At 67.2% G+C, this 57671-nt stretch carries 50 protein-coding genes (1 of these 50 running past the window's edge); 28 read left to right on the forward strand and 22 right to left on the reverse strand.

Going from position 1 to position 57671, the window contains the following annotated elements; genetic code table 11:
- Positions 1-112 precede the first annotated feature (112 nt).
- The 5 genes from dnaB to rpsF form a co-directional block, all read right to left on the reverse strand.
- Positions 113-1516, reverse strand: a complete 1404-nt coding sequence (gene dnaB, locus B447_RS11280) for a replicative DNA helicase (RefSeq protein ID WP_198291789.1) — start codon at positions 1514-1516, stop codon at positions 113-115.
- Between the two features lie 130 nt (positions 1517-1646).
- Positions 1647-2096, reverse strand: a complete 450-nt coding sequence (rplI, locus tag B447_RS11285; RefSeq protein WP_002933042.1) for a 50S ribosomal protein L9 — start codon at positions 2094-2096, stop codon at positions 1647-1649.
- Positions 2097-2111: 15 nt separating this feature from the next.
- Positions 2112-2387, reverse strand: a complete 276-nt coding sequence (rpsR, locus tag B447_RS11290) for a 30S ribosomal protein S18 (RefSeq protein WP_002933051.1) — start codon at positions 2385-2387, stop codon at positions 2112-2114.
- Positions 2388-2389: 2 nt separating this feature from the next.
- Positions 2390-2662: a primosomal replication protein N gene (gene priB / locus B447_RS11295; protein WP_386040092.1), complete on the reverse strand. Its 273-nt coding sequence runs from the start codon at positions 2660-2662 to the stop codon at positions 2390-2392.
- A 43-nt stretch (positions 2663-2705) separates the two neighbouring features.
- On the reverse strand, positions 2706-3089 hold the full coding sequence (rpsF, locus tag B447_RS11300; protein ID WP_002933056.1) for a 30S ribosomal protein S6: 384 nt from the start codon (positions 3087-3089) through the stop codon (positions 2706-2708).
- A 251-nt stretch (positions 3090-3340) separates the two neighbouring features.
- Here rpsF and B447_RS11305 point away from each other — a divergent pair, with 251 nt between their 5' ends.
- A complete protein-coding gene (locus B447_RS11305; RefSeq protein WP_002933057.1) occupies positions 3341-3691 on the forward strand; it encodes a hypothetical protein in 351 nt (116 codons plus the stop codon).
- Between the two features lie 25 nt (positions 3692-3716).
- Here B447_RS11305 and hrpA read toward each other — a convergent pair whose 3' ends face one another.
- Positions 3717-7943, reverse strand: a complete 4227-nt coding sequence (hrpA, locus tag B447_RS11310; RefSeq protein WP_198291790.1) for an ATP-dependent RNA helicase HrpA — start codon at positions 7941-7943, stop codon at positions 3717-3719.
- Positions 7944-8056: 113 nt separating this feature from the next.
- On the opposite strand from hrpA, the gene B447_RS11315 reads away from it, so the two are divergent.
- The 11 genes from B447_RS11315 to mgtE all read left to right on the forward strand — a co-directional run bounded on the left by B447_RS11315 (position 8057) and on the right by mgtE (position 18444).
- Positions 8057-8575: a DUF2478 domain-containing protein gene (locus B447_RS11315; protein WP_002933065.1), complete on the forward strand. Its 519-nt coding sequence runs from the start codon at positions 8057-8059 to the stop codon at positions 8573-8575.
- Between the two features lie 3 nt (positions 8576-8578).
- Entirely contained in the window at positions 8579-8833 is a 255-nt protein-coding gene (locus B447_RS11320; protein ID WP_002933067.1) for a YkgJ family cysteine cluster protein, read from the forward strand.
- Between the two features lie 124 nt (positions 8834-8957).
- Positions 8958-9782: an undecaprenyl-diphosphate phosphatase gene (locus B447_RS11325; protein ID WP_002933072.1), complete on the forward strand. Its 825-nt coding sequence runs from the start codon at positions 8958-8960 to the stop codon at positions 9780-9782.
- A 14-nt stretch (positions 9783-9796) separates the two neighbouring features.
- Complete coding sequence (locus B447_RS11330) at positions 9797-10369, forward strand: YqiA/YcfP family alpha/beta fold hydrolase (RefSeq protein ID WP_198291791.1); 573 nt, start codon at positions 9797-9799, stop codon at positions 10367-10369.
- A gap of 16 nt (positions 10370-10385) precedes the next feature.
- Positions 10386-11279 carry a class I SAM-dependent methyltransferase gene (locus B447_RS11335; protein ID WP_002939958.1) on the forward strand — a complete coding sequence of 298 codons (894 nt, stop codon included), beginning with the start codon at positions 10386-10388 and terminating at the stop codon, positions 11277-11279.
- Between the two features lie 155 nt (positions 11280-11434).
- Positions 11435-12310: an EamA family transporter RarD gene (gene rarD / locus B447_RS11340; RefSeq protein ID WP_002939959.1), complete on the forward strand. Its 876-nt coding sequence runs from the start codon at positions 11435-11437 to the stop codon at positions 12308-12310.
- 143 nt (positions 12311-12453) lie between these two features.
- Positions 12454-14361, forward strand: coding sequence for a ribonuclease catalytic domain-containing protein (locus B447_RS11345; RefSeq protein ID WP_002939960.1), 1908 nt, complete (start codon positions 12454-12456; stop codon positions 14359-14361).
- Between the two features lie 21 nt (positions 14362-14382).
- A complete protein-coding gene (locus B447_RS11350) occupies positions 14383-15321 on the forward strand; it encodes an energy transducer TonB (protein ID WP_002939961.1) in 939 nt (312 codons plus the stop codon).
- 10 nt (positions 15322-15331) lie between these two features.
- Positions 15332-16165 (forward strand): shikimate dehydrogenase, encoded by an 834-nt coding sequence (gene aroE, locus B447_RS11355; RefSeq protein WP_002939966.1) that lies wholly within the window; start codon positions 15332-15334, stop codon positions 16163-16165.
- Between the two features lie 21 nt (positions 16166-16186).
- Positions 16187-16879, forward strand: coding sequence for a monofunctional biosynthetic peptidoglycan transglycosylase (gene mtgA, locus B447_RS11360; RefSeq protein WP_157384669.1), 693 nt, complete (start codon positions 16187-16189; stop codon positions 16877-16879).
- A 122-nt stretch (positions 16880-17001) separates the two neighbouring features.
- The gene (gene mgtE, locus B447_RS11365; RefSeq protein WP_002933083.1) at positions 17002-18444 is read left to right on the forward strand and encodes a magnesium transporter; all 1443 of its coding nucleotides are present in this window, start codon (positions 17002-17004) and stop codon (positions 18442-18444) included.
- 390 nt (positions 18445-18834) lie between these two features.
- On the opposite strand, the gene hemL is transcribed toward mgtE, so the two are convergent.
- The 3 genes from hemL to thiD form a co-directional block, all read right to left on the reverse strand.
- Positions 18835-20118 carry a glutamate-1-semialdehyde 2,1-aminomutase gene (gene hemL, locus B447_RS11370; protein WP_002930416.1) on the reverse strand — a complete coding sequence of 428 codons (1284 nt, stop codon included), beginning with the start codon at positions 20116-20118 and terminating at the stop codon, positions 18835-18837.
- Between the two features lie 105 nt (positions 20119-20223).
- The gene (gene thiE, locus B447_RS11375) at positions 20224-20865 is read right to left on the reverse strand and encodes a thiamine phosphate synthase (protein ID WP_002930415.1); all 642 of its coding nucleotides are present in this window, start codon (positions 20863-20865) and stop codon (positions 20224-20226) included.
- On the reverse strand, positions 20858-21721 hold the full coding sequence (gene thiD / locus B447_RS11380; RefSeq protein ID WP_353736349.1) for a bifunctional hydroxymethylpyrimidine kinase/phosphomethylpyrimidine kinase: 864 nt from the start codon (positions 21719-21721) through the stop codon (positions 20858-20860). The genes thiE and thiD overlap by 8 nt, the downstream gene beginning before the upstream one ends.
- A gap of 136 nt (positions 21722-21857) precedes the next feature.
- Here thiD and B447_RS11385 point away from each other — a divergent pair, with 136 nt between their 5' ends.
- The 6 genes from B447_RS11385 to B447_RS11410 are packed head-to-tail and all read left to right on the forward strand — an operon-like array spanning position 21858 to position 31231.
- Complete coding sequence (locus tag B447_RS11385; protein WP_002930413.1) at positions 21858-22010, forward strand: rubredoxin; 153 nt, start codon at positions 21858-21860, stop codon at positions 22008-22010.
- Between the two features lie 52 nt (positions 22011-22062).
- Positions 22063-22452 carry a response regulator gene (locus B447_RS11390; RefSeq protein WP_002930412.1) on the forward strand — a complete coding sequence of 130 codons (390 nt, stop codon included), beginning with the start codon at positions 22063-22065 and terminating at the stop codon, positions 22450-22452.
- Positions 22453-22476: 24 nt separating this feature from the next.
- Entirely contained in the window at positions 22477-22842 is a 366-nt protein-coding gene (locus tag B447_RS11395; RefSeq protein WP_002930411.1) for a response regulator, read from the forward strand.
- Between the two features lie 8 nt (positions 22843-22850).
- Complete coding sequence (locus B447_RS11400) at positions 22851-23357, forward strand: chemotaxis protein CheW (protein WP_002930409.1); 507 nt, start codon at positions 22851-22853, stop codon at positions 23355-23357.
- Positions 23358-23411: 54 nt separating this feature from the next.
- Positions 23412-25517: a methyl-accepting chemotaxis protein gene (locus B447_RS11405; protein ID WP_002939980.1), complete on the forward strand. Its 2106-nt coding sequence runs from the start codon at positions 23412-23414 to the stop codon at positions 25515-25517.
- 23 nt (positions 25518-25540) lie between these two features.
- Positions 25541-31231, forward strand: coding sequence for a hybrid sensor histidine kinase/response regulator (locus B447_RS11410; protein WP_002939981.1), 5691 nt, complete (start codon positions 25541-25543; stop codon positions 31229-31231).
- Positions 31232-31246: 15 nt separating this feature from the next.
- Here B447_RS11410 and B447_RS11415 read toward each other — a convergent pair whose 3' ends face one another.
- Complete coding sequence (locus B447_RS11415; RefSeq protein WP_002939982.1) at positions 31247-32407, reverse strand: MalY/PatB family protein; 1161 nt, start codon at positions 32405-32407, stop codon at positions 31247-31249.
- Between the two features lie 71 nt (positions 32408-32478).
- Positions 32479-33924 (reverse strand): cryptochrome/photolyase family protein, encoded by a 1446-nt coding sequence (locus B447_RS11420; RefSeq protein ID WP_002939983.1) that lies wholly within the window; start codon positions 33922-33924, stop codon positions 32479-32481.
- A 181-nt stretch (positions 33925-34105) separates the two neighbouring features.
- Between B447_RS11420 and B447_RS11425 the strand changes: the two genes are divergently transcribed.
- The 6 genes from B447_RS11425 to B447_RS11450 all read left to right on the forward strand — a co-directional run bounded on the left by B447_RS11425 (position 34106) and on the right by B447_RS11450 (position 39738).
- Positions 34106-35770 carry a methyl-accepting chemotaxis protein gene (locus B447_RS11425; protein ID WP_083491445.1) on the forward strand — a complete coding sequence of 555 codons (1665 nt, stop codon included), beginning with the start codon at positions 34106-34108 and terminating at the stop codon, positions 35768-35770.
- A 134-nt stretch (positions 35771-35904) separates the two neighbouring features.
- Complete coding sequence (locus tag B447_RS11430) at positions 35905-36471, forward strand: YqgE/AlgH family protein (protein ID WP_002939988.1); 567 nt, start codon at positions 35905-35907, stop codon at positions 36469-36471.
- Positions 36464-36961 carry a Holliday junction resolvase RuvX gene (gene ruvX, locus B447_RS11435; RefSeq protein WP_002930398.1) on the forward strand — a complete coding sequence of 166 codons (498 nt, stop codon included), beginning with the start codon at positions 36464-36466 and terminating at the stop codon, positions 36959-36961. Before B447_RS11430 ends, ruvX begins: the two co-directional genes overlap by 8 nt.
- Positions 36948-37454 carry a bifunctional pyr operon transcriptional regulator/uracil phosphoribosyltransferase PyrR gene (gene pyrR, locus B447_RS11440; protein ID WP_002930396.1) on the forward strand — a complete coding sequence of 169 codons (507 nt, stop codon included), beginning with the start codon at positions 36948-36950 and terminating at the stop codon, positions 37452-37454. Before ruvX ends, pyrR begins: the two co-directional genes overlap by 14 nt.
- A 16-nt stretch (positions 37455-37470) precedes the next feature.
- Entirely contained in the window at positions 37471-38430 is a 960-nt protein-coding gene (locus tag B447_RS11445; protein ID WP_002939992.1) for an aspartate carbamoyltransferase catalytic subunit, read from the forward strand.
- 27 nt (positions 38431-38457) lie between these two features.
- On the forward strand, positions 38458-39738 hold the full coding sequence (locus B447_RS11450; protein WP_002940002.1) for a dihydroorotase: 1281 nt from the start codon (positions 38458-38460) through the stop codon (positions 39736-39738).
- 52 nt (positions 39739-39790) lie between these two features.
- Here the strand turns inward: B447_RS11450 and B447_RS11455 are convergent, their stop codons facing one another.
- The 3 genes from B447_RS11455 to B447_RS11465 are packed head-to-tail and all read right to left on the reverse strand — an operon-like array spanning position 39791 to position 41965.
- Positions 39791-40372 (reverse strand): YggT family protein, encoded by a 582-nt coding sequence (locus B447_RS11455; RefSeq protein ID WP_002940003.1) that lies wholly within the window; start codon positions 40370-40372, stop codon positions 39791-39793.
- A gap of 2 nt (positions 40373-40374) precedes the next feature.
- Positions 40375-41199, reverse strand: a complete 825-nt coding sequence (proC, locus tag B447_RS11460) for a pyrroline-5-carboxylate reductase (protein WP_002940008.1) — start codon at positions 41197-41199, stop codon at positions 40375-40377.
- Between the two features lie 58 nt (positions 41200-41257).
- The gene (locus B447_RS11465) at positions 41258-41965 is read right to left on the reverse strand and encodes a YggS family pyridoxal phosphate-dependent enzyme (protein WP_002940009.1); all 708 of its coding nucleotides are present in this window, start codon (positions 41963-41965) and stop codon (positions 41258-41260) included.
- A gap of 92 nt (positions 41966-42057) precedes the next feature.
- On the opposite strand from B447_RS11465, the gene B447_RS11470 reads away from it, so the two are divergent.
- Together B447_RS11470 and B447_RS11475 are read left to right on the forward strand one after the other, a co-directional pair.
- Positions 42058-43098, forward strand: coding sequence for a type IV pilus twitching motility protein PilT (locus tag B447_RS11470; RefSeq protein WP_002930383.1), 1041 nt, complete (start codon positions 42058-42060; stop codon positions 43096-43098).
- Between the two features lie 122 nt (positions 43099-43220).
- Positions 43221-44354 (forward strand): PilT/PilU family type 4a pilus ATPase, encoded by a 1134-nt coding sequence (locus tag B447_RS11475; protein ID WP_002940010.1) that lies wholly within the window; start codon positions 43221-43223, stop codon positions 44352-44354.
- 32 nt (positions 44355-44386) lie between these two features.
- Here the strand turns inward: B447_RS11475 and B447_RS11480 are convergent, their stop codons facing one another.
- Entirely contained in the window at positions 44387-45553 is a 1167-nt protein-coding gene (locus B447_RS11480) for a THUMP domain-containing class I SAM-dependent RNA methyltransferase (RefSeq protein ID WP_002940011.1), read from the reverse strand.
- A gap of 188 nt (positions 45554-45741) precedes the next feature.
- Here B447_RS11480 and B447_RS11485 point away from each other — a divergent pair, with 188 nt between their 5' ends.
- The gene (locus B447_RS11485; protein WP_002940012.1) at positions 45742-47394 is read left to right on the forward strand and encodes a FecR domain-containing protein; all 1653 of its coding nucleotides are present in this window, start codon (positions 45742-45744) and stop codon (positions 47392-47394) included.
- Positions 47391-50288 carry an EAL domain-containing protein gene (locus tag B447_RS11490; protein ID WP_002940013.1) on the forward strand — a complete coding sequence of 966 codons (2898 nt, stop codon included), beginning with the start codon at positions 47391-47393 and terminating at the stop codon, positions 50286-50288. The genes B447_RS11485 and B447_RS11490 overlap by 4 nt, the downstream gene beginning before the upstream one ends.
- Positions 50289-50414: 126 nt before the next feature.
- Here the strand turns inward: B447_RS11490 and B447_RS11495 are convergent, their stop codons facing one another.
- The 7 genes in view from B447_RS11495 to B447_RS11520 are tightly spaced (at most 39 nt apart) and all read right to left on the reverse strand, a layout consistent with a single transcriptional unit that may run on beyond the window.
- Entirely contained in the window at positions 50415-51434 is a 1020-nt protein-coding gene (locus B447_RS11495) for a formate dehydrogenase subunit gamma (protein WP_002930372.1), read from the reverse strand.
- 10 nt (positions 51435-51444) lie between these two features.
- Positions 51445-51681, reverse strand: a complete 237-nt coding sequence (locus B447_RS11500) for a hypothetical protein (RefSeq protein WP_002930370.1) — start codon at positions 51679-51681, stop codon at positions 51445-51447.
- Positions 51678-52304 (reverse strand): formate dehydrogenase FDH3 subunit beta, encoded by a 627-nt coding sequence (gene fdh3B, locus B447_RS11505; RefSeq protein ID WP_002930368.1) that lies wholly within the window; start codon positions 52302-52304, stop codon positions 51678-51680. Before fdh3B ends, B447_RS11500 begins: the two co-directional genes overlap by 4 nt.
- Before the next feature lie 18 nt (positions 52305-52322).
- On the reverse strand, positions 52323-55226 hold the full coding sequence (locus B447_RS11510) for a formate dehydrogenase subunit alpha (RefSeq protein WP_002940017.1): 2904 nt from the start codon (positions 55224-55226) through the stop codon (positions 52323-52325).
- A 13-nt stretch (positions 55227-55239) separates the two neighbouring features.
- Positions 55240-55446, reverse strand: a complete 207-nt coding sequence (locus B447_RS22550; RefSeq protein ID WP_157354550.1) for a hypothetical protein — start codon at positions 55444-55446, stop codon at positions 55240-55242.
- Positions 55447-55485: 39 nt separating this feature from the next.
- Positions 55486-56118 (reverse strand): TorD/DmsD family molecular chaperone, encoded by a 633-nt coding sequence (locus B447_RS11515; RefSeq protein ID WP_002940020.1) that lies wholly within the window; start codon positions 56116-56118, stop codon positions 55486-55488.
- Positions 56115-57671: the 3' portion of a 4Fe-4S dicluster domain-containing protein gene (locus B447_RS11520; protein WP_002940023.1), read on the reverse strand. The gene runs 552 nt beyond the window's last position; the window shows 1557 of its 2109 coding nt (coding positions 553-2109); the start codon falls outside the window, past its right edge; its stop codon occupies positions 56115-56117. The genes B447_RS11515 and B447_RS11520 overlap by 4 nt, the downstream gene beginning before the upstream one ends.

Raw genomic sequence — 57671 nt, forward strand, 5'->3', positions numbered from 1 at the left:
GCTGAAGAGGTGCGCATTATAGACACCCAATCCAGACCGTCAAGAAAAATAACGATCAAGGTTTTAAATGGATGCATGCCGGCGCATCCGGTATGCGCACCCCCAGCTCCCGTCAGTAGGCTCCCGGTGCGGCCGCATAGTTTTCGAATCGCGTGTTCTCACCAATGAAGGTCATGCGCACGGTGCCGGTCGGACCGTTACGGTGCTTGCCGATGATCAGCTCCGCCGTGCCCTTGTCCGGCGAATCGGGGTTGTAGACCTCGTCACGATAGATGAACATGATGATGTCCGCATCCTGCTCGATCGCACCGGATTCGCGCAGATCGGACATCACGGGACGCTTGTTGGGACGCTGCTCGAGACTTCGGTTCAACTGCGACAAGGCAATGATCGGCACATGGAGCTCCTTGGCCAGCGACTTCACGGAGCGCGAGATCTCGGAGAGCTCTGACGCCCGGTTGTCGCCTTCACGCGTACCGCTCATCAGCTGCAGGTAGTCGATGACGATGAGGCCGAGCTTGCCGCACTGGCGAGCGAGCCGGCGCGCACGCGCGCGCAGATCGATCGGATTGAGACCCGGCGTCTCATCGATGAAGAGCGGCGCATCGTAGAGCTTGCCCATCGCCATGGTGAGCCGCTGCCAGTCATCGTCGGTAAGCCGTCCACTGCGGATCTTCTGCATGTCGATGCGACCGACCGAAGAGATGAAGCGGGTCGCGAGCTGCGTGCCCGGCATTTCCATCGAGAAGATCGCCACCGGCAGGCGCTGCTCGATCGCAATGTGCTCGGCAAGATTCAAGGCGAAGGTCGTCTTGCCCATTGCCGGACGCCCCGCAACGATGATCATGTCCGACGGCTGCAGGCCGGACGTCTTCTCATCGAGATCCACCAGCCCAGTAGGCACCCCTGTAACCTCTTGCGGGTTGTCGCGGTCGTAGAGCTCCTGCACCCGATCCACCACTTGCTTGAGGATGGGCTGGATGGAGACGAACCCGCTGGTATGACGGGCACCGGCCTCGGCAATCTCGAACACCTTCGCCTCAGCCTCGTCGAGCAAGGCCTTGGCGTCCTTGCCGGAAGGGCTCAGCGCACTCGCCGCAATCTCGTCGCCGACCGCCACCAGCTTGCGCAGGATTGCGCGCTCGCGAACGATCTCGGCGTAGCGGCGGATGTTCGCCGCCGACGGCGTGTTGTTGGCGATCTCGGCAATGTAGGCGAGACCGCCGGCCTGCTCGGCCTCTCCGTTCTTCTCCAGCGACTCGAACACCGTCACCACGTCGGCCGGCCGCCCCTGATCGATGAGCCGGGTGATGTGGCGGTAGATGCGGCGATGGTCGTCGCGATAGAAGTCGGACTCGTTGGCAAGATCGGCAACCCGCTCCCAAGCCTGGTTGTCGAGCAGGATGCCGCCGATCAGCGACTGCTCGGCCTCGATCGAATGCGGCGGCAGCTTGATCTGCGCCAGTTGCGGATCGGCCGCGACATGGTCGGCAAAACGGGAGGGGAGAGAGCTCATCACGACCACCTTTCGATTCCACTCATCGGATTCTAGCGATGCTAGCGGCGCGCCACTTGCACGGCACGCTTCCGAAAGCAAAAAGGGCTGCGCAAGGCAGCCCTTTCGATCACGCGCAAAGACGCGGGAATTACTGCTCGCCAACCACCGTCACGGTGATGGTCGCGAGGACATCTGCGTGCAGGGACACTTCGACCTGGACATCACCGACCTGCTTGAGCGGGCCATCGGGCAGACGCACGGCCGAACGCTCGATCTCGAAGCCCTGAGCCACCAGTCCATCGGCGATGTCGGCGTTGCCGACCGAGCCGAACAGGCGACCGTCCATGCCGGCCTTGCGGGCGACCTGGACGCTGACGCCTTCGAGCTTGGCTGCGAGCGCCTGGGCGGCAGCGAGCTTCTCTGCCTGGGCGCGCTCGAGTTCAGCGCGGCGGGCTTCGAACTCGGCCAGATTGGCCTGCGTGGCACGCTTGGCCTTGCCCTGCGGAATCAGGAAGTTACGAGCGTAACCATCCTTGACCTTGACCACATCGCCGAGGCCACCCAGATTGACAACCTTCTCGAGAAGAATGATTTGCATGACGTCGTTCCTCTCTTACTGGTGCAGGTCGGTGTAAGGCATCAGAGCCAGGAAGCGGGCGCGCTTGACGGCGACCGACAGCTGACGCTGGTAACCCGCCTTGGTGCCGGTAATGCGGGCCGGCATGATCTTGGCGTTTTCGGTGATGAAGTCCTTGAGGATGTCCACATCCTTGTAGTCGACTTCTTCGATCTTCTCAGCGGTGAAGCGGCAGAACTTGCGACGCTTGAACAGACCACGACCGCCGCGGTCATCTTTCTTCTTGAACTTGGATTTGGGCTTGAAGGCCATTTTCAGTTTCCTTCGAGAAATTCGATTGTGTTCAGATGCAGAACCGGGCTGCGACTGCGCATGCTCCTGGCGGCCATGAAACCGGTCGCGCGGATCGCGCATCCCGGAGCCGCCACCGCGAGCACCGCAGCCAGATCACCCACTGCGACCGCCTGGAGCTCCACCGAAACATCGCGGCTCAAACCCGCTTCGATCTGTTTCGATTCGTGCGCCAACGTACAGCTGGCGACCGGCACTCCGGCAGGGGTTCGACGCAACGGCAGCACTTCGGCCACGCGCGCATCGATGCGCAGTTGGTTCAGACCCGGCTCAGGCAACTCAGGCAGCAGCAGCTTCGCTGTCGGCCGGCTTGTCGTCGGAAGCGGTGCTCAGCGAGCGCGACTTCTCTTCCTTCATCATCGGCGAAGGCGTGGTCACGGCCTTCTTCATCTTGATGGTGAGGTGGCGCAGCACGGCGTCGTTGAACTTGAACGAGTGCTCGAGTTCAGCCAGCGTCTCGCCGTCGCACTCGATGTTCATCAGCACGTAGTGAGCCTTGTGCACCTTCTGGATCGGGTAGGCCATCTGGCGGCGACCCCAGTCTTCCAGGCGGTGGATCTGGCCATTGCGGGCGGTCACGATGGTCTTGTAGCGTTCGACCATCGCCGGCACCTGCTCGGACTGGTCCGGGTGGACGATGAATACGATTTCGTAGTGTCGCATGCAGACTCCTTGCGGTTGAGTGAAGCAGCCCCCCGGCATGCGAATCCGGTGGGGCAAGGGAAGCCCACGAATATAACAAGAAACCCGGGGATGTCAAAGCCTTGTATTGACAAGGCGGACACAACGAGGCCCATGTCGGCACGCTCGAAAAATCCTGCTTACATTCGCACCGCCCCCGTATGCGCCGCAGCGCCTAGCATGCAGACACCGGGGCCATGCCCTGCGACACGACAACACGAACGAGGCAGATCATGAAGACACCCCTCTACCACAAGCTGCTCACCGCACTTCTGTGCGGCGGACTGCTCGCCAGCGCGGGCGCTGCCGAAGCGCGCGGCGACCGTGATCACCGCGGCTGGGACAGGCACGGACACACCCATAAGTACAAGCATGCGTACAAGCACAAACACGTCCACCGCGGCTGGGACGAGCGCCATGTCGTGCGCGAACGCGTGATCATCCACGAGCGTCCTCGCCACTATCGCGAGACGATCGTGCACAAGCACTACTACGAACCGGCGTATCGCCCCTACACCTATAGCCATTCGCCCGCAGTGGTGATCGGGGTGAGCGTCCCCCCGATCGTGATCCCGCTACGCTGAGACGGCGAGAGCCGCCCGCGTCGGGCTAGCGCGGGCGGCTCTCCCAGATCTTCTGCAGACGCTTGACCGACACGGGCATCGGCGTCCTCAGCTCCTGCGCATACAGACCGACGCGCAACTCCTCCAGCAGCCAGCGGAATTCCTCCAGCGCAGGGTCTTCGACGCCGGCGCGGCGGCGCGCCAGTCGCTCTCGCTCCCAGGCCTGGGCAAGCTGCCTCCACTCGGCCATGGCCTGTGCATCACGCGCCGGATTGTTGCGGAGTTTGTCGAGCCGAACCGATGCTCCTTTCAGGTAGCGCGGGAAATGGGCCAGCCTTTCCCACTCGAAGGCGACCAGGAAGTCCTTGGGCAACAGCCCGCCAAGTTGAGCCTGGATGTCTGCAACGACCTCGGGGAAGGTTTTCAGCCCAGACAGCCGCTTCTGCAAGCCCGCGTGCTCAACCAGCAACTGGCCCGCCAGGCGTACGAACTCCTGTGCAACCAGACTGACCCGCGTCTTCGCCTCTGCGCACCGCTGCGCGAAGGCTCCCGCCTCGGTCGGCAAAGGCTCCAGCAGACAGCAACGGCTCAATGTGGCGTCCACCAGGCGAGCCTTCAGCTCGGCCTCGGTGCCGAAGCTCATGTACTGCAACGCAAGCTCACGCAGGCCGGGCAGGCGCTCGACAGCACGCACCTGATCCTTCAGGTTCAACGCAAACAGACGGGCGAGACCGCGCCGATGCACACGCGCCGCCTCCTCGGGGGTGTCATAGGGCCGCAGCGAAACACTGTCGCCGTCATCATGCAGCGCAGGGAAGCCAATCACCTCGCGGCCGGCGACGCGGATCTCGAGCAGCTCGGGCAAGGGGCCAAAACTCCACGTGGTGAAGCCGGACAGCGTCTTCGCCGGTAGCGCTGGTGCCTCATTGCCCAGCCCCGCCACCTCAGCCGTCGCCCCGTCACGCCCCCGCGCGGCACCGCCCGCCTGCGCACCGCGGCCCGATGCAGCATGACTCGCACCGGGGCCGGACTGCCCTCCACCCGCGCGATCCGCCCGAACGCTTGCGGGCGCGCCTGCCACGCCGGCCGCCGAGAGCGCGCCCGCAAGCGCACTGCCGATATTCGCCGCCGAGAAACGCGCCGCCACCTGCTCGCGGAAGCGCGCGCGCAGGTCCATCAGGTTGCGCGACTGCCCCATCACCCGGCCGTGCTCGTCTATCACGCGGAAGTTCATGAAGCAGTGGGGCTTGAGGTTCTCCGTGCGGAAGCTCTCCAGCGGCAGCTTCAGCTGCACGCGCTCCTCGACGAAGCGCTGCAGCATCTTCAGCAGCGGCTCGTCGGTGTCGAACTCGCCGGCCTCGCAAGCCGCCATGAAGGCCGCTGCGCTCTCGGCCACCGGCTGCAGGCGGTGGCGGTGCTTCTGCGGCACGGTCTTCATCAGCGCCGCGACTTTCTCCTCCAGCAACCCCGGCACCAGCCACTCGCAGCGGTTGGTCGGGACCTGATTCAACATGGCCAGCGGCACGGTCAGCGTCACACCGTCATCGGCCTCACCGGGTTGATGCAGGTAGGTGAGCTTGAGCTTCTGTCCCAGCACCTCCAGCACGGGTGGAAAACGGTCGGTCGTGACGCCCTCGGCCTCATGGCGCATCAACTGCTCGCGCGACAGGTGCAGCAGCCTGGGCTCGGACTTCTCCGCCTTCTTCCGCCATGCCTCCAGGCTGGCGACATCGCAAACATCCGCGGGGATCTTGCTGTCGTAGAAGGCCTCGATCAGCGCCTCGTCCACCAGCACGTCGGGACGGCGCGACTTGTGCTCCAGACGCTCGATCTCCGTCACCAGGCGCTGATTGTGAGAAAGGAAGGCCATCGCGCGCGCCGCGCCCTCCGCAACCTCGCCCTGCACCAACCCCTCGCGGATAAGGAGCTCGCGGCATAGTGCCGGATCGATGTCCCGATAGGCCACGCCGCGGCGCGGGTAGATCACCAGGCCGTACAGCGTGCCGCGCTCCCAGGCGCGCACCGCGCCCGAAGCCTTGGACCAGTGCGGCTCGAAGACCTGGCGCTTGAGCAGATGGCCGCCGACCTCTTCCACCCACTCCGGCTCGATGCGCGCGATGCAGCGCCCGAACAGGCGGCTGGTCTCGACCTGCTCTGCGGCCATGATCCACTTGCCGGCCTTCTTCGCGAGCGACGAGCCTGGATGCGGCCAGAACTTGATCCCGCGCGCGCCCAGGTAGGAACCCGCCTGCGGGCCCTTGGTTGCGTGCTCTCCTTCATCGACCTTGCAGCCTATGTTGCCGAGCAGCCCTGCGAGCAAGGCCTTGTGGATCGCCTCGTAGTTGGCGGGTTGCGCGTTGTCCTTCCAGCCGTGCTCAGCGCACAGCGTGTGCAGCTGACTGAACACGTCACGCCATTCGCGCATGCGCATGGTGTTGAGGAAGTGCTTCTTGCACCAGGCCTTCTGCTTGCTGGACGACTCGTGACGCTGCACCTCGTCCCAAGCCTTCCACAGATGCCAGTACCAGAGGAACTCGGACTTCTGGTCCTGCTCGCCGCCACGGAACCTTGCGTGGGCCTGGTCGGCGCCGCCGGGACTGTCCTGCGGCCGCTCGCGCGGGTCCTGCACCGACAGCGCGGCGGCGATCACCAGCAACTCGGCGAGCGCGCCACGATCGCGCGCGGCGAGGATCATGCGGCCGATGCGCGGATCGAGCGGCAGCCTGGCAAGCTCGATGCCGATCGGGGTGAGCTTGCGCTCATCGTCGTCGCTGACGGCGCCGAGCTCGGCGAGCAACGCATAGCCGTCGCCGATCAGGCGCGAGCCCGGCGCATCGATGAAGGGAAAGTCCTCCACCGCGCCCAGCTTCAGGGCCTTCATGCGCAAGATCACGCCAGCCAGCGAGGAACGCAGGATCTCGGGGTCGGTGTGCGCCGGGCGGCGGTTGAAATCGTCCTCGTCGTAAAGACGGAAGCAGATACCGTCCATGACCCGGCCGCAGCGCCCAGCGCGCTGCTTCGCGGCCGACTGGGCGACCTTCTCGACCTGCAACTGCTCGACCTTGTTGCGCGGCGAGTAGCGCTTGATGCGTGCCAGGCCCGTGTCGACCACGTAGCGGATGCCGGGCACGGTCAGCGAGGTCTCGGCCACGTTGGTCGACAACACCACCCGGCGCCCGCTGGAGGGCGAGAACACGCGCGCCTGCTCCTGAGCCGACTGGCGCGCGAACAGCGGCAGGATCTCTGTACCAGGCAGATGATGGGCCTTGCGCAGCGCCTCTGCGGCCTCGCGGATCTCGCGCTCGCCCGGCAGGAAGACCAGCACGTCGCCCGGGCCGCAGCGCTGCGCCTCGTCGACCGCTTCGACAAGGGCGTCCATCAGGTCGCGCCCCTTATCCTTCGACTTGTCGCCCTTCGCCGCAGCCGTCCGCGCGGCCGCGGCGGGGTCGAGCTCCTCGCTCTCCACCGGCCGGTAGCGCATTTCGATCGGATACAGTCGCCCCGAAACCTCGATCACCGGCGCCGGCTGGCCCGCGGCGTCGGCGAAGTGTGTCGCGAAGCGCTCGGCATCGAGCGTCGCCGAGGTCACCACCACCTTAAGGTCGGGCCGGCGCGGCAGCAGGGTCTTGAGGTAACCGAGCAGGAAGTCGATATTGAGGCTGCGCTCGTGCGCCTCGTCGATGATCAGGGTGTCATAGGCGGCGAGCAACGGATCGGTCTGAGTCTCGGCGAGCAGGATGCCGTCGGTCATCAGCTTGATGTGGCTGCGCTCGCTACTGCGGTCGGTGAAGCGGATCTTGTAGCCCACCACCTCGCCAAGCGGGCTCCTGAGCTCCTGCGCAATGCGGCTCGCAGTTGCGCGCGCGGCAATCCGGCGCGGCTGGGTATGGCCGATGAGACCGGCAACGCCGCGACCGAGCGTCAGTGCGATCTTGGGCAATTGAGTGGTCTTGCCCGAACCGGTCTCGCCACAGACGATGATGACCTGGTGGGCGGCCAAGGCCGCGGCGATCTCGTCGCGCCGCGCCGAAACCGGCAGCTCGGGCGGAAAATCCGGCGTCGGCAGTGCGGCCCGACGAGCGGCATAGGCAGCGCGGGAACGCATGAGCAGCGTCTCGAGATCGGCCTGCAGCCGGGCGTGCTGGTCCGCTGCGCGCGGCGGGCGCGCGAGATCCCTCGCCAATCGACGCAATCGTGGCCGGTCGGCGCTCAGGCAATCATCGAAGTTCGGCGTGTCGGCCGGGCGGCGTGCGCCCCGTTGTTCAGCCCTCATGGATCCGTATCGGCGTCGTCAGGGCGCGCATTATCCTCCGCATCGCCCCCTTGTTGGCGTCGCAGTGCGACAATGGCGGCTGACACCGTACGCGCCGAACGCCGAGCCCGACCATGCCAGCCACAGCCATTGCCGCCGTCGTATACAAGCCCACCGACAACATCGAGGCCCTGCTCGCCCAGGCTGCACGCGCGCTCGCGGCAGACGGCGTGAAACTCGGCGGCGTGCTGCAGCACGACATCGCCACCGTCATTGACGACCCCTGCGCCATGGAACTGGAGAACCTGGAGACCGGCGAGAGCATCCCGCTGTCGCAGGAGCTCGGACGCGGCTCGGTGGCCTGCCGGGTCGACCCCGACGCGCTGGCACGCGGCTCGGTTGCGGTGCGCGGCGCGATCGAACGCGGTGTCGATCTGGTCATCATCAACAAGTTCGGCGCCCAGGAGGTCTCGGGCGCCGGCCTGCGCGCCGAGATGGGCGAAACGGTGATGGCTGGCGTGCCACTATTGACGGCCGTTGGCGAGCGCTTCCTCGGCGAATGGAAGAACTTCACCGGCGACGAAGGTGCGCTGCTGCCGCCCACGCTCGAGGCCGTCCTCGACTGGTGGTCAGCGCTGCCTGGGCAGGCATAGGCAATGGACTGTCGCTCGGGCTGCGCTGCCTGTTGCATCGCCCCCTCGATCTCCTCGGCCATCCCAGGCATGGCGCAGGGCAAACCGGCTGGCGTGCGCTGCATCCAGCTCGACGCCTCAAACCGCTGCCAGCTCTTCGGCGACCCGCGCCGGCCCGCGGTGTGCACCAGCCTGCAGCCCTCCATCGAAATGTGCGGCAGCGAGCAGGCGCACGCGCTGCGCTACCTGGACAGGCTCGAAGCACTCACCGCCGCCTGAGCGCTCCCAACGGTTCGGCGGACAACCGCCGAAGGCGACCGTGTCACGCATTCGGCATTGCCGCCGCAGTGCAACATCCCGGGGGCTATAATCCCGCCGCCCCCTTTCCCCACACCCAAGCCGCATGGACCTCTCTCTCCTTCTCGTCGCCCTCATCCTCGGAATCGTAGAGGGCCTGACCGAATTCCTGCCCGTGTCTTCCACCGGCCACCTGATCATCGTAGGCGACCTCCTCGGCTACAACGATGACACCAGCAAGGTATTCAAGATCGTCATCCAGCTCGCCGCCATCCTCGCCGTGTGCTGGGACTACCGCGAGCGCCTGATCAAGGTCGCCGTCGGCCTGCCCACGCAACCAAGCGCACAGCGTTTCGTGTGGATGCTGTTCATCGGCTTCCTGCCCGCGGCCATCCTCGGCCTGATGTTCCACTCCACGATCAAGGGCCTGCTGTTCAACCCGATCACGGTGGCGACCGCACTGGTGGTGGGCGGGCTGATCATCCTGTATGTGGAAAAGCGCGCCTATCACCCGCGCATCAACGACGTCGACGAGATGCGCTGGCCCGACGCGCTCAAGGTCGGCTTCGCGCAGGCGCTGGCGATGATTCCTGGCACCTCGCGCTCGGGCGCCACCATCATGGGCGGACTGATCTTCGGCCTGTCGCGCAAGACGGCAGCGGAGTTTTCCTTCTTCCTGGCGATCCCGACCATGTTCGCCGCCACCGCCTACGATCTGTACAAGAACTGGGCGCTGCTGCGGATCGAAGACCTGCCCGTGTTCGCGGTCGGCTTCGTCGCCTCCTTCATCGCAGCCATGTGGGCGGTGAAGAGCTTCATCAAGTTCATCTCCAACCACACCTTCATCGTCTTCGCCTGGTACCGCATCGCCTTTGGCATCTTCGTGCTGGCAACGTGGTACTTCGGCTGGGTCGAATGGTCCGAGCCCTGATCGAGGAACACACGATGATCGTCTACCTGCATGGTTTCCGCTCCGCCCCGGCCTCGATCAAGGCCCAGGCGCTCAAGGCGCGCATGACCGAGCGCGGGCTTGCCGAGCAGTTCTGGTGCGAGCAACTGCCCGTATCGCCGCGCGCCGCGATCGCGCTCGCCGAGGACGCGATCGCCCGCGCCCGCGCCGCCGGCCTGGAGCCGGCGGTGGTCGGCAGTTCGCTCGGCGGCTACTACGCCACCTGGCTCGCCGAACGCCACAACCTGCGCGCGGTGCTGGTCAATCCGGCGGTCGTCGCGCCGCTCTCGCTCGAGGCATACATCGGCACGCAGGACAACATGTACACCGGCGCGCGCTTCGAGTTCACCCGCACCCACATCGACGAGCTGCGCGCCCTGGAAGTGGCAACGATCACCCGCCCGGAACGCTACTGGCTGCTGGTTGAAACCGGCGACGAGGTGCTCGACTACCGCCACGCAGTACAGCGCTACACCGGCGCCCGGCAGACTGTGCTCGAGGGCGGCGACCACGGCTTTTCGCGCTGGAGCGACTACCTCGACGCGGTGATAGACTTCACCTGCCCCTGACGCCCGGCTGCCACCGATGAGCACCTACGACACCACCCCCAGCACACTGGACGCAGCCCAAGGCGCCGCACCCGGCTTCGACCCGCGCCGCTTCAAGGCCATGGAGCGCGCCGGTTTCAATCGCATCGCCGCACGCTATGCCGAAGGGGCGCACTTGCGCGCCGACCTCGCCGCAGCCCTGCTCGACGCCGCCGCGCTTGCGCCGGGACAGCGCGTGCTCGACCTCGCCAGCGGCCCCGGCCTGCTCGCACGCGACGCCGCGCTGCGCGTTGCCCCCGCCGGCACCGTGCTCGCCACCGATATCGCCGAAGGCATGCTCGCCGAGGGCGCGCGCCGCTGTGGCGAGCATGCCAAGGCGCCCTGCTTCGCGGCCACCGACGCCGAGCACCTGTGCCTGGCCGATGCCAGCGTGGACCGCGTGCTCGCCGGCCTCGCACTGTTCATCTTCCCGCAGCCCGAACGCGCGCTCGCCGAGATGCACCGCGTGCTCGTGCCCGGAGGGCAGATCGCGCTGTCGGTGTGGGGCACGCGAGAAACCGTGCCACTGATACACCGCGCGCAGGACACCATCGCCCGCCTGCTGCCGCCGCCCAAGGTCGCCCGCCCCTCGGTGTTCCGCTACGGCAAACCGGAAGTCCTGGCACAGACGCTGAGCGCGGCCGGTTTCATTAACGTCGACATCCGCACATGTACGTTCAGCTGTCACTTCGACAGCGCCGAGGCCTACTGGCAGGCCTTCCTCCACCTCGCGGGTGGCGCGGCCGAAGCCCTCGGCCGGCTGCCCCAGGCAACGCAGGAGGCGCTACAAGCGGCAGTCGCCGACGAGCTGGCCGATCATCGCTGCAGTGACGACCGCGGCGGTTACCTGCTGCAAGCTCACACCCTGATTGCCACCGCTACGCGTCAATGACCCTGTAGCCCCGTGTCGCCTGCGGCTCAGCACCTGCACGGCACGAATGCGCAGCAAGGGCCCCCTGTCCACCTCACGCCCCGTCACCCAGCCCACTCCACGCCATAGCTTCGCTCGTGCCCACGCCTTCCCCCCATACCCACGCGCGCAACGGCATGCTGGCCGCGCTGACCGCCTTCTGCATCTGGGGGCTGGCGCCGCTCTACTTCCGCGCCATCGGCAGCGTGCCGCCGTTCGAGATCGTCGCCCATCGTGTGTTGTGGTCAGCCCTGTTCCTCGCCGGCCTGCTCGCGCTAATCCCTTCGACCGGCGGATTCGCTCGCGTGCGCGCGGTCCTCGCGCAACCCCGCCTGCTCGCGCTGCTCACCCTCACCGCACTCCTGACCAGCAGTAACTGGCTGGTCTTCATCTGGGCGATCGACGCCGGTCGCTTGCTCGAGGCCAGCCTGGGCTACTTCATCAACCCACTCGTCAGCGTGGCCTTGGGCGCGATCTTCCTTGGCGAGCGCCTGCGCCCGCTGCAAGCGGCAGCAGTGGCGATCGCCTGTGCCGGCGTGGGCTGGCGGGTTTGGCAGCTGGGCAGCCCGCCATGGATCGCCATTTTCCTCGCCGGCACCTTCGGCCTCTACGGCCTGTTGCGCAAGCGCGCCCCAGTGGAGGCCGCAAGCGGCCTGTTCATCGAGACCCTGCTGGTCGCACCGCTGGCGCTGGCGTGGCTGGTCTGGCTGGGCGCACAGAACGCACTCACCTTCGGTGCCGGCACGACCGTCGACTGGCTGCTACCGCTCTCGGGCATTCTCACAGCAGTACCACTGACGCTGTTCGCAGTCGGTGCGCGGCGACTGCCGCTCGCCACCGTGGGTTTCCTGCAGTACCTCGCGCCCAGCCTCAACTTCCTGGTCGCGGTCGTGATCTTCCGCGAACCCCTGGACACTACCCAGCTCGTCGGCTTTGCCCTGATCTGGCTTGCACTCGCGGTGTACTCGGCCGACCTCATTCGCAGCGCGCGCAGATCAGGGAACACTGGATAGGCAGCGCGGCACCGCGTGGAAGGCGCCCCGCAAGCCCGGAGCAGCGGTGCGCAAGCGCGATACGAGCGGCAACGCATCCGGAAATGGGGCTGACCGCCCGAATCCAGTAAACTAGCGCGCTTGCTTTCTTCAGGCGGATGCCGATGTTCGTGCTGTATGAAGAGGACGGGGCCTTCAAGGCCGGCACGATCCTCGCTGATAACGATGCCACCCTGCAGGTCGAGAACACCCACGGCAAACGGGTGAAGCTCAAGCGTGCCAATGTGCTGCTCGAGTTCCGCGACCCCGGCCCCTCCGACCTGCTCGCGCGCGCCGAGGCCGCGGCCGACGAGCTCGACATCGAGTTCCTGTGGGAAGTGTGCGGCGACGAGGAATTCGCCTATGCCGACTTCGCTGCCGAGTACCAGGGTCACACGCCGACCGCGGTCGAGTCCGCCGCCATCCTGCTGCGCCTGCATTCGGCGCCGATCTGGTTCCATCGCAAGGGCAAAGGACGCTTCCGCAAGGCCCCTGCCGACATCCTTCAGGCCGCGCTCGCGGGCCTGGAGAAGAAGCGCCAGCAAGCCGCTGCGATCGAGCACATGCGCACCGAGCTGGTCGCTGGCCGCCTGCCCGCCGAGCTCGCCGCCCTGCTGCCGCAGGCGCTCTACCGCCCCGACCGCAACCGCCCCGAGATCAAGGCGCTCGAGGCCGCCTGCGTCGACAGCGGGCTGTCGGCCGCACGCCTGCTGCTCAAGTGTGGCGCGCTCGCATCGAGCTACGACTTCCACTACAACCGCTTCCTGTTCCAGAACTTCCCCGAGGGCCCGGACTTCCCCGCCTTCGAGCCACCGGTGACGCCGGCCGACCTGCCGCGCGCGGAAGTCGCCGCGTTCTCGATCGACGACGCCTCCACCACCGAGATCGACGATGCCTTCTCGGTGACACCGCGACCCGAAGGCGGCTGGCGCATCGGCATCCATATCGCAGCCCCGGCGCTCGGCTTCGCCCGTGGCTCGGGCCTGGACGCGATCGCCCGCCGACGGCTGTCCACGGTGTACATGCCGGGCAACAAGATCACCATGCTGCCCGACGAGGTGGTGCAGGGCTTCACGCTGGCCGAAGGCCGTGACTGCCCGGCGGTGTCGCTGTACCTGGACGTGACACCAGGCCTGGCCATCGTCGCCGAGCACAGCCGGGTCGAGATGGTGCCGATCGTCGCCAACCTGCGGCATCACGACATCGAGCCGGTGTTCAACGACGAGACCGTGCACACTGGCCTGACCGACTTCCCCTGGAAGCAGGAACTGTCCCTGCTGTGGGATCTCGCCACCGTGCTCGAGGCCGGGCGCGGCAAGGCAGGCGGCAACGAGGACCGCATCGACTTCGGCTTCAGCGTGGACTGGAACATCGATACCGCCGACGGCCCCGGCCATGTCAGCATCAGCCGTCGGCTGCGCGGCTCGCCGATGGACAAGCTGGTGGCCGAGCTGATGATCTACGCCAACATGACCTGGGGCAAGCTGCTCGACGCCTCTGGCATTCCCGGCCTGTACCGCGCCCAGGGCGGCGGCAAGGTGCGCATGACCACGGTCGCCGCGCCGCACGAAGGCCTGGGCGTGGATTGCTACGCGTGGTCGAGCTCGCCGCTGCGTCGCTACGTCGATCTGGTCAACCAGTGGCAGATCATCTCGGTGCTGCAGGGCACCCCGCCGGCCTTTGCACCCAAGTCCGCCGACCTGATGGCGGCACTGCGCGACTTCGAGCTCACCTATGCCGAATACGCCGAGTTCCAGCGTGGCATGGAGCGCTACTGGTGCCTGCGCTGGCTGCGCCAGCACGGCCGCGGCGAGGTCGAGGCCACCGTGCTGCGCGAGAACGTGGTGCGGCTGACCGAGGTACCGCTGGTGTTCCGCGTCCCCTCGATGCCGCTGCAACTCCCCGGCAGCCGGGTAAGGCTTCACGTCGAGCACACCGACCTCCTCGACGTCGAGGTCGAGGCCCGCTTCGTGGCGATCCTGGCCGAGCCGGAGGCACGAGACTTCAGCGAGGCCGGCTTCGGCTTCGCCTGAGCCGGCCGTCATCGAACCGCCATGGCACCGCCCGGCATGCCCCCCTCCGAACCCTCCGCAACGCCGGCACAGCGCGGCACGCAGGGCGTGAGAGGCAGGCTGCGCCGCCTCGGCGGGCCGCTGCTGCTGGCGGCATTTGCCCTCTCGCTGCTGCTGCACGGCCTGCTGCTGCTCGTTCAGTTCCGCCTGCCCGAGAGCAAGCCGACGCGCGACAAGGGACTGGAGGTCGTGCTGGTCAACACCCGCCACGCCCAGGCGCCGGAGAAGGCCGAGGTGTTCGCCCAGGCCAACGTTGATGGTGGTGGCAACACCGAGCAGGACGCACGCCCGAGCACGCCGCTGCCACCACAACCGAACCGCCAGGACGGCGACGCCCTGGTCGAGGCCAAGCGCCTGGCGCCCGCGCCGGTGCAGGAGCAGAAACCGGTGATCACGCGCGACAAGGCGCCAGCCAAGGTCGCCGCGGCTCCGAAGAAGGTCGAGCAGCCGGCACCAACCCCCGAGCCCGAACCGCGCCTGAGCGGGCTCGACCTGCTCGACAGCGCTGCTGCCGTGGCCCGGCTCGAGGCGCAGATCGACCGCGACCTGCAGGAGCTCGCGAAACGCCCGCGCAAGAAGTTCATCGGCGCGCGTGCACAGGAATACCGCTTTGCCCAGTACGTCGAGGACTGGCGCCAGAAGGTCGAGCGCATCGGCACCCTGAACTATCCGGAAGCGGCGCGCGGCAAGCTCTATGGCAGCCTGTTGCTGTCCGTCACCATCCGCGCCGACGGCTCGGTGGACAAGGTCGGCGTGCATCGCAGCTCGGGCCACAAGCTGCTCGACGACGCGGCGGTTCGCATCGTCGAGATGGCCGCGCCCTACGCGCCCTTCCCGCCTGACATCCGCAAGGACTACGACGTGATCGAGATCACCCGCACCTGGACCTTCACCAACCGCGACCAGGTGCGCGCCAACTGAGACCCCGCCCATGGACCGCTACGCCGTCATCGGCAACCCGATCGCCCACAGCAAGTCGCCGCAGATCCACGCCGCCTTTGCCCGCCAGACCGGCCAGACACTGAGCTACGAGGCCCTGCTCGCGCCGCTGGACGGCTTCGTGCGCGCAGTCGAGGACTTCCGCGCCGAGGGCGGACGCGGCATGAACGTCACCGTCCCCTTCAAGCTCGAAGCCTTCGCCCTGTCCACACGGCACACGCCGCGCGCCGAACTGGCCGGCGCGGTCAACACACTCGCGTTCGGGGACGACGGCATCCTCGGCGACAACACCGATGGCGCCGGCCTGGTACGCGATCTCATCGTCAACCTCGGCTGCACGCTCGGCGGACGCCGCGTCCTGGTGCTGGGTGCCGGTGGCGCCACCCGCGGCGCCCTGCTGCCGCTGCTCGACTGCCGGCCCGCCACGCTCGTCGTCGCCAACCGCAGCCCGGCCAAGGCCGACGAACTGGTCGCCCTCTTCACCCCCCACGCCGGACGCGCCGCGCTCGCGGCCAGCAGCTTCGACGCCCTTGCCGGTCATCGCTTCGACGTCGTCATCAATGCCACCTCGGCCAGCCTGTCCGGCGCGCTGCCACCCCTGCCATCCGGCCTGTACGCCCCCGGGGCAGTCGCCTACGACATGATGTACGGCCGTGGCGACACCCCCTTCATGGCCGCGGCGCGCACGCAGGGCGCGGCGCGCGTGGCCGACGGTCTGGGCATGCTGGTCGAGCAGGCCGCCGAGAGCTTCACGCTGTGGCGGGGGGTGCGCCCCGACACCGCGGCAGTGCTGGCCGAACTACGCCGCCAGCTCGATGCTGGCTGAGTGCCCATGAGCGCAGCCGGCATGCGGCGCGCACTGGGTTGGCTGGGCCGCGGCCTGGCCATCGCAGTGCTCCTGCTGCTGTTCTGGCAGGCGGTGATCTTCACCCAGATCGTATGGTGGAGCCGCTTCGATCCCGACAGCACGCGCTTCATGCGCATGCGCCTGGCCGAGTTGCAGAAGACGGACCCCAACGCCCGCCTGCGTCACGAGTGGGTGCCCTACGAGCGCATCTCCATCCACCTCAAGCGCGCGGTGGTCGCAGCCGAGGACGACCGTTTCCTGGACCACCGCGGCTTCGACTGGGAGGGCATCCAGCGCGCGCTCGAGCGCAATGCCGAACGCGGCCGGCTGGCCGCCGGCGGCTCGACGATCAGTCAGCAGCTCGCCAAGAACCTCTTCCTGTCGCCCTCGCGCAGCTGGCTGCGCAAAGGCCAGGAGGCGGTGATCACGGTGATGATCGAGGCGACCTGGGACAAGCGTCGCATTCTCGAGGTCTACCTCAATGTCGCCGAATGGGGCAACGGCGTGTTCGGGGCGGAAGCGGCAGCACGCCACTACTACGGCCGCCCGGCTGCCAGCCTGGGGCCAGCAGAGGCGGCAAGGCTGGCCGTCATGCTGCCCAACCCTCGCCGCTACGAACGCAGTTTCGGCCCCCGCCTGGCCACCCACGCCAGCCGCGTGCAACGACGCATGGTGCATTCTCAGGTGCCGTGATGCGGCGCAACGAAAAATTCACCTGCCGTGACATGTTCAGGGTCGCCTGCGCCCGCCCAAGCCCGTAGAATTCCGCTTTTCCGCCCCGCCCGCCCCCAGCCTCCCTCCCACAAGGCCGTGCGATGACCGAGCCCGAAGAACTCCACCCCGACGACGTCCAGCACCACCTGCGCGAGGTGCAGGACCTGCTCGCACGCCAGAAAGTGGTGGAAGGGCTCGTGCACCGCCAGGACATGCCGCGCCATGAGCTGGTCGAGAACCTGGTCCACAAACAGCACGAAGCCGGGCTGCGCACCAAGCTCGACAGCCTGCACCCGGCCGACATCGCCTACATCCTCGAGGCCCTGCCGCGCGAAGAACGCCTATACGTGTGGGACCTGGTCAAGGCCGAGCGCGACGGCGAAATCCTGCTCGAGGTTTCGGACGCAGTTCGCGAGTCCCTGATCGAGACCATGGCGCCGGAAGAGCTCAAGGCCGCCGCCGAATCGCTCGACGCCGATGAGCTTGCCGACCTTGCCCCCGACCTGCCGCCCGAGGTCATCCAGGACGTCTTCCAATCGCTAGACACCGAGGGCCGCGAGCAGCTGCGCGCGGCCATGTCCTACCCTGAGGACTCGGTCGGCGCGCTGATGGACTTCGACATGGTGACGGTACGCGAGGACGTCAGTCTCGAAGTCGTGCTGCGCTACCTGCGCCGCTTCGACGAGTTGCCCGACCATACCGACAAACTCTTCGTGGTCGATCGCGAGGATCACCTCAAGGGCATCCTGACGCTCGAGTCCCTGCTCATCAACGACCCCGAACTCGAGGTCGCCGATGTGATGCGCTCGGAAACGGTGATCAGCTTCACGCCCGAAGACGAGGCCGATGAGGCCGCGCAGGCATTCGAGCGCTACGACCTCGTCTCGGCACCAGTCGTCGACGGCGAGAAACGCGTGATCGGCCGCCTGACGGTGGCCGACGTGGTCGATTACATCCGCGAGGAGTCCGAGGCCGAAATCCTCAGCCACGCCGGTCTGCGAGAGGAAGAAGACATCTTCGCCTCGGTGTGGAGCTCGGTGAAGAACCGCTGGGCCTGGCTGGCGATCAACCTGGTCACCGCCTTCATCGCCTCGCGCGTGATCGGCGCCTTCGAAGGCTCGATCGAGAAGCTGGTGGCGCTCGCTGCGCTGATGCCCATTGTCGCCGGCATCGGCGGCAACTCGGGCAACCAGACGATCACCATGATCGTGCGTGCGATCGCGATGGGCCAGGTCGAGCAGTCAGCGATGAACCGCCTGCTCAAGAAGGAACTCGGCGTCGCGCTGTTCAACGGTCTGGTATGGGGTAGCCTGCTCGGCGTACTGGCGTGGTGGCTGTATGGCAACGTCGAGCTTGGCATGGTAATGACCGCGGCGATGACCCTGAACCTCTTGCTCGCTGCCAGCGCCGGCGTGCTGATCCCGATGATCCGCATCCGCCTCGGCGCCGACCCGGCGCTGGGCAGCTCGGTAATGATCACCGCGCTGACCGACTCGGGCGGCTTCTTCATTTTCCTCGGGCTGGCGACGATATTCCTGCTTTGAGCGCGGCGGCTTGCGCCCTGCCGTAGGAGCGGCGCGAGCCGCGAGCCTTCTGGGGCGCTTCCGATCCGCCACGCCGCCTTCAACCCCTCGCGGCTGGCGCCGCTCCTACGACGACCCCACGCGCCGCTGCTCGCTGTAGGAGCGGCGCGAGCCTTTTGGGGCGTTTCCGATCCGCCACGTCGCCTTCAACCCCTCGCGGCTGGCGCCGCTCCTACGACGACCCCACGCGCCGTTGCTCGCGGTAGGAGCGGCGCGAGCCGCGAGCCTTTTGGGGCGCTTCCGATCCGCCACGTTGCCTTCAACCCCTCGGGGCTGGCGCCGCTCCTACCGGAGCTTCGTCGCGCGCAGCGAGGGGCTGGACAGGGTCGCGGCCTGGTTACCGCGGCGGCCTCAAGCCAGGCCGGCGAACACCTCGCGCGCGGCCGCCACCGTGGCGTCGATCTCGGCAGCGCCATGCGCTGCCGATACGAAGCCCGCCTCGAAGGCCGAGGGCGCGAAATAGTGGCCTGCCTCCAGCATGGCATGGAAGAAGCGGTTGAAGCGCTCCTTGTCCGAAGCCATCACATCGGAGAACGACGCCGGGACCTTATCGGCGAAATAGACGCCGAACATGCCGCCGACCGAATCCGCACTGAAGGTGACACCGGCATCCTTGGCTGCAGCGGCGAGACCACAGACCAGGCGTTGAGTGCTCGCAGCCAAGCCCTCGTAGAAGCCGGGCTCGCGCGTCAGCTTCAGTGACACCATGCCTGCCGCCACTGCCACCGGGCTGCCCGACAGCGTACCGGCCTGATAAACGCTGCCCAGCGGGGCGATCTTTTCCATGATGTCGCGGCGGCCGCCGAAAGCCCCAACCGGCATGCCGCCGCCGATCACCTTGCCAAGCGTCGTCAGGTCGGGCGTGATGCCGTAGAGCCCGGCCACGCCCTGCGGGCCGACACGAAAGCCCGTCATGACCTCGTCGAAGATCAGTACCGCGCCGTACTCGGTGCAGATCCGGCGCAGGCCTTCGAGGAAGCCCGGCTGCGGCTTGATCAGGTTCATGTTGCCGGCCACCGGCTCGACGATGATGGCGGCGATCTCACCGCCGCGCGCCTTGAACACGTCCTCGACCTGCTGCAGGTCGTTGTAGTCGAGCACGATGGTGTGCTTGGCGAAATCGGCCGGTACGCCACCGGACGACGGGTTGCCGAAGGTGAGCAGGCCGGAGCCAGCCTTCACCAGCAGGCTGTCGGCATGACCGTGGTAGCAGCCTTCGAACTTGACGATGGCATCGCGACCGGTAAAGCCCCGCGCCAGGCGGATCGCGCTCATCGTCGCTTCGGTGCCGGAACTGACCAGGCGCACCATCTCGACCGCGGGCAGAAGTTCGCAGATCAGCTCTGCCATCTCGACCTCACTCTCGGTCGGCGCGCCGAAGGACAAGCCCTTGAGCGCGGCCTCGCGCACCGCCTCGACAATGGCGGGATGGGCGTGGCCGGCGATGGCCGGCCCCCAGGAGCCGACGTAGTCGATATAGGCCTTGCCATCGGCGTCCCAAACCCGGGCGCCCTCGGCGCGCGCCAGGAAGCGCGGCGTGCCGCCGACCGAGCGGAAGGCACGCACCGGCGAATTGACACCGCCCGGAATGGTCTGCTGGGCGCGCTGGAAGAGGGTTTCGTTACGACTGGTCATGGTGCATTCGTCCTGAACTGCTTGCGAAAGGCGACATTGTGGCGCCCGCATGCGGCGCCGGTCCACCGTCAACATCAAGAACCGTCGCGCCCGCAGACCGACGCGCTAGAACAGGAGGCGGTATGCGCGCGCACGCGCCGCAGGGTCAGCAGCGCCGAAAACGTCGTTCACCACCGCCAGCAGGTGCGCGCCTGCGTCCACCACCTGCGCCGCATTCTCGAGCGTGATGCCGCCGATCGCCGCAACCGGCAGGCCCAGCTCGCGCCGCGCGCGGCTTATCAGTGCGAACGGCGCCGGCGGTGCATTCGGCTTGGTCTGCGAGGGAAACATCGCACCGAAGGCAATGTAGCTGGCCCCCACCTCGGCACCCTCAGCGGCGCGCGCCCAATCAGCATAGCAAGTCAGACCGAGGATGCGATCACGGCCAAGGGCTTCGCGCGCCGCAGCCGGCAGACCGTCGTCACGGCCGAGGTGGGCGCCGTCGGCGTCGAGTTCGAGCGCCAGCGCAAGGTCGTCATTGATGATGAAGGGCACGCCGGCGCGACGGCAGAGCGCCTGCAGCGCACGTGCCTGAATACGGCGCAGTCGTGCATCGGCGACCTTGCTGCGGTACTGCAGCAGCACCGGGGCTCCCGCGAGCACTTGCTCGGTGAGTTCGAGCAGGCGCGCCGTGTCCGGCGTGTCGGGGGTAACGGCATACAGGCCACGTAGCGTCGTGGCAGCAGATTCGGTCGACAGCTCAGTCATCGCCACCATCCTTGCCGCGCGCCCAGAAGAAGCGGTCTGGCAGTGGCTGGCCCATGCCAGCGCGGTAGGCATGGCGCAGTGCGTGGTGGGTGAACTCCTGCGCCTCGCGCACCGCCTCGGGAAGCGCCATGCCATGGGCAAGCGCCGCCGCTGCCGCAGCCGCGAGGGTTGTTCCCGCCCCCAGGAAGCTGCCCTGCAGGTATGACCATGCATCCGTGCGCACAACGCCGTCCTGACCGAACAAGGTATTGACCACTTGCGGCCCATGCCCCCGGGCGCCAGTGAGCAAGACGAACTCGGTGCCGCAGCCAAACAGGCGGGCGAGCACTTCGTCACTGGCGGGATCGGGCACCACTGCATCTTCGTCCGCATCGTCCTCGTCGGCCTCGGTCATGCCCGCAAGCAGGCACAACTCATGGTAGCCCGCCACCAGCAAGGTGGTCTGCGGCAGGATCAGGTCCGACAGGGCGGCAACGATCTCGTCACCGTCATCGCCCATGGCGACTGCCGCCTGCAGGGCGGGCTCCACCACCAGCGGCACCTCGGGATAGTCGGACAGGATCTCGGCGATCAAGGCGACATTCTCGACGCTACCGCAGAAACCGAGCTTGAACGCAGCGACCGGTACGTCCTCCAGCACGGTGCGCGCCTGCATGACGATCAGTTCGGGCTCGACCGGCCACACCTCGTGGATGCCGCGTGTATCCCGCACCAGCGCAGCGGTCTGCACTGGCAGCGGATGGCACCCCATGCTGGCCAGGGTCAGAACTTCGGCAGCAAGGCCTCCGCCGGCGGTCGCATCGGCCGCAGACAGGCACATCACACAGGGCGGGGTCTCAGGAATGGCTATGGGCATGAACGCTGACTGAAGAACTGCGCCACTCGGGCGCGACGGTGAATGCGGTAATATGCGGCGAATTCTAACCGCTGGGCTCGGGGCACAGCGCCTCGAGTCAGGAGTAATCATGGCCGATCGCGATTACAAGACCTACATGTGCCTCATCTGCGGCTTCATCTACGACGAGGCCGCCGGCCTCCCCGAGGAGGGCATTGCGCCGGGAACGCGCTGGGAGGACGTCCCGCCGAACTGGACCTGTCCGGAATGCCAGGCACGCAAGGAAGATTTCGAGATGGTGGAGATCTGAGCGGCGGACTGCCGCACTCCCGCCCCTTTGGACGTTTTGGCAGGAAAGCAGCATGGATATTGCCGGCCTGAAGGTCATGATCATCGATGACAGCAACACCATCCGCCGCAGTGCCGAGATCTTTCTCGGCCAGGCCGGATGCGAGGTACTGCTCGCCGAGGACGGCTTCGACGCCCTGGCGAAGATCACCGACCACCGCCCGGACGTGATCTTCGTAGACATCATGATGCCCAGGCTGGACGGCTACCAGACCTGCGCCCTGATCAAGAAGAACGCCCGCCTGGCATCGACGCCGGTGATCATGCTGTCCTCCAAGGACGGTCTGTTCGACCGTGCTCGCGGACGCATGGTCGGCTCCGACGAGTACCTGACCAAGCCATTCACCAAGGACAGCCTGCTCAAGGCAGTCGCAAACCACGCGGCGCGCGGCGGCGCGCGCTGAGCATTCAACCCGCAGGACCCGACGATGCCGATCCGCAAGATTATGGTGGTGGACGATTCGCCCACCGAGCGCCTGTCGCTACAGGAGCTTCTCACCCGTAACGGCTACCAGGTGATCACCGCCGAGGGCGGCGAAGAGGCCGTCACCCGTAGCAAGACCGAGCTGCCCGATCTGATCCTGATGGACGTCGTGATGCCCGGCATGAACGGCTACCAGGCCACGCGCACGATCAGCCGCAGCGAAACGACGCGCGAGATCCCGATCATCATGTGCACAAGCAAGGGCCAGGAAACCGACAAGATCTGGGGGATGCGCCAGGGCGCTTTTGCCTACTTGGTGAAGCCCGTCGACCACGAAGAACTGCTTGCCCGCATCCGGGCCCTTGGCTGAGACCGGACATGGCCCGCGGCAGCCTGCGTGAATTTCAGGAGCACCTCGCCCGCCGGCTCGCCGAGTCGAAGACGGCAGAACGGCGCGGCCTGCTCGGTTTCCAGTGCGGCAACGAGAACTGGGTGATCGAGCTTGCCGAGGCAGGCGAGATCCTTCCCCCACCTGCACTGGCCGAAGTCCCGCTCACCCGCCTCTGGTACCGAGGGCTGGCCAACGTACGCGGCACGCTCTACAGCGTGGTCGACCTGGCGCAGTTCTGCGGCCAACCCCCCATCGTGGCAGCGGGCCGGGCGCGCTTGCTGCTGGTCGGCGCCCGCCTGGGCATTCACTGCGCCCTGCTCGTCTCGGCGTCGTCCGGCCTGCGCAGCCACGAGGACTTCGAAACCGACCCGAACGCTGACGGGCGCCCCTGGGTTGCGCGCCGACTGCGCGACCTGCAGGGTCGGATCTGGCACCAACTGGACGTGGCGCGCCTGCTTGCCCATCCCGACTTTCTCGACGCGGGCCTGCACTGATACCGCACGCATGCACGCGAACCGAACCCACACAATGACGATCGAGCATCCGACATGGCCATGACACTGTTCGGCAGCAAATCCTCCAGCGACAACACCGACGGCAGCACCATCATCGACACCGGCGCCGGCAAAGCCGGTACCCCGGCAGCGCGCAAGGACGAGAGCGCCATTGGTACCCGCCTGCGCAGCCTGGGTGCCCTCTTTGTCCTCCTCGGCGCAGCCAGTGCAGGCCTGCTCGTGTTCCAGGCCCGTGAATCGGCCACCGCGACCTTGCAGGTGCGCGCGGCAGGCGAACTGCAGTTCCTCTCTCAGCAACTCGCCAACGCGGCCCCACCGGCTGCGCGCGGCGACGCTGCGGCGCTGAGCGCGTTGGGCGATGCGCGCAGCCGCTTCGGCACCCTGCTCGGCGCCCTTGGCCAGGGCGGCGCAGTCGACGGTGGCACGATGGCGGCCCTGCCTGAACATGCACGCCCCCAGCTTCAGCAGCTCGAACAATCCTGGCAGCAGATAGCAAGCGACGCCGGCCAGCTCACCGGACAAGGCCCGGTATTGGTCGAGGCGAAGGCTGCCGCAGCGGTGATCGTCGAGCGAGCGCCGACGCTGCAGGCGCTTGCAGAGCGTGTCGCCGGCCTGCTCGTGCTGGGTGAGGCAAGCACCGGGGAGATCGTGGCCGCCCACCGCCTGGCCACACTCTCCCAGGGGCTTGCCAATGCCGCGACGACGCTGCAACTCGCCGACACCCTGCCACCGGATCTCGGTGCCCGCCTGACGCAAGATGCGGAAGCCCTGCTCAATCAGTTCGAGCGCCTCCGCCGCACGAACGCCAACGGCAACTACACAGGCCTGTTCTCCGAACTCGAGAACGGCATCGGCAGCGTGCGCGAAGCGGCTACCGCTCTCGCCGAGCCCTTCGAGCCCCTCGCCGCCAGTCGCACCGCCGCACAGCGCATCCAGTCGGACGCGCGCACCCTGGGTGCTTCGGCCGCTGCGCTCGGCACCACGCTCATCGGCACCTCGAGCGCCATTGGCCCGCTCAATGCGGGTGCGGCGCTCTGCACGCTGCTCGCCCTTGTCGTGCTGCTGTTGATGGCCCGCACCTACCGCGCGGATGTCGCGCAACGTCGCCAGGAAGCCGAGCGCCAGCGCCAGGATGCAGAGAACGAGCGCAACCACACCCAGCAGGCCATCCTGCGGCTGATGAACGAAATGGGCGACCTCGCCGACGGCGACCTCACCGTGCGCGCGACGGTCACCGAGGACATCACCGGCGCCATCGCCGACTCGGTCAACTACACCATCGAGGAGCTCTCCGTCCTCGTCGGCCGCATCAACGATGCCGCCTCCCGCGTCACCTCCGCCACCGAAACCGCCCAGCGCACCTCGACCGAGTTGCTGGCCGCAACCGATCGCCAGTCCCAGGAGATCGAGGAGGCCGGCAACAGCGTCGAACACATGGCGCAGTCGATGTCCGAAGCGTCGGCACGCGCACTGCAGTCCGCACAGGTCGCACGCAGCTCGCTGCAAGCGGCCCGCAAGGGCGCAGACGCGGTGGAAAACACCATCCGTGGCATGAACGACATCCGCGGCCAGATCCAGGAGACCGCGAAGCGGATCAAGCGCCTCGGCGAGTCCTCGCAGGAGATCGGCGAAATCGTCGAGCTGATCTCGGACATCACCGAACAGACCAACGTGCTGGCGCTCAATGCCGCCATCCAGGCCGCCTCGGCAGGCGAAGCGGGGCGCGGCTTCACCGTCGTTGCCGAGGAAGTGCAGCGGCTCGCCGAACGCTCGGCCGAGGCGACCAAGCAGATCGCCGCGATCGTGAAGACCATCCAGACCGACACCCAGGATGCCGTCAGCGCGATGGAGAACGCCACCCGCAATGTGGTCGAAGGCGCCCAGCTGTCCGACGCCGCCGGCCAGGCGCTTGCCGAGATCGGCCAGTTCACGCAGGAAACCGCACGCCTGATCGAACAGATCTCGATCGACACCGAACAACAGGCCACCTCGGCGGGACGCGTCGCGGCAAGCATGAAGGACATCCTCGGCATCACCGAACAGACCACGCTTGGCACCAAGCAGACGGCGGTGTCGATCGGCCAGCTCGCCGAGCTCGCAGTCGAACTCAAGGGCTCGGTTTCGGGCTTCAAGGTCTGACCTCCGGTACGCGGAACCCCATCATGACAAACGCCACCGCGCCGGACCTCGGACCGCTGACCTGGGTCAAGGGCGAGATCGACGCCGCGCTTGCCCGGGCCGACGAAGGCCTGCAGGACGCCGGATCAGGCACATCCGCACTGCAGTTCGCGCAGACTCACCTCCATCAGGTCCGCGGCGCGCTGTCGATCGTGGGCCTCGACGGTCTCACCCAGTTCGCGGACACCCTCGAGCAACTGCTGGGCGACATGATCCGCGGCGAACAGCCGGCCGACCCGGCGCATCGGGCGCTCGCCCGGCGCGCACTGGCCGTGATCGGCAACTACCTCGAGGAAATCGCCCACGGCGCGCCCGACCAGGCGCTGCGCCTGGCGCCGCATTACCTTGCCCTCGGTGCTGCCCGCGGCCTCAGCGATGCAGGACCGGTCGACCTGTTCCATCCCGACCTGTCGCGCCGCCCATCACTGCGCACGCCGGCACGGACGCCCACGGAAGACCTTGCCACCAGCCTGCGCGCAGCGCGCAGCCGCTTCGAGCGCGGCCTGCTCGACTGGCTGCGCAAGGGGCCGGCGAGCGACGGCGCGCGCGCCATGCGCGAAGCCATGGCCGAAGTCGAAGCGCTGCAGCGTGCGACCCCTACACACACCCTGTGGTGGGTGAGCCTGGGCTTCTTCGACACCCTGATCCACGACGACAGCACGCCAGACCCGGCGCTCAAGCGCCTGTGCGCGCAGGTCGATGCGCAGTTCCGGCGCCTGCTTGCCGGGACACCTTCGGCACCCGACCGGCTTGTGCGCGAGCTGTTGTACCGCATTGCCACAAGCCCCACGCATACCCCGCAGCAAGCCGAGGTGAAAGCGTGCTGGCAGCTCGATGGACTGATCCCGGAGCCCGGAGCAGCAGTCAGCGAGACGCCGATCGCCCCCCTGCTCGAGCGCCTCAACCGACAGCTTGCCCAGGCCCGCGAGCACTGGGACGCATTCAGCTCAGGCACCGCCGTTGCGCTGGCCCAGTTCGACGACGCGCTCGAGGCGCTCAGTCTCGCTGCACGCCCGCTCGAACGTCCGGTCGCCCTGCGGCTGCTCGATGGCATGCTTGGCTTTGCGCGCTGGCTGCGCCGCGACCCGCTCCAGTTCACCGACGCAGGTGCACTCGAACTCGCAACCGATCTGTTGATGCTCGAAACGGCTTTCGAGCGCCGCCCTCCCGATGCCGACCTTGCCCGGCGGGTGAATACCGCTCTCGCCCGCCTCGCGAGCCTGCAGCGCGGCGAGACGCTGCCCGAGGATGGAGGCGCCCTCGACCTCGGCAGCGCAGCACAGTCGCAGGAGAAGGCGGCACTCGCCCAGGTCGCCAGGGAAATGCTCGCCAGCCTCGCCCTGGTCGAACAGGCGCTGGACGATTTCTTCCGCAACCAGGCCAAGCGCGAGCCGCTGCAGCACCTGCACAAACCGCTGCAGCAGATCATCGGCGCGCTGAGCATGCTCGGCGAAACCGACGCACTGCGCCTGGTGCGCGACGCCTCGACCCGTATCGCCGGTCTTGCCCACGCCGAGAGCAGCGACAGCCCGGGCGAGTTCGAAGCCCTTGCCCACACGCTCTCGGCCCTGGGCTTCTACATCGAGGCGCTGCCTCGCGGCAGCGTCCGCCTCGACGACTTGCTCAACCCGCATGCGGCCCAGGCGCAGCCGGCGTCGGTCCAGGCCGCGGGCTACGCGGCCGCCGAGCTCGCCCCCGCCGGCGTGTGCACCGAAGCGGAGGCGGAACCCGCCCCGGCCTCCGAAGCCCGCGCATCCGCAGTGGACACGGCAATCGCCACGCCTGGCCCAACGGCGGCCCCGGCGCCGACGGCCCCTGCGCCGACGGCCCCGACACAGGCCACGGATGAACGCAGCGAGCCCGAGGCGCTGCCGCCGCAGGAGCGCGATGATGACGAGATCACGCTCATCGAAGACCTCGAAGACGCCGCGGCACTCGAATTCGACATCGCTCCACCGTTACTGGCCCCGCTCGAGATCCCGACCGCCACGCCAGCTGTGCAGGTGGCGAGCAGCGCCAGCCAGATCGATGCGGAACTGCTCGCGATCTTCATCGAGGAGGCCGTCGAGGTCCTCGCCACGGTGCGCGAGCACCTTGAACTGCTGCGCACGGAGCCGTCCGCGGGCGAGCATCTCATCACCATTCGTCGTGGCTTCCACACCTTGAAGGGCAGCGGCCGCATGGTCGGCCTGAGCGCGCTCGGCGAGGTAGCGTGGGCGGTGGAGCAAACGCTCAACCGCTGGTTGCAGCTGGACTGGCCGGTCACACCTGCCTTGCTGCATTTCGTCGATGACGGACAGCAACTGTTCGACAGCTGGGTGTCCAGCCTGCAGGCGGGCAGCGGCAGCATTCCCGATGCGCAAGCGCTGACCGCAGAAGCCGAGCGCCTGCGCGCTGCGGAAGAGCCCCCCCTCGCTCCGCCCCTTGCCCCGGAGTCGGCGCCGGAATGGTCGCCAGAGACAGCGACGGACACCCGCATCGAAGCCGATGCAGGCGTCACCGCGCTCGACTTCCCCACCCTCGAGCTCGGCGACGAGGGTGAGATCCTGCCGCTACCGGCCCTGGGCGACGAAACCGTAGCGGTGGAACCGGCGCCGGCGGCGGAAACCGGGGTCACCATCGAAGCTGCCGACTATCTGCTCGATGGCGATATCGGTGACATCGGCATCATGCCCTCCACCGCCGAAGCCGATCAGCTCGACGCGGAAGAGGCCGTCGAGGATCTCGGCACGCCCGCAGCCGCCGCGGCCGAAGCCCCCTCGGCAGCACAGCCCAGCGCCGAGACGTCCGCCGCTGCCGAGACGTCCGCCGCTGCCGAGTCGATCGAACTCGACGGACAGTCGATCTCGCGAGCCTTGCACGAGCTCTACTGCATGGAGGCTGCACAGCACCTGGACGCGCTCGAGATCGAGTTCGAGCGCCTGCGTCTCGAGGGTAGCGGCGGCCCGACGCTGGCCGCACAACGCGCCGCCCATACGTACGCAGGCATCTCGGGCACTGCGAGGCTGACGGCGCCCCACCAGCTGGGGCGCGCACTCGAGCACGCGCTCGGGCGCCTGCGCGATGGTGGGCGCAGCCCGGATGCAAGCGAGCTCGAAGTACTCGACGCCAGCCTCGCCGCACTGCGGCAGATGCTCGACGACGTCTGCGCACTGCAGGCGCCCGAGCCGCAGCAAGCGCTTATCTGCGCACTCGATGCGGGCTTCCCGGCACAGCCGCCTGCGCTGCCTGCCGAGCACGAAGACGTCATCGCTTCGCCAACAGACAATCAGGCGGGCGCAGGCGTCGAACCGATCGCACAAGTGGAACACGAGGACGTTGGCCAGGATGTGCAACCGAGCGCGGGCGCAGGCGGCGCTGCGCCGGTCAGCCCGGCCGCCGGGCGCACGGCAGCGCCCGAAGACGAGGCCGCGCAGCACGACGACGTCGACACGCAGCTCCTGCCGATCTTCCTGGAAGAAGCCGCCGAACTGCTGACCGAACTGCATGCGACGCTACGCAGTTGGCGCAACGAGCCCGCGTCCGAGGAACATCCACGTGCGGTCGCACGCGTGCTGCACTCGCTGAAGGGCAGCGCACGCATGACCGGTGCGATGAAGCTCGGCGCCCGCCTGCACGCACTGGAGTCGCGTCTCGAGGATGGGGTCGCGGCGCGCGAGGCGGCTGCCAGCCTCGCCGACGAGCTCGCCCTCGGCCTCGATACGTGCGAGCAGCTCATCGACAACCTTGCCCTTCCGGGAGCGCCTGCGGCTGCGGCAACCGAGTCCGCGCCCGTGCCCGAGGCGGCGGCCGGCGTCGTTACGGACGCAGACGCACAGCCCATCAGCGCAGTGGCAGAGGGCGGAGAGGGCGAAACCATCGCCACCCCAACACTGCGCGTGCGTGCCGAGCTGATCGACCGCTTCGTCAACCAGGCGGGCGAAATCGGCGTCGCGCGCAGCCGAATCGACGGCGAACTGCGCACCCTGCGCCGCTCGCTGCTGGACCTGACCGAAAACGTCATCCGCCTGCGCAACCAGTTGCGCGAGGTCGAGATCCAGGCCGAGGTGCAGATGCAGTCACGCATCGCCCAGGCGGAATCGCAACACGGCGAGTTCGACCCGCTCGAGCTCGACCGCTACACCCGTCTGCAGGAACTGACGCGGATGATGGCCGAGAGCGTCAACGACGTCACCACGGTCCAGCAGAACCTGCTCCACAACCTGGATGGCGCCGACATCGCGCTCAACGGCCAGGCGCGCCTGTCACGCGATCTGCAGCAAGGTCTCATGCAGGTGCGCATGCTGCCCTTCGACAGCCTGGCAAGTCGGCTCTACCAGGTCGTTCGGCAAAGTGCGCGCGAACTCGGCAAACGTGCCACGCTCGACCTGCGCGGCGGACGCATCGAGCTCGACCGCAGCGTGCTCGAACAGGTCGCAGCCCCGCTCGAGCATCTGCTGCGCAATGCCGTCGCCCACGGTATCGAAACCCCGGCCGCACGCCGCGCCGCCGGCAAGGCGGAGACCGGTCGCATCGACCTCAAGGTGACTCAGGAGGGCAACGAGGTCGCGATCGAGATCGCCGACGACGGTGCCGGCCTCGACTTCGAGCGCATCGCCCAACGTGCGCGCGAACGTGGATTGATCGGTCCCGGCGAACACCCCGACGACAAGCGGCTCACCAACCTGATCTTCGTCTCCGGATTCAGCACGGCAAGCGAGTTGTCGGCAGTCTCCGGGCGCGGCGTCGGCATGGACGTGGTCAAGGCGCAGACCGCAGCAGCCGGGGGCCGGGTGGACGTCAGCAGTCGCCGCGGCGAAGGCACGCGCTTCCACATCCACCTTCCCCTCACCCTCGCCGTCACCCAGGCGCTGCTGGTACGGGCAAGTGCGCGGACCTGGGCCATTCCATCGAACATGGTCGTCCAGGCCATGGAACTCAAGCCCGACGCATTGCGCAAGGTGCAGGACGAACGCGGCCTGAACTGGCAGGGCGAGCACTTCGCCTACCGCTATCTGCCGCGGCTGCTCGGCGACCACGATGCCCGCCCCGAAGCGCAACGCTATACCTGGGTGCTGCTGCTGCGCGCAGGGGCGCAGACGCTCGCGCTACATGTCGACGGCCTGCGTGGCAACCAGGAAATCATCGTCAAGAACGCCGGCCCTCAGCTGACCCGGATCATCGGCATGTCGGGCGCCTCGGTGCTCGGCAATGGCGAGGTCGTGCTCATCCTGAACCCGGTTGCCCTGGCCAGCCGCGGCCTGACGGATGAGGATGGCGACGCGCCGGGTATTATCGAACCCCCGCCGCCGCCGCTTCACCTGCCGACGGTGATGGTGGTGGACGATTCGCTGACGGTGCGCAAGATCACCGGCCGGCTGCTTGAACGCGAGGGCTACCGCGTACTGACCGCAAAGGACGGCGTCGATGCGCTTGAACAGCTGATCGACACCCGCCCGGACGTCGTCCTGTCGGACATCGAGATGCCGCGCATGGACGGTTTCGACCTGCTGCGCAACATCCGTGCCGACGAACGCCTGCAGCACCTGCCGGTGATCATGATCACCTCGCGCCTGGCCGAGAAGCATCGCCGCTACGCTCAGGAGATCGGTGCCAACCACTACCTCGGCAAGCCCTATCAGGAAGAGGAACTCCTTGCCCTGGTTGCGGGCTACTGCGGACGAGTGGCCGGCTGAGACAGGCGCTACGGCTCAGGCACCGAGCGCACGCGCCATGCGCGCGAGGGCTTCGTCGAGCGTCGCACGCGGACAACCGAAGTTGAGACGGACGAAGCCGGGAGCGCCAAAGGCTGCACCATCCGACAAGCCGACGCCGGCGGCCTCGAAGAAGGCCGTCGGGTCGGTCTGCGCGCGCTCGGCCATCATCTGCCGGCAGTCGATCCAGGCCAGGTAGGTCGCTTCGGGTACGACCATCTCAAGCCCGGGCATCTTGCCCACCGCCTCCACCACGCGCGCACGATTGCCGCGCAGATAGGCAAGCAGCGCCTGCCGCCAGTCGTCGCCATCGCGATACGCCGCCTCGGCCGCCACCATGCCGAGTACGTTCGCATGCGGCACGATGCCGCGCATGGCCTGCCGGTAGCGTCGACGCACCGCGTCATCGGGGATCACCGCGAAGGCGCAGTAAAGCGCGGGAATGTTCCAGGTCTTGGAGGGTGCCATCAGGGTGATCGTGCGCCGCGCCGTCGCCTCGTCGAGCGCGGCGATCGGGCGATGCGGACGCGCCTCGTCAAGCACCAGGCCGCAGTGGATCTCGTCCGAGCAGATCAGCAGGTCACGCTCGGCCGCAAACGCTGCAAGACGACGCAGTTCGGCCTCGTCGAACACGCGGCCGACCGGGTTGTGCGGGCTGCACAGCAGCAGCAGGCGGCTTCGCGACGAACTGGCTGCGGCAAGCGCGTCCCAGTCCCACTGCCAGCGCCCGTCTTGCAGCACCAGATCGCAGCGCTGCAGCACCCGGCCGACGTTCGCCGGTGCACTCAGGAAAGGCGGATACACGGGCGCGGCAGTCAGCACGCCATCGCCCGCCTCGCCCGCGATGGCGCAGGCGAGGTTGAAGCCCGTGACCACGCCCGGCAGCCACACCAGCCAGTCGGCTTCGATCGACCAATCGTGGTCGCGCCGCAAACCGTCGATCACCGCGTCGACGAGCGAGGGCCAGGCCTCCGTGTAGCCGAACACGCCATGGCCAACGCGCTGCTGCAGCGCCTCGAGCACCGCAGGCGGCGCCGCGAAATCCATGTCAGCGACCCACAGCGGCAGCACGTCGCGCCCGGCATAGCGCCCCCACTTCTCGCTCGGCAGGCTGCGGCGGTCGATGATGCGGTCGAAATCGAAAGGCTCGGCGGTCATGGTGCAGGATCCGGGGACAGGACACGCATTGTCCCGCATTGCGGCCCGAGCCTGCACGCTGCCGTGCCGACTCATCCACCATCCTTGAGCACCCCGAAGCGCAGCAGCGTGCGCTCGCGTGCGGCCGCGTGATCCACGATCGGCGCCGGATAGTCCGCGCCGATCCGGGTCCGGCATGCGCTCTGATCGATGCCGCCCATTGTCCACGGCGCATGGATGAATTTGTCCGGCACGCGTGCAAGCTCGGGCAGGTAGCGGCGAATGAAACGCCCCTCCGGGTCGAACTTCTGCGACTGAGTTACCGGGTTGAAGATGCGGAACCAGGGTTGGGCATCGCAGCCGGTAGAGGCCGCCCACTGCCAGCCACCATTGTTGGCCGCAAGATCGTAGTCGTTGAGGTGGTCGGCGAAGTGGCGCTCGCCGCGCCGCCAGTCGATACCCAGGTCCTTGGTCAGGAAAGACGCCACGATCATGCGCAGCCGGTTGTGCATGTAGCCGGTCTGGTTGAGCTGGCGCATGGCCGCATCCACGATCGGATAGCCTGTGCGCGCCTCGCACCAGGCCTCGAACAGCTCAGCGTCGTCGTCCCAGACGATCGCCGCGTACTCCGGCCGGAAGGCGCGCTCGAGCACATGCGGGTTGTGCCAAAGGATCATGTGGTAGAAGTCGCGCCAGATCAGCTCGCCGAGCCAGCATTCCGCCCCCTCGCCACCGCGGCTGCGCGCCGCCGCGCAAAGCTGGCGCACCGACACCGTGCCAAAGCGCAGGTGGGTCGACAGATAGCTCACCCCTTTCACCGCGGGGAAGTCGCGGGCGCGCTTGTAACGCTCGATGCGGGCGAGAAAGTCGTCTAACAGCTGCCTGCCGCCACTCATGCCCACCGGCATCCTCATCGCGGTCAGGTTGGTCGCCTCGAAACCGATCGCGCCGAGCGCCGGTACGCCGTCGCCAGCCTGCCGTGGCGCCAGGCGGCCTGCAAGGGGCTCGACGGGCCATGACGCGAGGCAGGCTTCGTCCACCATCCTCAGCCAGGCATTCTTGTAAGGCGTGAATACGCTGAACGGACGGCCAGCCTGGGTCAGCACCTCGTCGCGCTCGAACACGACCTGGTCCTTGAAATCCTCGAAGCCGATACCGGCTTCAGCCAGGCGCTGAGCCACACGGCTGTCGCGCAGGATCGCCGCCGGTTCGTAATCGCGGTTGGCGAATACCTTGTCCACACCCAACTCGAGCGCGAGCGCCGGGATCAGTTCATCGGCACGGCCATGGCGGACGATCAGCCCTGCCCCCCCACCTCCCGCTGCGCGGGACAGGGCATCGAGCCCGGCATCGAGTTCGATCAGGCTGCGCTGTATGAACTCGACCCTGCGGTCGGCTTTCGAGGGCAGCGCATCGAGAATCGCGCTATCGAACACGAAGACGCAATGCACACGATCGGCAAAGCGCAAGGCATGATACAAGGCGGCATGGTCGAAGCTGCGCAGGTCACGGCGAAACCAGACAAGGGCGGATGGCATGTTTTGTCCAGGACAAGTTTGAGCACATTATGGCGCATCCTGCACACATTCCCTCGGCTCACCAGACACGGACCAAGTGATCGGACCGCGGCGGCTCAAGACATGACCACGCCCTGCCGATATCCTAGTCAGCCCCCCTGGCAGTGTCCAACAACAACATCCCGAAGAATCGGAGTTCTGAATGAACGGCCTCTTTTCCTCACTGAGAGTAGGGTTACGCCTGGGTATCCTGCAGGTGCTTATGCTGGCATTCATGCTCGGCATTGGCACGCTCGGCCTCTATGGCATGGCATCGACCGTATCCAGCCTGCAGCGCATGCATACCGAACAGCTGACGCCGATGCAGCACCTGGGCGAGGTCCGGGGGGCAGTTCAGGGGATCAACCTCGAGCTGCTGCGTGCGCTTCAGCATCAGCCCGGGCACGCACTGGTGGCACTGCACAATCACCCGACGTCGCTGCACCTGGAACGGGTCACCAAGCATGTGGCCACCTTGACCCAGAGCTGGCAGGGCTATCAGGCGGGACGATCGCTCGATGCCGAAGAGCGCGCCCTGGTGGCGCAGTTCGACGAAGCGCTCAAGGAGATTCTGCCCCTGGTTCGCGATACGACTTCGGCCCTGAACCAGGACGACTTCTCGATGGCGGTCCAGCGTCGCTTCATCGTCGAAGGGCAGGCAATGATGATGTCGCGCTTCACCTTGCTCGATCAACTCGCCGCGGTTCAACTCAAGAAGGGCGAGGCGCTGACGGCGGATGCCGAGCGCGCCTACCGCGGCCAGCAGTGGCTGCTCTCAGGCCTGGTCATCGCCGCCGTACTGCTGGGGCTCATGGTGGGCTTCGCGATCCTGCGCTCGATCACGCGTCCGCTTGGCGAAGCACTCGCGACGGCGGAGACGATCGCCGAAGGGCGCCTTGACCGCCCAATCGCACTCAGCGGCGGCAATGACGAACTCAGCCGACTCGGCGCTGCCCTTGAAGCCATGCAACGCAACCTGCGCCAGATCATCGGCGCCCTGCAGCACTCGGCGGAGCAGCTCTCGAGCTCGGCCTTGCAGCTGACCACCTCGGCGGATAGTGTGGCCAAAGCCTCGGGGCATCAGAGCGAAGCCGCGGCATCGATGGCGGCCTCGGTCGAGGAGGTGACGGTCAGCATCAACCACGTCGCCGACTCGGCGCGCGAAGCTGCGCGCCTGGCGCAGGAGGCGGGCGACCAGAGCAAGCAGGGCAGCGCCGTGATCAACCAGGCGGTGACCGGCATGCGATCGATCGCCGAGAGCACGCATTCCGCTACGCTCCGGGTGAGCGAGCTGCGCGATCGCACCAGCGAGATCTCGCGTGTGGTCGGGGTGATTCGCGACGTCGCCGACCAGACCAACCTGCTCGCCCTCAACGCCGCAATCGAGGCTGCACGGGCCGGCGAGCAAGGCCGCGGGTTCGCTGTGGTGGCGGACGAAGTACGCAAGCTGGCCGAACGCACCGCGCTCTCCACCACCGAGATCGGCCAATTGGTGGGCGCGATCCAGAACAGCGTCGGTGACGTGTCCGGCGTCATGGAACACAGCGCCACCACCGCAACCGAAGGGGTCGCCGTCGCCAATCAGGCAGGCGAGGCCATCGGCCGCATCGACGCCAGCGCCCAGGCAGTCGACAGCGTGGTCGGCGAGATCTCGACGGCCTTGCGCGAACAGGGCGCAGCCGCCAATGACATCGCCCGCAACGTCGAGCGCATCGCCGAGATGGCCGAGCACAACGCCAGCGTGGTCGAGCAGACCTCCGTCGCCGCACACACGCTGCACGAGATGGCCAAGAACATCGACAGCATGCTGCGCCGGTTCAGGATGTAGCACGGACGCCCTGCCGCCCCGAGTCCAGGCGCAAAGCGCCTGCACTCGGGGCCCGGAGCGGGCCAACGATCTCCACACCAAAATTGACACAGACCCCGCGCCATGAACCGGGGTGATCGGCGTAAAATCGGCGCATGGATACACCCACGGCCAACTTCACGCATCACTTCCTGATCGCCATGCCCAACATGGCCGATCCGCACTTCACGCGCACACTCACCTACATCGCCGAACACAACGAGCAGGGTGCGCTCGGCATCATCGTGAACCGGCCGATCGACATGACGCTGCACACCTTGTTCGAGCGCATCGACCTGCCGCTCGATGCGCCCGGCTTCGATGCGCAGCCGGTGTATTTCGGCGGTCCGGTCCAGACCGACCGCGGCTTCGTGCTCCACCGCCCGCTCGGCGAATGGCACTCGACGCTCAAGGTCAACGACGAGATTGGCCTGACCAGCAGCCGCGACGTTCTGCAGGCGATCGGCGCCCATGGCGAGCCGCACGACGTGCTGGTCACGCTTGGCTATGCCGGCTGGGCTGCGGGCCAGCTCGAGCAGGAACTGATGGACAACGCCTGGCTGACCGTGCCTGCCGACATGGCGATCGTGTTCGATCTGCCGCCCGAAGAACGCCTGGTCGCGGCCATGCAGAAGCTGGGCGTCGATTTCGCCAACCTCAGCGAGGTCGCCGGGCATGCCTGATGCGGCTCGCGCCGCGACGACAGGTCACGAAACCACGCCCGCGGGTGCGGCGCTGCCTGCTCGCGGCACGCTGCTCGGCTTCGACTTCGGTCTCGCCCGCATCGGCGTCGCCACCGGCGAACTCGAGACCGGGCAGGCCAGCGCCCTTACCACGCTGCACGACGAATCGAACGACGCCCGCTTCAAGGCCATCGCCCGACTCATCGCCGAATGGCGGCCGGTCGCGCTGGTGGTTGGCATTCCAGCTCACCTCGACGGCAGCGCACATGCGCTGACCGCGCGCTGCCAGCGCTTTGCCAACCAGCTCCACGGCCGCTTCGGCCTGCCCGTCCTCACCGCGGACGAACGCCTGAGCTCGGTCGCTGCCGAGGTCGAACTTGCCGACGCCGGCCTCAGGCACTGGCGCGAACGCAAGGCCGTGCTCGACGCCGCCGCGGCCCAGATCATCCTGCAAACCTTCCTGGACACACGCCGCCATGAAAGACCTTGACGCCGAAGCCCTGTATCAAACGCTCGCCGAACAGATCCGCCCGCAGGTCAGCCCCGCAACCGCCCTTGTCGGCATCTACACCGGCGGCCTCTGGCTGGCCGAGCGCCTGCACCGCGAGCTCGGCATCGCCCAGCCCCTGGGCGCCATCGACGTCTCCTTCTACCGTGACGACTACGCGAGCAAGGGACTGCACGCCAAGCCGCAGAAGACGGACATCCCGTTCAATGTCGACGGTGCCCACGTCATCCTGGTCGATGACGTGTTGTTCACCGGCCGCACCACGCGCGCGGCCGTCAACGAACTTTTCGACTTCGGCCGTCCGGCCATGGTCGAGCTCGCGGTCCTGGTCGACCGTGGCAGCCGCGAACTGCCGGTCGCCGCGCGCTACTGCGCCCACACCCTGCCCACGCCGCTGGCGCGCGAGCAGAACCTGGACCTGCGGCGCGACGAGGACGGCGTATTCTCCCTCCAGCTCACCCAGGCCAACCGCTGATACCGAGGCACGCCCGATGCGCAACCCCCAACTCAACAAGCACGGCGAACTGCAACACCTGCTGACCCTGGACGGTCTGCCGCGCAACATCCTCACCGCCATCCTCGACACCGCCGCGCCCTTCACCGAAGTCGCCGAACGCGAGGTCAAGAAGCTGCCGCTGCTGCGCGGCAAGAGCGTGTTCAACCTGTTCTTCGAGAACTCGACGCGCACCCGCACCACCTTCGAGATCGCCGCCAAGCGCCTGTCGGCCGACGTGGTGAACCTCAACATCAACACCAGTTCGGCCGCCAAGGGCGAGAGCCTGCTCGACACCGTCGACAACCTGTGTGCGATGCAGGCCGACATGTTCGTCGTGCGCCACGCCGCCAGCGGTGCACCGATGCTCATCGCCCAGCACCTGCAGAATACCGGGCGCGACCACATCCACGTGGTCAATGCCGGCGACGGCCGCCATGCGCACCCGACGCAGGGCCTGCTGGACATGTACACGATCCGCCACTTCAAGCAGGACTTCACCAACCTGACGGTGGCGATCGTCGGTGACGTGCTGCACTCGCGCGTGGCGCGCAGCCAGATCGCCGCGCTGACCACGCTGGGCGTGCCCGAGGTGCGCGTGATCGGTCCCAGGACCCTGCTGCCGACCGAGGTCGAGAAGCTGGGCGTACGCGTGTTCCACGACATGCGCGAGGGGCTGAAGGGTGTGGACGTGGTGATGATGCTGCGCCTGCAGAACGAGCGCATGAACGGCGCGCTGCTGCCCACACCGCAGGAGTACTACAAGATCTGGGGCCTCACCGCCGAAAAGCTGGCGCTGGCCAAGCCCGACGCCATCGTGATGCACCCCGGGCCGATGAACCGCGGCGTCGAGATCGACTCGGCAGTGGCCGACGGCGCGCAGGCGGTCATCCTGCCCCAGGTCACCTTCGGCATCGCCGTACGCATGGCGGTCATGAGCATGCTGGGCAGCCACTGAGCGCCCACTACCGATAGGCAATAGAGCATGAACATCCTGATTTCCAACGGCCGCGTCATCGATCCGGCCAACCGCAGCGACGCGGTGCAGAACGTGTATGTATCTGGCGGCAAGATCGTCGCCCGCGGCCAGGCGCCGGACGGCTTCGTCGCCGAGCGCACGATCGACGCCAGCGGCCTGGTCGTCGCCCCCGGCTTCATTGACCTCGCCGCACGCCTGCGCGAACCCGGCTTCGAGTACCGCGCCACGCTCGAATCCGAGATGGAGGCGGCGATGGCCGGCGGCGTCACCAGCCTGGCGATCCCGCCCGACACCGACCCCGCGCTCGACGAGCCCGGGCTGGTCGAGATGCTCACCTACCGCGCCAAGAAGCTCAACCGCGCCCACATCTACCCTGTGGGCGCGCTCACCATCGGTCTCAAGGGCGAGCGCCTGTCGGAGATGGCCGAACTGGTCGAAGCCGGCTGCGTTGCCTTCTCGCAGGCCAACGTGCCGATCGTCGACAACGCCGTACTGATGCGTGCATTGCAGTACGCCGCCACCTTCGACTTCCGTGTCTGGCTGCAACCGCTCGCACCTTTCCTGTCGCGCGGCGGCAACGCCCATGACGGTGAAGTCGCCACGCGCATGGGCCTGGCAGGGATCCCGGTCGCCGCCGAGACGGTGGCGCTGTTCACCTATCTGGAGCTTGCCAAGATCACCGGCGCACGCCTGCACATCACCCGCCTGTCGTCCGCTGCCGGCCTGGCGCTCATCGAGCAGGCACGTGCCGAGGGCATGGACGTCACCTGCGACGTGTCGATCAACCATGTGCACCTGTGCGACATGGATATCGGCTACTTCGACTCCAACTGCCACCTCATCCCGCCGCTGCGCAGCCAGCGCGATCGCGAGGCGCTGTGTCGAGGGCTGGCCGAAGGCCGCGTCAACGCGCTGTGCTCGGACCACACCCCGGTGGACGACGACGGCAAGCAAGCCCCCTTCTCGGAATCCGAGCCCGGTGCCACCGGCCTGGAGCTGCTGCTGCCGCTCACGCTGAAATGGGCCGAGCGCGCCGGCCTGTCGCTGCTTGATGGCCTCGCCCGCATCACCTCGGATGCGGCCAGGATCGTCGGCATCACCAAGGCCGGCCACCTGGCGGTGGGTGCACGTGCGGACATCTGCGTGTTCGACCCCGACACCCACGTCACCGTTACCCGTGACAACCTGCGCAGCCAGGGCAAGAACACGCCCTTCCTCGGCATGGAGCTGCCGGGCAAGGTGCGCTACACCCTGGTCGAGGGCCAGGTGATGTACGCGGTCGACTAAGGCTGTGAGAGCCGGCCCTGCAGGGCCGGCTCCACTTCAGGCAAGCCCGGGCTCAGGCCCCGAACAGCAGCGGCGCAAAGCCGCCGCGCAGCCCGGCCAGCACCATCAGCACGATCTGCAGCACCAGCAACAGCACGAGCGGCGACAGGTCAACATTGGCGATGCTCGGCACCACGCGGCGGAACGGGCGCAGAAAGGGATCGGCAAGGGCATGCAGCAGCGGCGCAAGCGGTGCGTGCGGGCTGACCCAGGACAGCACGGCCGAACCGAGCACGACCGCGAACAGCAGATAGATCATCATGCGCACGGTCTCGATCAGGCCCACGCCGAGCAAGCCCAAGGCCACTGCGCCGGCATTGCCGCTGAACACCGCGCCGCGCAGGCTGAGCTCGAAGGCCACCAGCAGCATCTGAACGAGCCACGCTGGCAGCAGGCTCGCGAGGTCGAGGCCAAGCACGCCGGGGATGAAGCGGCGCAGCGGACGTACCACCCAGTCGGTGGTGGTCACGACGAACTGGCCGATCTGGTTGCGGAAGGAGATGCGCTGCCACTGCATGTAGAAGCGCGCGAGCAGCATCAGGGTAATGAAGCCGCAGACGGTGTTGAGCACCAGCAGCAGGATGTTCGCGAGCATGTTCAGTCCTTGCCCAGTTCTTCACCCAGGGCGCGACCACGGGCCTCGGCTGCGCGTACCGCCTCGACCAGCGCATCGTGCCAGCCCGACGCCGCCAGACTGGCCAGGGCCGCTTCGGTGGTGCCACCCTTCGAGGTGACCTTCTGGCGCAGCACGGCGGGTGAGTCCTCCGCGCTCGCCGCCAGCCTGGCCGCACCGAGCACGGTATCGATCGCCAGCCGGCGCGCACTGGCCTGGTCGAAGCCGAGGGCGCACCCGGCGGACTCGAGCGCCTCGATGAAGTGGAACACATAGGCCGGCCCGCTTCCTGAAATTGCCGTCACCGCGTCAATCTGCCCCTCTTCGGTCGCCCATACCGTACTGCCGACCGCAGCCAGGATGCGCTCGGCAGCCGCGCGCCCAGCCTCATCCACCGAGGGGTCAGCATACAGGCCGGTGACGCCGCAGCCGATCAGGGCCGGTGTATTGGGCATGCAGCGCACTACGCGCGCATGAGGCCGCTCCGGCGTACCCAGCCAGCGCCCGAGATCGGCCAGGCGCAGCCCGGCGGCGATGCTGATCACCAATTGCCCCTGCAGGCGACCCGCAATCGGCGCCAGCGCCGCCTTCATCTGCTGCGGCTTGACCGCCAGCACCAATACATCGCAGGCCAGCGCCGCGGCATCGAGGGACGCATGCACACCGACGCCAAAGCGCGCCGCAAGCGCAGCGCGCGCCTGTTCGCCAAGCTCGACGACGGCAATATCGGTCGCCGCGAAGCCGCGCTCGATCATGCCGCCGATGAGGGCGCTCGCCATGTTGCCGCCGCCGAGAAAAGTGATCTTCATGATTTGATCCGTTTGGGTTGAACCGATTTACTTGAGCCGATGCCGCCTAGGCGCCGCATCAGCCGGGTTGAGCAAAAGCGCCTGCCTGGCGCTCGCCGAAGATCGCTGTGCCGACGCGCACGACGGTGGCCCCCTCGGCTACAGCGGCGTCGAGATCATGGGACATGCCCATCGACAAGGTGTCGAGCGTGAGGCCGCTCGCGGCAAGCTCGTCCTTCAGCCGGCGCAGCAGCGCAAAGCGGGCGTGCAGAAGCGCCGGATCGGCACTCGGCTCCGGGATGCACATCAGGCCGCGCAAGCGCAGGCCCGGCAGCGCCGCCACTGCAGCCGCCAGGCTGGCCGCATCGATGGGCGCGACGCCACTCTTGCTTTCCTCGCCACTGACATTGACCTGGATGCAGACATTGAGCGGGGGGAGATGCACGTCGCGCTGCGCGGACAGACGTTCGGCGATCTTCAGCCGATCGATGCTATGCACCCAGTCGAACGCATTGGCCACGAGCCGGGTCTTGTTGCTCTGCAAGGGCCCGATGAAATGCCACTCGAGCCCGAGTTCGCGCAGGGCCTCGACCTTGTCGACACCCTCCTGCACGTAGTTCTCGCCGAACGCACGCTGGCCGGCCGCAGCGGCCTCGCGCACGGCTGCTGCCGGCCAGGTCTTGCTCACCGCGAGCAGGGCGACCGAATCGGGGGCACGGCCCGCGGCGTGCGCGGCAGCGGCGATGCGGTCATTGACCGCTTGCAGTCGGGCAGCGATTGTCGTCATATTGCGTGGCCTAATTCCTCTAGCACAGGGCGCAAAAAGTATAGCATTGCGCTGTTGCCCACCCTTTCCGGCCCCCGGCTGCCGGCCATACCATGGACATCACTGAACTCCTCGCCTTCGCAGTCAAGAACAAGGCCTCCGATCTTCACCTGTCGGCCGGCTTGCCGCCCATGATCCGCGTCCATGGCGACGTGCGCCGCATCAACCTGCCTCCGCTCGAGCACAAGGAAGTGCACGCCATGGTGTATGACATCATGAACGACGCGCAGCGCAAGCAGTACGAGGAGTCCTGGGAATGCGACTTCTCCTTCGCCATACCCAACCTGGCGCGCTTCCGGGTCAATGCCTTCAACCAGAACCGCGGTGCAGGCGCGGTGTTCCGTACCATTCCGTCGAAGGTGCTGACGCTCGAAGAGCTCAACTGCCCGAAGATCTTCAAGGACATCTCCAGCCAGCCGCGCGGCATCGTGCTGGTGACCGGGCCGACGGGCTCCGGCAAGTCGACGACGCTGGCGGCGATGATCGACTACGTCAACGAGAACCAGTATGGCCACATCCTGACCGTCGAAGACCCTATCGAGTTCGTGCATGAATCCAAGCGCTGCCTGATCAACCAGCGCGAGGTGCACCGCGACACGATGTCCTTCAACAATGCCCTGCGCGCGGCGCTGCGCGAGGACCCCGACGTCATCCTCGTGGGCGAAATGCGCGACCTCGAAACCATCCGCCTGGCACTGACCGCAGCCGAAACCGGCCACCTCGTGTTCGGCACCCTGCACACCTCGTCCGCAGCCAAGACCATCGACCGTATCGTCGACGTGTTCCCGGCGGCGGAAAAGGACATGGTGCGCTCGATGCTGTCGGAGTCACTGCGCGCAGTGATCTCGCAGACCCTGCTCAAGACCAAGGACGGCCAGGGCCGGGTGGCGGCGCACGAGATCATGATCGGCAGCCCGGCTATCCGCAACCTGATCCGCGAAAACAAGATCGCACAGATGTACTCGTCGATCCAGACTGGTCAGAACGTCGGCATGCAGACCCTCGACCAGTGCCTGGCCGACCTGGTGCGCCGCAATGTGGTCTCGTCGGCCGAAGCCCGTATCCGGGCACAGAACAAGGACAACTTCGTCTAGGCCGAGCAAGGCGCATCGGAGCACATTGGGGCCGGATTCGAGCCTCAGCGCCCGCGGCGAATTGCGCGGGTCCCAAGTTCATTGCAGCACGCCGCACACAAGGTGCGCCAGGAGTCTGAAACATGGAACGCGACCAGGCACTCAGGTTCATGCACGATCTGCTGCGGCTGATGCTGCAGAAGAACGGCTCCGACCTGTTCATCACCACCGGCTTCCCGCCAGCGATCAAGATCGACGGCCGCATCATGCCGCAATCGAACCAGATGCTGCAGCCCGCACATACCGCCGAGCTTGCGCGCGCGATCATGAACGACCGCCAGGCCGCCGAGTTCGAGTCGCACAAGGAGTGCAACTTCGGCATCTCGCCAGCCGGCATCGGGCGCTTCCGGGTCAACGCCTTCGTGCAGCAAGGCAAGGTCGGCCTGGTGCTGCGCACCATCCCGCAGCGCATCCCCAAGTTCGAAGAGCTGGGCCTGCCCCCGGTGCTCAGCGATATCGCGCTGACCAAGCGCGGCCTGGTGATCTTCGTCGGTGGCACCGGCACCGGCAAGACCACCTCGCTCGCCTCGATGGTGGACTACCGCAACGAGAACACCTACGGCCACATCATCACCGTCGAGGACCCGATCGAGTTCGTGCATGCACACAAGAACTGCATCGTCACCCAACGCGAGGTCGGCCTCGACACCGAGTCCTGGGAGAGCGCACTCAAGAACACCCTGCGCCAGGCACCGGACGTGATCCTGATGGGCGAGATCCGCGACCGCGAGACCATGGACTACGCCATCGCGTTCGCCGAGACCGGCCACCTGTGCCTGGCCACCCTGCACGCAAACAGCGCAAACCAGGCCATCGACCGCATCATCAACTTCTTCCCGGAAGACCGCCGCCAGCAGCTGCTGATGGACCTGTCTCTGAACCTGCGCGCAATGGTGTCGCAGCGCCTGCTGCCCCTGAAGGACCGCAAGGGCCGGGTGCCGGCGGTCGAGGTACTGCTCAACTCGCCGCTGATCTCCGACCTCATCTTCAAGGGCGACATCCCGGCAATCAAGGAGATCATGAAGCGCTCGACCGAGCTCGGCATGCAGACCTTCGACCAGTCGCTGTTCCAGCTCTATGAGAACGAGCTCATCAGCTACGAGGACGCGCTGCGCAACGCCGACTCCGTCAATGACCTGCGCCTGCAGATCAAGCTCAACAGCCGCCACGGCGAACGCGACACCAGCGACAGCCTGAAGAACCTAGGCATGCTGTAAGCCTGCCTCCGCCCGGAGGCAGGGCACCCGGCTCAGCTCGAAGCCGGCGCTGCGTCGCGGCTGCGGTTGCTGCCTGCCACCATGCGGTACTCGTACAGCCGGCACTCCAGCGCGCCATTGAACAAGGGCGTGCGCCGGCTGGCCTTGAGACCAATGAGCTTGGGCAACTGGATATCGGCGGTAAACAGATAGCATCGCCAGCCACCCCAGTTGCGCTTGAGCGCGTCACCAAGCCGCGGATAGAACGCGGCGAGCTCCTCGGCCTCGCCGATCCGCACGCCATAGGGCGGATTGGCCACCATCACGCCCTCGGCTGCTGGCGGCGTACGCTCGAGCACATCGGCACGGTCGAGACGCACACAGTCGGCGAGCCCGGCAGCCTCCAGGTTGAGGCGGCTGCGGCGAACCCATTCGCCAACGATGTCCGAGCCGAACACGGGCAGCACCCGCGGCGCCTGCCGGCGCCGTTCTGCCGCAGCACGCACCGCTGTCCAGGCACTGCGGTCGTGGTGGCGGAAGCGCTCGAAGGCGAACTTGCGCCCCAGCCCCGGCGCCACGTCCAGCGCCATCAAGGCGGCCTCGATGAGGAAAGTGCCACTGCCACACATCGGGTCGACCAGCGCCTCGCCCGGCTGCCAGCCGCTCAAGCGCAGAATGCCGGCAGCCAGGTTCTCCTTGAGCGGCGCCTCGACTGCCGCTGGCTTGTAGCCGCGCTTGTAAAGCGCCTCGCCCGAGGTGTCGACGTACAGCGTGACCGTATCGGCAGTGAGAAAAACGTGGATGCGGACCGCCGGATTGGCTGTATCGACACTCGGCCGCCGCCCGCTCACGGTGCGGAAGTGGTCGCACACGGCGTCCTTGACCCGCAACGTGATGAACTCCAGGCTCTTGAGCGGCGACTTCTGCGCGGTGACGTGGATGCGGATGGTGTCATCGGCGGTGAACCACTTCGCCCAGGTCACGCTGTAGGCAAGCTTGTAGATGTCCACCTCGGCGCGATAACGCCCCTGCCCCACCCGCCACAGCACTCGGGTTGCGATCCGACTTTCGAGGTTCGCACGCTGGCAGGCCGTCCAGTCGCCGTGCCAGCCCACGCCTCCGGGCACGGCCTGCACCTGACGCGCACCCAGGCCCTCGAGTTCGGCCGCCAGCGCGGTCTCGAGCCCGCGCGGGCATGGGGAAAAAAAATGCTCGGCCATGAGGCCTCCGATCACATGAGACGGCGCATTGTAGCGCTCGCCGCCTCAGGCGCGCCGTCCGCGCAGGATTCATGCCCCTTACATGATGCAAGAGACGCCTTGCACAACCTGGCCAGGGTATTATTTCCACGCAATCATTCAGATAACCAGAAATACTCCGCAGCCTGGGGTGCAACGAGGAAGACACGATGCAGGCCAACCGAGACAACGCCCTCCCGCCGGCTCACGGACGCGGCCCATTTGGCGCGACACTGCTCGGCCTGGTTGCCGCCGCATGCGCGCAAGGCGCACTCGCCCAGGACTTCATCTACGTCGTGCGCCCCGGCGACAACCCGTGGAACATCACCGAGCGCTACCTGAAGAGCATCGATTACTGGCCGCGCATCCAGGACTACAACCGCATCCTGGAGCCGACGGCGATCCAGCCCGGCACCCTGCTGCGCATCCCCGTAGGCTGGATGCGTGCCAGACAGGACACCGCACGCGTGATCGACGTGCATGGCAGCGTCGAGCACCGCCGCGGCAGCACTGTCGAGCCCGTGGTCGCAGGCATGGAGCTCACCGCCGGTGCGACCATCCACAGCGGCGACGACGGCAGCCTCACCATCGAGTTCGCAGACGGCAGCCGCAGCCGGGTCGGCAACAATGCCGAGCTGCGGGTTGGCCAGGTCCAGCGTCTGAACGCGTCCGGCGCCCAACAGGTCGGCATCGAGCTCAAGCGCGGGCAGATCGAGAGCGTGGTCACCCCGGCACGCAAGGCCGGCGGCCGCTACACCATCGAAACCCCGGCTGCAGTCGCCGCCGTGCGCGGCACCGACTTCCGCGTACGCACGGACGGCACCGCCATGCTCGCGGAGACACTCGAAGGCGAGATTGCGCTGCGTAACCGGCGCGGTGAAACCCGCCTGCGCGCGGGGACCGGCACCCAGGCGACACCCAGTACCGCGCCCGCGCCGGCCCAACGCCTGCTGTCCGCACCCGCGCTCGATGCCCTCCCCGAGCGCATCGAGCGCGTCCCCTTCAGCATCGACATCGCCGACGTCCCGGGCGCGACCGGTTACCGTACGCAGATCGCGCCCAGTGCGGCCTTCACCGTCGTCGCCTCGGACCGTGTCAGCGCCGCGCCCGCTGTTCGGGGCGAGGCCCACCTGCCCGACGGCGAATACATGATGCGGGTGCGGGCGATCGATGCGCGCGGCCTCGAAGGCATCGATGCCGAACGCAGCATCATCATCGACGCTCGCCCCGAGCCCCCTTTCCCCAGCCAGCCGGCCCCCGACGGCTTTGCCACCGAGGAGCGTATCGGCTTCACCTGGGGGGGCATAGCCGACGCCCTGCAGTACCATTTCGAGCTTGCCGGCGACCCAGGCTTCGAGCACCTGCTCCAGCGTGAGGACCTTGTCGAGCCGCACTTCGTGCTCGCCCACGCGCTGGAGGCGGGCGACTACTTCTGGCGCGTCGCCGTCACCACCGCGAGCGAAGGCCGCGGCCCCTTCTCCGACCCACAGCGCTTCCGCCGGCCGCAGCCCGGTCCCACCCCCGAGGCCCCCGAGATCGACGGCGAGCACCTGCAGTTGCGCTGGCGCGCCAGCGATGGTGCCGAGCGCTACGAAGTGCAGGTGAGCAGCGACGCCAGCTTCAGCGCGCCCGAGTACACGCTCGAAACCGAGCGTGCAGAACTGGTCATGCCCCGCCCGCCGGGCGGCACATGGCACGTCCGCATCCGCAGTCAGGAAGCCGCGGCGCCCATGGGCCCCTGGGGCACGCCACAGCAACTCGAAGTGCCGCATAACCATTGGCGCGCACTGCTGATCCTGCTGCCGCTGCTGCTCGCGCTATGACCCTGCGCTGGCGCCCCACCGCACTCGGGCGCCGATCCGGCTGGCTGGTCTCGGCACTGTTTGCCTGTGCGCTCGCACTCTTTCCGCCGGGGGTCATCCAGCGCGCAGACCTGCTGCTGTTCGACACCCTTGAGCCGTGGTTCCGGGCCCCCGCACTGCCCACCGAGTCGACCGTGATCGCGATCGACGAGGCGACGCTCGCCGCCATGGGGCGTTGGCCCTGGAACCGTGCGGTACACGCGGAACTCATCGACCGCCTGACCGCGGTCGGTGTCTCGTCGATCGCCATGGCCATCCTGTTTCCCGAAAGCGCTCCTGGCGACACCGAGCTGGCAGAGGCCATGCAGGCGTCGGGCCGCGTGATCCTTGCCGTCGCACCCCATGCAGGCACCACCACGGAGGGCATGTTCGAGCTGCTGCCTGTCGACACCCTGCGCGCAAGCGCCGCTGCGCTCGGTCATGTCGACGTCGAAATCGATCTTGACGGCCTTTCCCGTCGCACCTACCGCCTTGCCGGCAGTGGTCAGCCACGCTGGGATGCACTCGCAGTCGCAGCATTAAGGCACCCTGGCAGCGGCGAGCCTTCAGGACTCAATGCGCGCGCCCGGGCAGGCCTGCAACAGGTCGTCCAGCGCCCGCTCTGGGTCCGCCAGGGTGAGTTGCTGCTGCCGTTTCCGGACACGCGCGGACGGCCCGAGGTCGTGTCCTATTACACCTTGCTGAGCCGCCCAGAGCAGGTACGCCGCCTCGAAGGCCGCACGGTATTCATCGGCGCCACAGCAAGCGGCATCGACGCCGGCCTGGCGACCCCCAGCGCCGCCCACGGTGTCAACATGCCGGCGGTCGAGTTCCACGCCCGTGCGTTCGAGGCATTGCGCAGCGGGCTGACCTACAACAGCGCAGCAGCCGGCCTCGCCCTCGCCCTCTGCCTGACCGTGATCAGCCTGGCAGCACTGCTCCGGCCACAAGCAGGGACACGAGGCAAGCTCCTGCTCGGCGGCCTGCTGCTGGTGCCGCCCCTGCTGTCGGGGGCGGTCCTGGGTACATTCCAGCTATGGATACCGCCAGCCAGCGCCATGGCGGGCCTGCTGCTGGGCGCTGCGCTGTGGTTCCTGTCGGTGCTGCGCCACACCCAGGGTTCGCTGGCCCAGGCCCGCCACGACGCCGACGCCACCCTGCGTTCGATCGCCGACGCTGTCCTGACGATCGACGAGGATGCCCGCGTCGTACTGCTCAACCCGGTCGCCGAGCGCCTGACGGGGGCGACCCTGGACAGCGCACGCGGCACCCCGGTGGGCGAACTCATCCGCGACTTCACCGACCAGAGCGCGGTAGTGGTCGAAACCATCCTCGCCTGCCTCAAGCATCGGCAGGCCATCCGCCTGCCCGAACCGATCGCCTGGCAAGCCGTCAGCGGCAAGCATCATGCGCTGCGCCTGACCGCAACACCGGTGGGCGGAGAGGGCGAGGGTGCGGTGCTCGTGTTTCACGATGTCACCGAGACCCTCGCCATCACCGCGCGCCTGCAGCATGAAGCCACCCACGACGTGCTCACGGGGCTACCGAACCGCGCCCTGCTCCTCGACCGCCTGCACCAGGCGCTGGCGAACGCCCAGCGCCGAGGTAGCCTGGTCGCCCTGCTGTTCGTCGACCTTGACCGCTTCAAGCGCATCAACGACAGCCTGGGCCATTACGTCGGCGACCAGGTGCTTCAGGTGGTGGCCGAGCGCCTGACAGCCTCGGTACGCAGCGGTGACACGGTCGCGCGCTGGGGCGGTGACGAGTTCATCATCCTGATGGATCACCTGCGCGACCGCAGCGCAGTGGTGGCAGTGGCCGGCAAGCTGCTCGACCTGCTCGAGCGCGAGGTCGAGACCCAAGGCGAATCCGGGCTGGTGCTGTCGTGCAGCATCGGCATCAGCGTCGGCCCCGCCGACAGCAGCGACGCCGAGACCCTGCTATCGATGGCCGACAAGGCGATGTACCGCGGCAAGCTCGAGGGCGGCAGCCGCTACACCTTCTACTCGCCCGAGATGAACACCTGGTCGCGCGACCGCCTGAACCTGGAAGCAGCACTGCGCAAGGGCCTGGGCAATGACGAATTCGAGCTCTTCTACCAGCCCCAGATCGACATCCGCAGCGGGCGCCTGGCCGGGCTCGAGTCGCTCATCCGCTGGCACCGACCAGGCAGCGGCCTGGTGCGCCCGGACCTCTTCATCACCGCCGCCGAGGAAAGCGGCCTGATCACGAACATCGGCGAGTGGGTGCTCAACGCCGCCACGCACCAGGCGGCGCGCTGGAGTGCGGACGGCCTGGTGCCCGTGCCGATCGCGGTCAATGTATCGGTGCGCCAATGCACCGACATGAGCGTGGTCGACACCATCCGCCACGCGCTCCGCGACAGCGGCATGGACCCGCGCCAGCTCAAGATCGAGGTAACGGAGTCCACTGCAATGCACGATCCGGAACGTGTCGCCGAACTGCTGCACCGCATCCACGCGCTCGGCGTCGGCGTGGCCGTCGACGATTTCGGTACCGGCTACTCGTCCCTGTCGCTGCTCAAGCGCTTCCCGATCTCCGAACTCAAGATAGACAAGAGCTTCGTCATCGACCTGGCCGAAGACAATGATGACGCAGCCATCGTCCGCGGCACCATTGCCCTCGCCCACAGCCTGGGCATGCGCGTGGTGGCGGAAGGCGTAGAGACCGAACTGCAACTGCGCTTCCTCGCCCGCCACGGCTGCAACGTGGCCCAGGGCTTCCTGTTTGCACAGCCCTTGCCCACTGCCGAGATCCGCCACTGGTTGAAGATGCCCCCACCGCACGCACAGCGGGCCATCGAAGGCTTGCAGCACGCGCGCGCAGGAGCCCCGGGAACGAACGGCGACGGATAAAACAAGGCCCCGGCGCGGTCGATCCGCACCGGGGCCAAATAATCCGGGCCAGAGGGAGGTCAGGAGCAGGCCCGGATCAAAGCCATCGGCAGGGGCGCAGCCCAGCGGTGCGCCCCTGGCAGGCGATCAGGGATGCCCTGACTTGCCCGCCTTGATGTCCTGATACCAGATTTCGTGGTGCTCCTTCGCCCAGGTCTCATCCACGTAGCCGGTCTTCATCGACTCGTAGGCACCTTCCACGCCCAGCGTACCCATGTAGATATGGCCGAATGACAGCCCCAGCAGCAGGATGGCGCCGATCGCGTGCACGATGTTGGCTGTCTGCATGTCGGAACGCGTCCACTCGCCAATGTTGGGGAAATCCAGGATCAGGCCCGAGATGACCACTGCCAGCCCGAGGAAGGTGACGCCGATCCAGAACCATGTCTTCTCGCCGAAGTTGAAGCGTCCCGATGGGACATGGCTGCCGTCGAGCACACCGCCTGCACGACGGATCCACACCGCGTCGATCGCCTGCCAGACGTTATCACGCAGGAAGGTCAGGATCATCAGCACGACGAACACCCCGAAGGCCGGACCGACGTAGTTGTGCACCGTCTTGCCGACGTCGAGCAGCGCAGCGAGCACACCATGGCCGAAGATCGGCAGCAGCACATGCTTGCCGAACAGGATGGCCAACCCGGTCACCGCCAGCACCAGGAAGGTGATCGCAGTGCCCCAGTGGATGAAACGCTCGAAGGCGGAGAAGCGCTTCATGAGGCGCCCGGTGCGTGGCTGGTGCAACCTGATCGTGCCCTTGACCAGCCAGAACAGCACGATCGCCGAAGGCACCAGGATCAACAGCCAGCCACCGTACTGCGTGATCGGCCCGTTCCTGAGCTGACGCCAGGTGTTGCCCTCGCTCTGGATCAGCACGCCCGCCTCGGGGCCTCGCACATTGGTGGTGTGCGCCTCGCCCGAGCGCACCGCACGCCACACCGGTGCGTTGTTGAGCGGACGCTCGACCTGGCGCTCGGCCTGATCCGCCGCACTGCTGCCGGCGGGCCGCTCGGCCGCATGCAGCGGCAGGGCGAACGCCCACAGCAGGAGCATGAGCAGCAGTGCGGCGAACCCGCCGCCCTGCGCCCGCATCATGCGTATCGTCATGGTGCTCTCCTCACTGGATGCGGTTGTACTCGGACTGGTTGCGGGCACGCTGCTTGAGCGCCTTCTCCCAGGCCGCGCGGTCACCCTTGAACTCGCTGTCTTCCCAGGGCCGGGTGTCGGTCTTGCCGCGGTACTGCCCCTGCTCGTACACGGTGACCTGCGGCACCTCGCCACAGGCCGACAAGCCGGCAGACAGCACCCCCGCCAGCACGAGCACAGGCAGACGCTTCAAAGGGTGGCGGCTCATGATTGCCCCTCCCGCTTGCGCTCGCGCTTCTGCTCGCCACCGCCGTAGGCCGCATCCCAGCCCCACACCTCGGCGCCCGTGCCGCGGCGCAGCACGCGCTCGCGGAAGATGTCGGCCACCACGTTGGCGTCACCAGCCAGCAGGGCCTTGGTCGAACACATCTCGGCGCACAAGGGCAGCTTGCCCTGGGCCAGACGGTTTGAGCCGTACTTGTCGTACTCCGCCTGCGAGCCGGTTTCCTCGGGGCCGCCGGCACAGAAGGTGCATTTGTCCATCTTGCCGCGCGCACCGAAGGCCGCCTGGCCATTGGGGAACTGCGGCGCCCCGAACGGACAGGCGAAGAAGCAGTAGCCGCAGCCGATGCACTTGTCCTTGTCGTGCAGCACCACGCCGTCTTCGGTCTTGTAGAAACAGTCGGTCGGGCATACCGCCATGCACGGCGCATCCGAGCAGTGCATGCAGGCCACCGAGATCGAGCGCTCGCCCGGCACGCCGTCGTTCATCGTCACCACCCGGCGGCGGTTCACGCCCCAAGGCACCTCGTGCTCGTTCTTGCACGCAGTGACACAGCCGTTGCATTCGATGCAGCGCTCGGCGTCACAGAGAAATTTCATGCGTCCCATCGTGTTCTCTCCTCGCCCTTACGCTTTGCTCACGCGGCACAGGGTGGTCTTGGTTTCCTGCATCATCGTCACCGGGTCGTAGCCATAGGTCGTGGCGGTGTTGACCGCCTCGCCACGCACGATCGGTGCCGCGCCATCGGGGTAGTACTTGAGCATGTCCTGGCCCTGCCACCAGCCGGAGAAATGGAAGGGCAGGAACACCGTGCCCGGAGCAACACGCTGGGTGACCTGGGCACGCACCTTGAGGCGCGCCTTGGTCGGCGACTCGACCCAGATGTACTCGCCGTTGCGAAAGCCCGCATCGTTGGCGTCCTTGGGGTTCACCTCGGCGAACATCTCCTGCTGCAGTTCGGCCAGCCAGGGGTTGGAGCGCGTTTCCTCCCCGCCCCCCTCGTACTCCACCAGACGGCCGGAGGTCATGATCAGCGGGTATTCGCTGGAGATGTTCTTGACCTTGTCCTGCATCGACTTGTAGAGCGTCGGCAGGCGCCAGAACTTCATCTTGTCGTCATGGGTCGGGTACTTCTCGACCAGGTCGGGCCGCGGCGAGTAGATCGGCTCGCGGTGCAGCGGCACCGGGTCGGGGAAGTTCCACACCAGCGCACGCGCTCTGGCGTTGCCAAAAGGGTGGCAGCCATGGTTCTTCATCGCCACGCGGATGATCCCGCCCGACAGGTCGGTCTTCCAGTTCTTGCCTTCCGCCGCCTGCTTCTCGGCGTCGGTGAGTTCGTCCCACCAGCCCAGCTTCTTGAGCAGCACGTCATCGAACTCGGGGTAGCCCATCTGCAGGTCGGCGCCCTTGGAGGCCGAGCCCTCGGCGGCCAACAGCGATACGCCGTCCTTCTCCACGCCGAAGTTGGCGCGGAAATTTCCGCCGCCGTCCATGACGTGCTTGGAGGTGTCATAAAGGTTGGGCGTGCCCGGGTGCTTCATCTCCGGGTTGCCGTAGCACGGCCACGGCAGGCCGAAGTACTCGCCGTCGCAAGGGCCGCCGGCCGCCTTCAGCGTCCTGACGTCGAAGGTGTGCATGTTCTTCATGTGCAGCTTGAGGCGCTCGGGCGACTGGCCGCTGTAGCCGATGGTCCAGGTGCCGCGGTTGATCTCGCGCAGGATGTCCTCGATGTTCGGCTCGTCCCAGCCCTGGGCGTCCTTGTCGACCTTGATGTTCTTCACCAGCTCGTCCGCCCAGCCGAACTTCTTCGCGAAGGCGTACATGATGGTGTGGTCGGGCTTGGACTCGAACAGCGGCTCGATGACCTTCTCGCGCCACTGAATGGACCGGTTCGACGCAGTACACGAGCCAGTGGTCTCGAACTGCGTGCAGGCCGGCAACAGGTACACGCCATCCTTGCGCACCATCGCCGCCATTGACGCAGTCGCCGACGGATAGGGGTCGATCACCACCAGGGTGTCGAGCTGCTTCATGGCCTCGACCATCTCGGCGCCGCGCGTCTGCGAATTGGGCGCATGGCCCCAATACACGACTGCGCGCAGGTTGCTGGGCTGGTCGATCAGCTCCTTGTTCTCGGTCACGCCGTCGATCCAGCGCGACACGGTGATGCCCGACTTGGTCATCAGTTCCTCGGAGGCGTAGCGGGCCTTGACCCACTCGTAATCGACGCCCCACACCTTGCACCAGTGCTTCCACGAACCGGCGGCCAGGCCGTAGTAGCCAGGCAGCGAATCCGGGTTGGGGCCGACGTCGGTCGCGCCCTGCACGTTGTCGTGACCGCGAAAGATGTTGGTGCCGCCACCCGATACGCCGACGTTGCCGAGCACCAGCTGCAGGATGCACATCGCGCGCACGTTGGCGTTGCCGACGGTGTGCTGGGTCTGGCCCATGCACCACACAACGGTCGAGGGCCGGTTCATGGCCAGCGTCTCGGCGACCTTGAACACCTGGTCTTCCGGAATACCGGTCACTTCCTGCACGCGCTCGGGCGTCCAGGTCATGATCTCTTCCTTGACCTTCTCCAGGCCGAAGACGCGGTCGTCGATGTACTTCTGGTCTTCCCAGCCGTTCTTGAAGATGTGGTACAGCATGCCCCAGATGAAGGGGATGTCGGTGCCCGAGCGGATGCGCACGTACTGGTGCGCCTTCGCCGCCGTGCGCGTGAAGCGCGGGTCCACGACGACCATCTTGCAGCCGTTTTCCTTGGCATGCAGCATGTGCAGCATCGACACCGGGTGGGCCTCGGCCGCATTCGAGCCGATATAAAGCGCCGCCTTGGAGAACTGCATGTCGTTGTAGGAGTTCGTCATCGCACCGTAACCCCAGGTGTTCGCCACGCCCGCCACCGTGGTGGAGTGGCAGATGCGCGCCTGGTGGTCGCAGTTGTTGGTGCCCCAGAAGGACACGAACTTGCGCAGCAGGTAGGCCTGCTCGTTGTTGTGCTTCGATGAACCGATCCAATACACGGCGTCCGGGCCGGACTCCTCGCGGATCCTGAGCAGGCGGTCGCCGACCTCGTTCAGCGCCTGCTCCCAGGACATGCGCTGGTACTTGCCGTCGACCAGCTTCATCGGGTACTTCAGGCGGTGCTCGCCGTGGCCGTGCTCGCGCAGCGCCGCACCCTTGGCACAGTGCGCGCCGAGGTTGATCGGCGAATCGAACACCGGCTCCTGATGCACCCACACGCCATTGCGCACGATGGCATCGGTCGAACAGCCGACCGAGCAGTGGGTGCATACGGTACGACGCACTTCGGCGGGGCCGTCGCTGCGTGACACGCCCGCGGCCGCAGCGTCTGCCGCACCGATGAGGTTGTAGGGCAGCTGGGTGGCGATCGCCCCCGCGCCCACGCCCAGGCCCGAGCGCTTCAGGAAGGCGCGCCGATCCATGGTCTGGCCCAGCGGCCGCGCTGCCGCGCCGCGCAGGCGACGCGCACTGCCGGCAGTCGCAGCGGATTTCTTGGTCAGCATCGTGGCGTCCTCCTCAGATCCGCGCGGTGCGGTAGTAATTGCGCATGTGCGCGCTGGTGCCCTGCTCTGCAGCCTCGCGGCGTGCATCCTCGACCACGGCCGCCGCCTGCGGTACGGCCTGGGTCGCTGCCGTCGCCACCGCGGCGGCGCTTGCGGCACTGCCCGCACCGACGGCCATCAGGAAGTTCCGCCGGGACAATTTCGTCGTGTCGTCTTTCATCATCGATCTCCCCCCCAACAAAGAATCGGCATCCGCCCGTCAGGCGGACACCTCCAGCATGTCGAACGCCTCGCGCTCGATGTCCATGAAGGCCAGCAGCAAGGCACCCACCTTCGCGTAAAAGTCCGCCCCGGGCGCCTGCGCCAGGGCATGTGCAAAATCGGCATACCAGGGCGCGATGTGGCGCGCGAAGAACGCGCGCTGGCGCTGCAGGCCCGCCTCGTCAGGCCCGGTCAGCACCAGGTGGCGCATGACCTCGGCGAGCGCGGCGATGTGGTCCTCGGTTTCCGTCACCCCGGCGCGACGGCCAAGCCCGAGCTCGGCGAGGTCGGCACGCAGTTCGGCTAGCGGTTCCTCTTGCAGGAAGCCGGTCAGGTACCACGAGCCATTGGCCATCACCACCGGCTTGCCAACGCTGATGAAGAGGGCGTTGAATTCGTCGCATACCCCCTGCAAGGGCGCACCAGCCGCAGCGCCAAGTGCGGCCCAGGCCTGCGGCAAGGCGCCGGCCGTACCGCCGAGGGCGCTCGCCGCCGCTGCAAGCGCAACCAGCAGCGGCGCATCCGGCGCGCCATGGAGCAGGCGCGCAAGCAGTGCGTAGTGCTCGGCGCGAGCACGGTCCTCCTCGGACCAGCTGGGTTGGGCATGGACGGGGATGGTAGCGGCGCTCATTCGGACAGATCCCAGGCCTTCACGGCCGAACTTGAGGTCGATTCGGACTTCATCATGTCGATGACACGGCAATCCGCACACATGCGCAGGCGGGCGCGCTCAACCTCGGTGGCGAACATGGAATGCCCGGACAGGCGGGCGATCATGGATTCGATCAGCGGCGTGGCCCCCATCGCCTTGCCACAGGCGGTGCAGTGGAACATGTCGGCCTCACGCAGGGCACGCGCCCGACGCGCCTCCTCGCCCAGCGCCAGGCGGGGTTCGAGCGCCAGCGCCGACTCCGGACAGGAGGCGACGCACAGGCCGCACTGCAGGCAGTTGCGCTCGATGAAGTCGAGCCGGTAGCTGTCGGTCGCAGCACGCAGGGCGCCAGCCGGACAGGCGCCGGTACAGGCCATGCACAGCGTGCATGCGTCGGACACGACGACCTGACCGAAGGGCGCGCCGGCCTTCAGTGCGATCGCGGCGGGCAAGCCCGGCGCGGCCTGCGCCGCGGGAGCGTGTTGGACAAGGTGGCGGAGCGCGAAGTCCAGCGTCTCGCGCTTCTTCGGCAGCAGGCGGAAACGCGCCGGCACGGCAACGCCGGTTGCGGGCGTCCACGACCACAGGGCGCGCTCCAGTGCCTGCCACTCCTCGGCATCGGCCTCGATGATGCGCAGATGCTCGCCCGCGTAGCCGAGTGCAGACAGGATGGTCTGGCCGTAGCCGGCCTGGGCCTTGAGTGGCGCGGCGTCGTGACTGCCGGCAGCGAGTACGGCGACCTGGCAGGCCCCCAGCGCCAGGCTACCGAGCATCAGGTCCAGCCCGACCGCATCCGCGCTCCACACCTCGACCGGGATCACGCGCGCAGGCAGGCCGCGACCACGGCGCGCAAGACGGGCAATGGCAGCGGCACCGTCCTCTGCAGCGTGAAACACGATGCAGGCGTCGCGGCCACCCGTGCGGGCGTACTCAGAAAGCAGGGTCTTCACACGCAGGCCTACATCGGGCACGCGCGGAAACTGGAAGCCCAGCGCCCCCGACGGACACACCGTGCTGCAGGTGCCACAGCCCTTGCACAACCAGGGATCAACGGCGATTACGTCGCCGTTGGAACGGATCGCCTCGGTGGCGCAGACCTCGATGCAGTTGGTACAGCCCGTCTTCCTGGCGCGGCTGTGCGCGCACAGGCCCGCGTCGAAGGCAACGTAGCGCGGCTTCTCGAACTCGCCGATGAACTCGCCCAGCGACTGCACCGCCAGCGCCTGCTCGAAGGGATCGCGGCCCGGCGCCGCGTAGCCGTCGGGCAGTTCGATGCGCTTGAGCAGAGGCTCGACGGACAGGTCGAGCACGAGGTCGAAGCGCTCGCTGCGCGCCGTATCGGTGCGCGCGAAATCGATCGCGCCGATCTCGCCACAGGCGGCGACGCAGGCGCGGTGGCCGCGACAGGCGTCGACATCGACCTGCAGGTCGAAACCGATCGCGCCCTCGGGACAGGCCTTCACACAGGCGTTGCAGCGCACGCAAAGTTCGAGGTCGATCGGATTGCGCTGCTGCCATTGCAGCTCGAATTC

This window comes from Thauera sp. 27, from assembly GCF_000310125.2.
Classification (GTDB): Bacteria; Pseudomonadota; Gammaproteobacteria; order Burkholderiales; family Rhodocyclaceae; genus Thauera; species Thauera mechernichensis.

Bases quoted from the DNA above. Each gene is read 5' to 3' on its own strand.
- B447_RS22550 (WP_157354550.1), bottom strand. From the start codon at position 55,446: ATGAAAGACGACACGACGAAATTGTCCCGGCGGAACTTCCTGATGGCC.
- B447_RS11400 (WP_002930409.1), top strand. From the start codon at position 22,851: ATGGCCCGCGGCAGCCTGCGTGAATTTCAGGAGCACCTCGCCCGCCGG.
- B447_RS11425 (WP_083491445.1), top strand. From the start codon at position 34,106: ATGAACGGCCTCTTTTCCTCACTGAGAGTAGGGTTACGCCTGGGTATC.
- rpsR (WP_002933051.1), bottom strand. From the start codon at position 2,387: ATGGCCTTCAAGCCCAAATCCAAGTTCAAGAAGAAAGATGACCGCGGC.
- B447_RS11510 (WP_002940017.1), bottom strand. From the start codon at position 55,226: ATGCTGACCAAGAAATCCGCTGCGACTGCCGGCAGTGCGCGTCGCCTG.
- rplI (WP_002933042.1), bottom strand. From the start codon at position 2,096: ATGCAAATCATTCTTCTCGAGAAGGTTGTCAATCTGGGTGGCCTCGGC.
- B447_RS11315 (WP_002933065.1), top strand. From the start codon at position 8,057: ATGCCAGCCACAGCCATTGCCGCCGTCGTATACAAGCCCACCGACAAC.
- B447_RS11410 (WP_002939981.1), top strand. From the start codon at position 25,541: ATGACAAACGCCACCGCGCCGGACCTCGGACCGCTGACCTGGGTCAAG.
- B447_RS11345 (WP_002939960.1), top strand. From the start codon at position 12,454: ATGTTCGTGCTGTATGAAGAGGACGGGGCCTTCAAGGCCGGCACGATC.
- thiE (WP_002930415.1), bottom strand. From the start codon at position 20,865: ATGACTGAGCTGTCGACCGAATCTGCTGCCACGACGCTACGTGGCCTG.
- B447_RS11325 (WP_002933072.1), top strand. From the start codon at position 8,958: ATGGACCTCTCTCTCCTTCTCGTCGCCCTCATCCTCGGAATCGTAGAG.
- B447_RS11485 (WP_002940012.1), top strand. From the start codon at position 45,742: ATGCAGGCCAACCGAGACAACGCCCTCCCGCCGGCTCACGGACGCGGC.
- B447_RS11415 (WP_002939982.1), bottom strand. From the start codon at position 32,407: ATGACCGCCGAGCCTTTCGATTTCGACCGCATCATCGACCGCCGCAGC.
- B447_RS11455 (WP_002940003.1), bottom strand. From the start codon at position 40,372: ATGCTCGCGAACATCCTGCTGCTGGTGCTCAACACCGTCTGCGGCTTC.
- proC (WP_002940008.1), bottom strand. From the start codon at position 41,199: ATGAAGATCACTTTTCTCGGCGGCGGCAACATGGCGAGCGCCCTCATC.
- B447_RS11445 (WP_002939992.1), top strand. From the start codon at position 37,471: ATGCGCAACCCCCAACTCAACAAGCACGGCGAACTGCAACACCTGCTG.
- mgtE (WP_002933083.1), top strand. From the start codon at position 17,002: ATGACCGAGCCCGAAGAACTCCACCCCGACGACGTCCAGCACCACCTG.
- B447_RS11430 (WP_002939988.1), top strand. From the start codon at position 35,905: ATGGATACACCCACGGCCAACTTCACGCATCACTTCCTGATCGCCATG.
- dnaB (WP_198291789.1), bottom strand. From the start codon at position 1,516: ATGAGCTCTCTCCCCTCCCGTTTTGCCGACCATGTCGCGGCCGATCCG.
- B447_RS11450 (WP_002940002.1), top strand. From the start codon at position 38,458: ATGAACATCCTGATTTCCAACGGCCGCGTCATCGATCCGGCCAACCGC.
- B447_RS11335 (WP_002939958.1), top strand. From the start codon at position 10,386: ATGAGCACCTACGACACCACCCCCAGCACACTGGACGCAGCCCAAGGC.
- hrpA (WP_198291790.1), bottom strand. From the start codon at position 7,943: ATGAGGGCTGAACAACGGGGCGCACGCCGCCCGGCCGACACGCCGAAC.
- B447_RS11500 (WP_002930370.1), bottom strand. From the start codon at position 51,681: ATGAGCCGCCACCCTTTGAAGCGTCTGCCTGTGCTCGTGCTGGCGGGG.
- B447_RS11350 (WP_002939961.1), top strand. From the start codon at position 14,383: ATGGCACCGCCCGGCATGCCCCCCTCCGAACCCTCCGCAACGCCGGCA.
- B447_RS11465 (WP_002940009.1), bottom strand. From the start codon at position 41,965: ATGACGACAATCGCTGCCCGACTGCAAGCGGTCAATGACCGCATCGCC.
- fdh3B (WP_002930368.1), bottom strand. From the start codon at position 52,304: ATGGGACGCATGAAATTTCTCTGTGACGCCGAGCGCTGCATCGAATGC.
- hemL (WP_002930416.1), bottom strand. From the start codon at position 20,118: ATGACCAGTCGTAACGAAACCCTCTTCCAGCGCGCCCAGCAGACCATT.
- B447_RS11405 (WP_002939980.1), top strand. From the start codon at position 23,412: ATGGCCATGACACTGTTCGGCAGCAAATCCTCCAGCGACAACACCGAC.
- rpsF (WP_002933056.1), bottom strand. From the start codon at position 3,089: ATGCGACACTACGAAATCGTATTCATCGTCCACCCGGACCAGTCCGAG.
- mtgA (WP_157384669.1), top strand. From the start codon at position 16,187: ATGCGGCGCGCACTGGGTTGGCTGGGCCGCGGCCTGGCCATCGCAGTG.
- B447_RS11330 (WP_198291791.1), top strand. From the start codon at position 9,797: ATGATCGTCTACCTGCATGGTTTCCGCTCCGCCCCGGCCTCGATCAAG.
- B447_RS11480 (WP_002940011.1), bottom strand. From the start codon at position 45,553: ATGGCCGAGCATTTTTTTTCCCCATGCCCGCGCGGGCTCGAGACCGCG.
- B447_RS11420 (WP_002939983.1), bottom strand. From the start codon at position 33,924: ATGCCATCCGCCCTTGTCTGGTTTCGCCGTGACCTGCGCAGCTTCGAC.
- B447_RS11515 (WP_002940020.1), bottom strand. From the start codon at position 56,118: ATGAGCGCCGCTACCATCCCCGTCCATGCCCAACCCAGCTGGTCCGAG.
- B447_RS11320 (WP_002933067.1), top strand. From the start codon at position 8,579: ATGGACTGTCGCTCGGGCTGCGCTGCCTGTTGCATCGCCCCCTCGATC.
- B447_RS11495 (WP_002930372.1), bottom strand. From the start codon at position 51,434: ATGACGATACGCATGATGCGGGCGCAGGGCGGCGGGTTCGCCGCACTG.
- rarD (WP_002939959.1), top strand. From the start codon at position 11,435: ATGCTGGCCGCGCTGACCGCCTTCTGCATCTGGGGGCTGGCGCCGCTC.
- thiD (WP_353736349.1), bottom strand. From the start codon at position 21,721: ATGCCCATAGCCATTCCTGAGACCCCGCCCTGTGTGATGTGCCTGTCT.
- B447_RS11395 (WP_002930411.1), top strand. From the start codon at position 22,477: ATGCCGATCCGCAAGATTATGGTGGTGGACGATTCGCCCACCGAGCGC.
- ruvX (WP_002930398.1), top strand. From the start codon at position 36,464: ATGCCTGATGCGGCTCGCGCCGCGACGACAGGTCACGAAACCACGCCC.
- pyrR (WP_002930396.1), top strand. From the start codon at position 36,948: ATGAAAGACCTTGACGCCGAAGCCCTGTATCAAACGCTCGCCGAACAG.
- B447_RS11475 (WP_002940010.1), top strand. From the start codon at position 43,221: ATGGAACGCGACCAGGCACTCAGGTTCATGCACGATCTGCTGCGGCTG.
- B447_RS11385 (WP_002930413.1), top strand. From the start codon at position 21,858: ATGTGCCTCATCTGCGGCTTCATCTACGACGAGGCCGCCGGCCTCCCC.
- aroE (WP_002939966.1), top strand. From the start codon at position 15,332: ATGGACCGCTACGCCGTCATCGGCAACCCGATCGCCCACAGCAAGTCG.
- B447_RS11490 (WP_002940013.1), top strand. From the start codon at position 47,391: ATGACCCTGCGCTGGCGCCCCACCGCACTCGGGCGCCGATCCGGCTGG.
- B447_RS11305 (WP_002933057.1), top strand. From the start codon at position 3,341: ATGAAGACACCCCTCTACCACAAGCTGCTCACCGCACTTCTGTGCGGC.
- B447_RS11390 (WP_002930412.1), top strand. From the start codon at position 22,063: ATGGATATTGCCGGCCTGAAGGTCATGATCATCGATGACAGCAACACC.
- B447_RS11470 (WP_002930383.1), top strand. From the start codon at position 42,058: ATGGACATCACTGAACTCCTCGCCTTCGCAGTCAAGAACAAGGCCTCC.